Here is a 57,671-nt window from a genome sequence, read left to right on the forward strand (position 1 = left end):
CTGCTGCGCCGTCTGCGCCACGACCTCGCGGATGTGCGCCAGCCGCTTGCGCGTTTCCGCGTCGGGCAGGAGGTCGGCGGCGGGGTGGTATCCGCCGGCCTCGACCCCCTGTCCGACCAGGACCGACAGCCAGCTCGTCTCGGTGAAGAGCTCGTTATGCTCGCGGAATATCCGCCCCGAGGAACGGAACATCGCCAGCTTCTCCGCCAGCCCCTTCGGCGGGGCGAGGTTGCGGCAATAATCCCAGAACGGCGAATCGTCTCGCTTCGTCGCGTTGTAATGCAGCAGCAGGAAGTCGCGGATGTCGACGTAGTCGCGCAGCGTCTCGTCGTTGAAGCGCTCGATTTCCCGCGTTCCGAACGCCCGGCTCGGGAACAGCGCCAGCAGCCGCGCGATGGCCGCCTGGACCAGATGGATTGCCGTCGACTCAAGCGGCTCGAGAAAGCCCCCGGCAAGGCCGAGGGCGACCACGTTCTTCTCCCAGGCCCGGGCCCGGCGCCCCGCCGTAAAGCGCAGTTGGTTCGGCTCGGCCAGCGGCTCGCCGTCGAGGTTGGCGAGCAGCAGGCCGGTCGCTTCGTCCTCGCTCATGTACTGCGAGCAATAGACATGACCGTTGCCGATCCGGTGCTGCAGCGGGATGCGCCATTGCCACCCGGCCGGCCGCGCCGTCGAACGGGTCAGCGTTTCGCGATCACCGGCCAGCGTGCAGGGTATGGCGACGGCACGATCGCACGGCAGCCACTCGCTCCAGTCGGTGAACGGCACGCCAAGTTCCTGCCCGATCAGCAACGCGCGGAAACCCGAGCAGTCGATGAAAAGCTCGCCTTCCACTCTTGCGCCGCTTTCTAGCACCACGGCCGTAACGAAGCCGCTCTCACCATCGCGCTCGACCGAAGTGATCCTGCCTTCGGTCCGCTTCACGCCCTGGCGCTCTGCCCGCCCGCGCAGGTAGCGGGCATAGCGCCCGGCATCGAACTGGAAGGCATAGGCGAGCTTGCTCAGCGGCGAACGGGGATTGTCGCGGGCCGGCCACGCCATCTTTCCCGCCTTCCCGGCAGCGACTGCGATCGAATATTCGTCCAGCTCGCTGGAATCGCCGAGCGAGCGGCCCTTGAGCCAGTGGTGGTGAAACTCGATCCCCATCATGTCCGGGCCGTAGGATCCGAACGGGTGGACATAGCGATGGCCCAGCCGCGTCCAGTCGACGAACTCGATGCCCAGCTTGTAGGTCGCATGCGTCTCGCGGACGAACTCACTCTCGTCGACCCCGAGCATCGCGTTGAACAGGTTGATCTGCGGGATCGTCGCTTCGCCGACACCGACCGTGCCGATGGCTTCGGATTCAACCAGCTCGATCGCGAGGCCGGGAAACTGGCCCATGACCTTGGACAGTGCGGCGGCGGCCATCCAGCCGGCAGTCCCGCCGCCGACAATCACGATCTTGCGAATGGGATCGCCGATCACGAGGTCACCCCCGCCACCTCGGCCGTCCCCTGTTCGGCTTCCGCCCAGGCGCCGGCGCGGCGCAGAAACTGCTCCTGATTCGGCAGCGTATCGACCGCGCGGCGGAAATCTTGCCGCATCTGCCGCAAGGCCAGCGCGACCTTGGCCTCGTCCAGCGAGTCGACGACTGGATCCCATGCTTCGGGCCAGAGATTCTGACCGAGCATGACCGCGACCCAGCTCGTAACGCCGAACAGTTCGGCACCTTCGCGGAAAATCCGTCCGTGAAGCCGCCAGAGCTCCATCTTGCGCTTGAGGCTGTCCGGCACGTCCATGTCGCGCACCGTGCGCCAGAACGCCGTGTCGTCCCGCTGCGTCGCCTTGTAGTGGAGGATGATGAAATCGCGTACGTCGTCGTACATCTCGCTCATGCCGCGATTGTACTCGTCGCGTTCGGCCGGGCTGATCGGCTTGCCGGGAAACAGCGCAAGCAGGCGCTGGATGCCGTTCTGTATCAGGTGAATGCTGGTCGATTCGAGCGGCTCGAGAAAGCCCGAGGACAGTCCGAGCGCCACGACGTTGCGGTTCCAGCTGCGCGTGCGTCGCCCCGTGGCGAATCGGATGGTTCTCGGCTCGGCGAGGATCTCACCCTCGACATTCGCGAGCAGTATCTCGCGCGCCTCATCTTCGGCCAGGAAGCTGCTGGCGAAGACGTGGCCGTTGCCCATGCGGTGCTGCAGCGGGATGCGCCATTGCCATCCGGCGCCGTGTGCGGTCGAGCGCGTGAAGGGGTCCGGCGACCCGGTGAGCGCCGTCGGCACGGCGATCGCGCGATCACAGGGTAGCCAACGGCTCCAATCGTCCCATCCGGTCTCGAGCTCCTGCTCGATCAGCAGCCCACGAAATCCCGAGCAATCGATGAACAGGTCGCCGGCAATCCGCTCGCCGCTCTCCAAGACGATTGCCGCCACGTTGCCCGTTTCGCCTTCCCTTTCAACCCCTACGATCTTCCCTTCTTTCCTGACCACGCCCTGGCGTTCCGCAACGCCGCGCAGGAAGCGAGCATAGAGCGATGCGTCGAAATGAAAGGCGTAGAAGATGTGCTGCAGCGGCGACTTCGCGTCGGGCGAGGGACGTCCGAACCGGCGCTGTGCGGCGGCGATCGCGTTGACGCAGTAGTCGTCGATCGGCCCGGGATCGCCGATCTGCCGTTCGCGCAGCCACAATTGATGGAACGGAATGCCGTGAATATCGCTGCCGTAATTGCCGAACGGGTGCAGGTAGCGGTCTCCCTGCTTGCCCCAGTTCACGAACTCGATGCCCAGTTTGAAAGTGCCGCGGGTGGCTTTGAGGAACGCGTTTTCGTTGATATCGAGCATTCGGTTGAAATGGATGATCGGGGGAATTGTCGCTTCGCCGACACCTACCGTGCCAATGGCGTCCGACTCGACCAGCGTGATCCGGCGCCGGCCGTTGTTGAGGAAGCGCGTGAACGCCGCAGCCGCCATCCAGCCGGCCGTACCGCCGCCCACGATGACAAGATCGCCAACTTCGGTATCGCTACCTTTTCCCCCGTAGCCGGCCGCTGCCTGCATCGTTCCCCTCCCGCTTTTGCACCTTGCCCCGCATGGACCCACTTGCCAAGGGTCCCCGGAATGAATATCGAATAGGGGAGAGTGACTAAGGGCCTGCCAGAAAATGGTAGCGCTAACACGGGGGAGATTGGCGTGGCACAGCCTACGTTCGCACGCGTTTCGTTGGATTCAGATGGTAGCCGCTGGCTGCGCAACACCCTGCGGGGAGGGGCTTCGCTGCTCGCCGTCAGCTGTCTGCTGGCTTCGGGTGCAGCTTACGCCCAGGACGACCCGACAACGACCGAGACGGAAGTCGGCGGCGACGAAGCGCCGCCCGCAACGGACAATGTGATCGTTGTCACCGGCATCCGCCAATCGCTGGCGAATTCGCAGGACATCAAACGCGACGCCGATACGGTCCTCGATGCAATCACCGCGCAGGACATCGGCGCCCTTCCCGATCGGTCGGTAACCGAAGCCTTGCAGCGCGTTCCCGGGGTGGCCATCAATCGTTTCGCCGGCTCGAACGATCCGGACCACTTCTCGGTCGAAGGCTCGGGCGTGGTCGTGCGCGGCCTCAATTTCGTGCGCTCCGAATTCAACGGGCGCACCGCATTCGTCGCGGGCGTCGGCGGCCAGGCGCTCAATTTTGCCGACGTGCCCTCCGAACTGCTCGGCTCGGTCATCATCAACAAGAATTCCACCGCGGAGATGATCGAGGGTGGCCTCGCCGGCACGGTCAACCTGAACACCCGCAAGCCGTTCGACCGCGATGGGTTCCACATCTCGTTCAGCGCGGAAGCGAACTACGGCGACCTGAGCGAGAAATGGACGCCGACCATCTCGGGGCTGATCAGCAATACCTGGGACACGGATTCGGGCCGTTTCGGCCTCCTGGTCAGCGGCGCCTTCTCGCAGATCAAGAGCCGCGCCGACGGCATTCAGATCGCCAACTATCAGACCCGCGACGGAGCATTTGTCGACGCCGCCAACACCGGAGGCGGCACTCAGATCTGCCGCAATCCGCTGCCGAGTTCGTCGGACACCATGACCCTGCCGCCACCGGGTGCAGCGTGCGGCTTCTTCGGCACCGCCGGGGCCGATGGTTTTGCCGACTACGCCACCTCGCAGGTGGCACCGGTGGGCGGCCAGTTCCGCACCCAGGAGTACAACCGCAAGCGCGATGGTTTCACCGTTGCGGCGCAATGGGAAAGCCTCGATGGGGGGACCCGTGTGACGGCGGAATATATCCGTTCGCACACGACCAACGCCTGGGGCGAATACACTTACGAAACCGCTCCCGACCTGGCCGAGTATTCGACCTACCCGCTCGGCTGCCAGCAGAACGAGGCAGGCCCGCCGACGTCGGCCGGGGATGCGACCGCGCGGGCTCAGTGCCCAGTCGGCGGTTTCGAGGACTACGTCTACGACGGGAACGGCCTGTTCCAGTCGGGCTACATCGTTAACGCCAGCAACGGCTGGCGCGGCGATCCTGCGGTTTCGCCGTACACCCCGATTGGGGGCGTGCAGCAATCGCTCGCCCGCCGCGGGGTCAGGGACGAAGTCCTCAATCAGGACTTCGGGCTAAATGTGGTATCGAAGCTGACTGATCGGCTGACGCTCGAAATCGACGGCCAATATGCCAAGTCGCACAAGCAAAACCTCGACGTCAGCGTGTTCGGATCGACCTTCGCCGACCAGGAACTCGACATTTCGGGCCAGTACCCGGTCATCATCCCGCACAAACCGCAGTTCCTTGGCTACACGTGGTCCACACCCGGGGCGGATCTCGCGAACGCCAGCGAAGCGGAATACTTCAATGATCCGCGCTTCCAGTTTTGGCGGGCAGCGATGGATCACAAGGAAGACAGCACAGGCGACCAATATGCCATCAAGGGTGATCTCGCCTACGAATTCGACGACGATTCGTTCATTCGCCGGATCAAGGTCGGAGCGCGCTACCAAGATCGCGACCAGGTTGTTCGCTACACTACCTACAACTGGGGTATGCTGAGCGAGACGTGGTCGGGCAGCCGTCCAGTCAATTTCGAAGACACGGGGTCATCGAGCTCGGAGCGCTACAACTTCCCGAACTTCTTCCGCGGTCAAGTTCCCGGGCCTCCCGGAGCCCTTTACTACTCGGGCAACCTGATCGGCGATTACGATCAGTCGGTCGCGGACTTTCAGCAGATCCAGGACATGGCGACTGCGCTCGGCGGATCGCCGACCTGGGTGCCGTTGGCCGCCCGCAACGCGGGAACGCCCAATGCTGCAAACGCCGCCGGCTTCATTCCTCAGGATATCCAGCCTGTCGGACAAAAGGACAAAGCGGCCTACATCATGGCAAGCTTCGGCTCCGATGACGCGTTTGGCAGCGTCAGGCTCTCGGGCAACGTCGGCGTGCGCTATGTGGATACGAGCGTGACTTCTCGGGGTGAACTCGGCGTTCCGAGCCAGCAGGCGCTGAATATCGTCAGTTCGTATGACCAGAATTGCGCTGCTGTCGTGCCTCCGGGTGCGCCGCCGGGGACGCCTCCTTCGCGCCCTGGTGGAGCCTGTGCGCTCGGGCCCGCGGGGTACGCCGACCTTCAAGCTTTCGCCACCGGCGCGACAGCGACAAATGTGGCCAAGGCCAACTACCACTACTGGCTGCCGAGCCTTAATCTGAAGTTCGGTCTGAGCGACGAGCTGGTCCTGCGCCTTGCAGCATCGAAGGTGCTGACGCGGCCGGACAACTCGTACATTCGCAACTTCCTGACCGTCGGCTTCGATGTCGCAAGCGGGAACCTGACCGCTGAGACGGGCAACCCATACATCCGTCCGGCAACGGCCTGGCAGTTTGATGCCAGCATCGAATGGTACTTCGCCCGAGTTGGCTCGCTGACTTTCAACGGCTTCTACAAGTCGGTCGACAATTTTTTCTACCAGAACGTCTTCTCGCGCGACGTGACCAGCAACGGCGTCACCGAGAAGGTGTTCGTCCGGGGCCCCGACAATTACGATGGCACTGGCAAGATCAAGGGTTTCGAGCTGGCCTACCAGCAGACCTACGAATTCCTGCCGCAACCCTTCGACGGGCTCGGCTTGCAGGCCAACTATACCTATATCGAAAGCAAGGGGCTGCCGAACACCTTCCTCAACGGCGGCAACATCCCGAACACCTCGACCGTGCCGCCCGGCAATCTGCCGCTCGAGCAGCTCTCGAAGCACAACTTCAACGTCACCGCGTTCTACGAAAAGGGGCCGATTTCGCTGCGCGCAGCGTACAACTGGCGCTCACGCTTCCTGCTTACCGCATCGGACGTGATCTTCCCGTACTACTCGATCTTTAACGAGCCGACCGGGCAGCTGGACGCCTCGATTTTCCTGAACCTTAAGGATGTTCTCAAGATCGACAATGATTTGAGGATCGGCGTTCAGGGGGTCAACCTGCTCAACGAGGTGACGAAAACGACCCAGGCCTATACCGGCGATCCGAAGGACCTGGCGCCGCGGTCTTACTTCATGAACGACCGCAGGTTCTCGTTCATTATTCGCGGCAATTTCTGAACTCCCAGCGGACATTGCCAGACTCCGACGCCGCCGCTCTCCGGAGCGGCGGCTTTTTCTTTGTCACGATTCCTGCAAAGCGCCGCCGTTGACCCGGCCCGCCAAGCCGGGGTCAGGTAGCGGCCATGAACGAGCGGGCGAGCGCGGTGCGCAGCGGCTTGGGCCGGTAGTCCGAGGCGTAGGGGCTCCCGCGCACCTCCAGGCCGTCGTCGCGCGGGGCGAAACCCTGCAGCCAGTTGAAGCCGTCGACCATCCCCCAGACGAGGATGTCGCCCAGTTCGTCGTACTCCAGCATCAGGTCGAAGTAGCGCCGGGCGTAGTCGGCGACGCGCTCGTCGCGCAGCGCGATCTCGCCGGGCAACGCCTTGTCCTTTACGTCGAACTCGGTGATCAGCAGCTTGTAGCCCATGCCGACCACCTCATCGAGGAAGCGCCGCCAACCGGCCTCGTCATAAGAGCCGACGCCGGTCGCCGGATCGAGCGAGAACATCTCGATATGCGACTGAACGCCGAGCGCGTCGACGGGGACGCCGCGTTTGCGGAAGCCCTCGAGCAGGCGGAGCACGTCGTTGCAGTGATGGCGGTGCTGGGGCTCCCAGCTCATGTAGTCGTTGTAGACCAGTTGCCCGTCGGGCAGCTGCTCGCGCGCGCTGTGAAAGGCGAGGTCGAGCACCGCCTCCGGACTGCCCATGGCCCGGCTCAGGCTCGTTGCCAGGGTCCCATGGCTATCGTGATCGATGGCTTCGTTGACGACGTCGTAGCTATGGATCGTGCCGCGATAGCGATCGGTGACAGTGCGGATATGCTCGACGACCAGCCGCTCGGCTTCCCGCACCGGGTTGGCGCCGAAATCGTAGTCGTTGAGCCATTGGGGAAACCACTTGGGCCGATGCCACAGAAGGGTGTGGCCGCGCACCGCCAGGCTGTTGGCCTGCGCCCAGGCTACGATCGCGTCCATGCGCGCGAAATCGAAAGCTTCGGGGCCGGGGCGGGTGGCCTGCCACTTCAGCTCGTTTTCAGGGACCACAAGGCTGCATTCGCCTTTGACGATCGCCGCATAGGCGGGGTTGCCGATCGTACCGCCTTGCCGGCGTCCACCGGGGTTGGCGCCGATCGAGCTGCCGAAGCGCCGGCCCGACCGGCGAGAGAGGGTGTCGAGCGAGGGGCTTGGCACGCGGGCCATGCTGGCGGGCTCACCGCCGCGCCCGGCGAGGGTTGTGCAGCCGGCCAGCGGGACCGCGGCGGCAAGGCCGGCGAGGGCTTGGCGGCGGGTCAAGCGCCAGGTCATTGTACTGTTCCCAAGGGGGCGGGTTCCATGCGCGGAACCAGCAGGTGAATGACGGCCAGGGCAATCAGGTAGCCGAGGCCCGCATAGATCACGATCGGCAGGTAGGATCCGGTCAGCTCGAGGGTCCAACCGGTCGCCTGGGCAATCAGGATGCCGCCGATCGCTCCGGCCATTCCGCCCATGCCCGCCACCGTCGCCACGGCGCGGCGCGGGTAAAGATCGGAAATCATCGCGAAGATGTTCGAAGAGAACGCCTGGTGGCCCGCCGTCCCCAGGCCGATCAGAAGGACCACGACGGCGGTGTTGTCGATACTTGTGACGCTGACCAGCGGCAGTGCGCACAGCGCCGCCGCCAGCAGGGTCGTCTTGCGCGCCGCGTTCACACTCCACCCGCGATGAATCAGAAACGAGGAAAGCCAGCCGCCGGCGATCGAGCCGAGGTCGGCCAGCAGATAGACTCCGATCAGGGCCGGGCCGATCGTCGCCAGCACGCCGCTATCCCCCGTCGGGAAAAGATTGAGCCCCTGGGTGCGCGAGAAGAAGTCGGGCAGCCAGAACAGAAACAGGTACCACACCGGGTCGGTAAAGAACTTGCCGGCGATGAAGTACCAGGTCTGTCTCTGGTGCAGCGCCTGATTCCATGAGAGCGGCGCGCCTTCGGCATCGGCGCCGTCCTGCTCGATGTAGGCAAGTTCCTCCTTGCTCAGGTTCGGATGCTTGCGGGGAAGCCGGAACAACCACAGCCAGGCGCCGAGCACGATGAAGCCGAGCAGACCGGTGACGATAAAGGCCGCGCGCCAGCCATAGAGCCCGGCGACCATGATGCCGACCACGGGCGTGGAGAGGACGCCGACGTTGGCGCCGGCGTTGAGAATGCCCACGCCGAGGGCGCGCTCGCGCCGGGGAAACCACTCCGCGACCGACTTGACCGTGCCGGGATAGGCCGCGCTCTCGGCGAGCCCGAGCGCCATTCGCGCGAGTATAAAACCGAGCACCGTGCGTGCCGCCGCGTGAAAACAGGCGGCCAGGCTCCAAAGCCCGATGGCGATGGCCATGCCGCGGCGTGTGCCGACCCTGTCGAGCCAGCGGCCGACCACCAGCAGCCCGACCCCGTAGCTGGCCTGGAAGGCGGTCACGATGTTGCCGTAGTCGACCTCGCTCCAACCCATGTCCTGCTCGATCACGGGCTTGAGCACACCGATCACCTGCCGGTCGATGTAATTGATGGTGATGACGAAGAAGAGCAGCGCGCAGATTGCCCAGCGATAGCGCCCGATTTTGGCAGGAACGGCTGGCGCGATGCTCACGTGACGACGAATCCGGCGCTCTTGAGGCTGGCCGAGCTGTTGCCGACATGCACCGCGACCGGTCCGGGTCCGTTGACCTCGTTCATCGCGCGGTCCCAGTAGGCGAGTTGTTTGGGTGTCAGCGTGAAGCGCACCGTCCGGCTCTCGCCGGGCTGCAGCGTCACCCGCTCGAAGCCCTTGAGCAGCAGGACCGGCTGAGTCACCGGCACCTCGGTGCGCGTGATGTAGAGCTGGACAACCTCATCGCCGGCGCGCGCACCGGTGTTGGTCACCGTCGCCTCGACATCTACGGATTGGCTGGCCGCGACTTGGGTGGCGGACAGGCGCGGCTCCGATATTTCGAACGTCGTGTAGCTCAACCCGTGGCCGAACGGGAACAGCGGCGCGGCGTCGTCGAACAGGTACCCGCGCCGCGCAGTCGGCTTGTGGTTGTAGAACAGCGGCACCTGCCCGACGTCGCGCACCACGCTGACCGGCAGCTTGGCGCCGGGGTTGATCTTGCCGAGCAAGGCCTCGGCAATCGCCGTTCCCCCTTCCTGTCCGGAATACCAGCATTCGAGCACCGCGTCGGCCTTGGCCATGACGTTGGGCCAGCTCGGCGGCCGGCCGTTGATCGCGCAGACCACCAGCGGCTTGCCGAGCGCGGCGATGGCATCGACGAGTTCGTTTTGCTCACCCACGATGTCCAGATCGTCGCGGTCGCCGAGATGGGTCACGGCAAAGCCCTCGCGGCTGGTCTGCTCGGTGTCGCCAATGGCCAGCACGATGGTGTCGGCGGTCTTTGCCACGCTCACCGCCTGGTCGATCAGCTGCAGGTTGCGCTGACGCGGGAACAGCTCGATCAGGTCGACCGAGCGGTCGTCGCTCTCGGTGATGAACACCCCCTGCGCGGATACGAATTGAACCTGGGGCGCGGCTTGGCGTAGCCCTTCGAGCAGCGTCACCGCCTGTTTCGGCACGCTCGAGTAACCGCCGAAGCGCACGATGTCGTGATTCGGCCCGATTACCGCGACCTTGCCCATCTTCGCGGCGTCGAGCGGCAGGACGCCGTTGTTGGTCAGCAGGCACAGGCTCTTGCGCGCCGCCTCGAGCGCCAGTGCGCGCCCGGCAGCGTCGCCGGTGACGGCCTCGGTGCGATCCGCGTCGCCGTAGGGATTTTCGAACAGCCCGGCGCGCATCTTGAAGGTCAGCATGCGGGCGCAGGCGCGGTCGATCAGCGCCGTGTCGACGGTCCCCGCCGCGACCTGGTTGGCGAGCGTGAGGAAGGCCTGGCCGTCGGGCAGCTCGCTGTCGACCCCGGCGGCGAGCGCCAGGCGGGCCGCCTCGGCATCGTCGGCGGCGACGTGATGCAGCGAGTTGAGCTGGTCGATTCCGTTATAGTCGCTCGAGATGATCCCGTCGAAACCCCATTCGCCGCGCAGGATCTTGCCGAGAAGCCAGATATTGGAGTGGCTCGGGATGCCGTCGATCTCGTTGTAGCTCGGCATGACTGCGCCGATCGAGGTGCGCTCGACAACGGCGCGGAACGGCGGAAAGAAGTTCTCGCGCAGGTCCCGTTCGGAGGTTTCCGCCGGTCCGGCGTTGGTTCCGCTGTCCGGCTGCCCGTGGCCGGTCATGTGCTTGAGCGTGGCAAAGATCTTGTTCGGGGCGAGTCTTTCGAACTTGCCCGGTCCCTGCAGGCCCTCGACCGTCGCCACGGCCATCTCGGAGACGAGGTAGGGATCCTCCCCGAATGTCTCCTCGATCCGCCCCCAGCGTGGGTCGCGCACGATGTCGACCACCGGGCTGAGCGTATAGAACACGCCGCGCGCGCGCATTTCGTCGGCGATTTTCGAGTGGACGCGGCGCAGCAATGCAGGGTCGAAAGTACCCGCCATCGCGATGGCCTGCGGAAACGAGGTCGCGTCGGTGGCCATGTAGCCGTGCAGCGATTCCTCGTGGCAGAGCACCGGGATGCCGAGCCGGGTGTCTTCGAGCGCCCACTTCTGCAACGCGTTGATGAACTCGACCGTCTGGCGCGGCGTGCGCCAGCGATCGCGCGATCCGCCCGAGGCCTCGCCGACGCCCGGCGTGCCGCGTTTGTCGGACGGGCGGCCCAGCGCGCCGATCCCGTCGGGGAAGTTCGTGCTGGCCCTGGCCGGGTCGAACTCGAGGCCGCTGAGCATGCCGCCCTTGCCGGCCCAGACGCCGCGGATCTGGGCGATTTTCTCGGCCAGCGTCATCCGCGCCAGAAGGTCGGCGACGCGCGCCGGAATCGGCGCGTTAGCGTTCTTGTAGAGCGGTGCGGCCTCCTTTGCGAAGGCGAGGGGGGCCTGCGCCACGGCGAGTGCCGAGGCGCTGCCGCCGGCGAGCAGCTTGAGCGCGCCGCGGCGGGCGAGCGGCCGGCTCACGGCGCCACCGTCAGCGTGACGCTCTTGAGGTCCTGCGAATTGGGGCCGGCCATGATGCTGAATTGACCCGGCTCGACCACGCGTTTCATCTCGCGGTTCCATAGCGCGAGGCTGTCGGGGCGGATGGCGATTTCGACCGTTTTGGTCTCGCCGGGTTGCAGCGTCACGCGCTGGAAGCCAGCGAGTTCCTTGACCGGGCGGGTAACGCTGCTGACCTCGTCGCGCAGGTAGACCTGGACCACTTCGTCGCCCGCCACTTTGCCGGTGTTCGCCACCGGTACGCGCACGCTGACGCCTTGGCCCGGCTTGATCGCCGCAGCGGACAGCACCGGGGCGCCGATCTCGAATGTGGTGTAGCTGAGGCCGTAGCCAAACGGATAAAGCGGCGTGATGTCGCTGAACAGGTAACCGCGCCTTGCGCTCGGCTTGTGGTCGTAGAACGCCGGCACCTGGCCGACGTCGCGCACCACCGTCACGGGGAGTTTTCCGCCCGGATTGACTCGGCCGAATAGCGCATCGGCAATCGCATTGCCCTGCTGCTCGCCGCCGTACCAGGTTTCGAGGATCGCGTTCGCTTTCGCGGCGATGGTCGGATAGCTCGGCGGTCGGCCGTTGACGAGTACTGCGACGACCGGTTTGCCGAGCGCTTTGAGCGCATTGAAGAGGTCGTTCTGCTGCCCCACGAGGTCGAGATCGGTGCGGTCGCCGAGATGGCTCTCGGCCCAGCCTTCGCGGCTGGTCTGCTCGGTGTCGCCGATGAACAGCACGATCGTGTCGGCCTTCTTCGCGACGTCGACGGCCTCGGCGATGCGCTTCGCGTTCTCGGCCGGATCGCCGAGCTTGACCTCGTCGGCCCACCAGTCGTCGTTCTCGGTAATGACCACGCCCTGCGCGGTGACGAGGTTGGCCTTGTCGCCGACGAGCGCTTTAAGGCCTTCGAGCGGCGAGACGGTGCTGCGCGGGATGCCGTAGTAGCCGCCGAGACGCGCGACCGCGGCATTGGGACCGATCACCGCGATTGTCCGCTTGGCTGCGTCCGCTTTCGGTAGCGAGAGCGGCAACGTTCCGTCGTTCTTGAGCAGGATGAGCGATTCGGCGGCGGCCTTGCGCGCCAGCGCGCGGGCTTGCGGACCGTCGGACTTTTTCGCCGCGGCAAGGTCGGCCCAGGGGTTCTCGAATAGCCCGGCGTTGAACTTCATCGTCAGCATTCGAGCCACGGCCCGGTCGATGGCAGCCATCAGCACCTGGCCCGATTTCACGGCATCGCCCAACGTGATGTAGGCGTTGCCGGTCGGCAGGTCGGTATCGACGCCGGCGGCGAGCGCCATTTCCGCGGCCTCCTGGAGGTCGGCGGCGATCTTGTGCCGCGTCGCCAGCTCACCGATGGCGTAATAGTCGGAGACCACAGCGCCCTGGTATCCCCATTCGCCGCGCAACACGTCGCGCAGCAGCCAGACGTTCGAGTGGCTCGGGATGCCGTCGATCTCGTTGTAGCTGGCCATGACCGCGTCGATCCCGGTGCGCTTCACGACCTGTTCGAACGGCGGGAAGAAGAACTCGCGCAGCGTCCGCTCGCCGATCGGCGCCGGGCCGACATTGGTGCCGCTTTCGGGCTGGCCGTGACCCGTCATGTGCTTGAGCGTGGCGAGGACGTGGTTCGGCCCGATCTTGCGGCTTGTGCCCTTGCCCTGCAGCCCTTCGACCGCGGCGACGCCCATTTCGCCGACAAGGAACGGATCCTCGCCGAATGACTCCTCGATCCGGCCCCAGCGCGGGTCGCGCGCAACGTCGACGACTGGCGACAGCACCAGGTGGACCCCCCGCGGACGAACCTCGCTCGCGATCAGCGCGTTGACTTCGCGGATGAGATCGGGATCCCAGGTCGAGGCGAGGGCGATGGCCTGCGGGAAGCTGGTAGCATCCCTCGCAGCCAGACCGTGGAGCGATTCCTCGTGAAACAGGACCGGGATGCCGAGCCGCGTGTTCTCGCGCGCCCATTTCTGCACCGCATTGACGTAGGCGACGCTCTGTTCGATCGACCGCGGCGGCTGGACGCGCGGACTGCCGGGACCGTGGAGGTCCGAGGGACGAGCGATCATGCCGATGCCGGCCGGATGGGCCTTGCTCGCCTTGGCCGGGTCGAAAGAGAAATCGTCGTCCTGGATTTCGACCTTGTTGTCCCACAAGGTGATGATCTGGGCGATCTTCTCGTCGAGAGTCATCCGTGCGAGGAGGTCGGCGACCCGCTGTTCGGTCGGCAGCGAGGCGTTCCAGTAGGGCGCATCGGCCATTGGCCGGGCGACCGAACTTGCAGGGTCCTGCGCCGCGAGGTGGCTCGGTGTGACGCCAGTCAGGGCGACGAATGCGATACCCGCGGCGAGCGCGGCGGCCCTGGTGCGGCCCTTCATAGTTACTCTCCCGTCCCACCGCATCTTGACTGCGCGGCCTCGTATGATAGCGCTACCATGATTATGGGGAGAGGGCTTGTCAATCGTCTGTTGCGGTTGTGTGCGGTCATCGCGGCATTGACCCTGCCGGGGGTGACGAATGCGGAAGACGGCTATGACCTGTGGCTGCGCTACGCCCCCCTGGCAGAGGACAGGGCGGCCGATACCGCCGCCGCGCTGGGGCCGGTCCTGGTCGTCTCGGCACCGACGCCGACCATCGCCGCTGCCCGGCGCGAACTGGAGCGCGGGCTCGCCGGAATGCTCGGCGGGCACCGGGCGACCGGTCCGGGAATCGTGCTCGGGCGGGCGCGCGATCTCGAAGGCGATGCCGCGCGCGAGGCGGCGCCGCTCGATGGCCTGCCGCCGGGCGCCTACCGCATTGCACGCCTCGCCGATGGCCGGGTGCTCATCGCCGGGAACGACGATAACGGCGTGCTCTACGGCGCTTTCGCATTCCTGCGGCATCTCGGCTCGGGCGAAGGGGTATCCGCGATCGGCGGGACCTCGGCTCCAGTCTATCCGCTGAGGATGATCGACCACTGGGACAATCCCGGCGGGCCGGTCGAGCGCGGCTATGCCGGGCGTTCGATCTTCGACTGGTGGCACCTGCCCGACCATCTCGATCCGCGAATGATCGATTACGCCCGCGCCGAGGCCTCGATCGGCATCAACGGCGTGGTGGTCAACAACGTCAACGCCAAAGCCTACCTGCTCGAGCCGCGCTATATCGCCAAACTGGCGCGTCTGGCCGATGCCTGGCGGCCCTACGGCATCCGCGTCTACCTGAGCGCGCGTTTCTCGGCGCCGATGGAAATCGGCGGGACCGGCACCGCCGACCCGCTCGACCCGCGCGTGCGCGCGTGGTGGAAAGCCAAGGCGGACCAAATCTACGCGGCAATTCCCGATTTCGGCGGTTTCCTGGTCAAGGCCAACTCCGAAGGCCAGCCCGGACCCCAGGACTACGGGCGCACCCACGCCGACGGGGCCAACATGATGGCCGCTGCGCTTGGCAATCGCGGCGTGGTGCTGTGGCGCGCCTTCGTCTACTCGGCCGAGGATTCGACCGACCGTGCGATGCAGGCCTATAACGAGTTCGTGCCGCTCGGCGGCAAGTTCGCCGACAACGTGATCCTCCAGGTCAAGAACGGTCCGATCGACTTTCAGCCCCGCGAACCGTTCCACCCGATGTTCGGGGCGATGCCCCACACGAAGCTCATGCTCGAAGGGCAGATCACCAAGGAGTACCTCGGCTTCGCCACCCACCTGGCGTTTCTTGCGCCGCTCTGGAAGGAAGTCTTGAGCGTCGATACCGGACGCGGCGGGCCAGTGGCACAGACCATCGCCGGAATGGCCGGCGTCGCTAATACCGGGTCCGATCGCAACTGGTCCGGATCGCATTTCGACCAGGCCAACTGGTACGCCTTGGGCCGTCTGGCGTGGGATCCGAGCATGAGCAGCGAGCAGATCGCGCGCGAGTGGGCGGCGCAGACGTTCAGCCGCGATCCCGCTTTCCTCGCCGAAGTCGTGCCGATGATGCTCGGCAGCCGCCAGGCGGTGGTTGACTACATGACCCCGATGGGGCTCGCTCACCAGATGGGCACAGGTCACCATTACGGCCCGGCGCCCTGGGTCTGCGACCTTGCGAGGCCCGAATGGAACCCTTGCTACTACAGCCGCGCCGACGTGCAGGGCATTGGCTTCGATCGGACTGCAACCGGCAGCAACGCGTTGGCGCAATATGCTCCCTCGGTCGCCTCCAGATGGCGCGATCCGAAGGCGATTGACGAGGACTACCTGCTCTGGTTCCACCACTTGCCGTGGGATTTCCGCACCCGGTCGGGCCGCGCGCTCTGGCCCGAGCTGGTCCACCGCTACGACCGCGGGGTTGCGGCAGTCGATGCCATGGCTGCTAAGTGGTCCACTCTCGCGCCCTATGTCGATGGGCAGAGGTTCGAGGACACCGCCGAGTTCCTCGCCATCCAGCAGCGCGAGGCGCGCTGGTGGCGCGACGCATCGGTCGCTTACTGGCAATCGCTCAATCACTTGCCGCTCCCGCTTGGAGCCGCTCCGCCGGCGCATTCGCTCGAATGGTACCAAGCGCTCCGCTTTCCCGATGCACCGGGCGGCTGAGATGGCCCGAAAAAACGCTTTTGCCGCCCTCGTGTGCGCCCTAAGGACCTCGCAATGAGCAAGGGCAAGAGCGAGGGGGCGGCGCGCAAGACCGGGCGGCGGCACAAGGGTGCGCCGACGATCGCCGACGTGGCCCGGCTGGCCCACTGCTCGCCCATGACCGTGAGTCGGGTCATCAATGGCGAGGCCAGCGTGCGCGAGGGCACCCGCAATGCGGTGCTCGAGGCCGTACGTCAGCTCAACTATGCGCCCAATCGCGCGGCCCGTAGTCTCGCCGGCGGCGAACAGCTGCGCATCGCGCTGCTTTTCGACAATCCATCGGCGTCCTACCTCAGCGAATTTCTCATGGGCGCGCTCGAGGAATCGAGCCGCGGCGACATCCACCTCGAAGTGCAGAGCTGCGAAACCGTGGCCGACGCCACGGTGCTGATGCGCAAGTTGGCGGAAAGCGGTATCCAGGGCTTCATCCTGCCGCCACCGCTATGCGACGACCAGAGCGTCCTGGATCTCGTTGGAGAACTCGGCGCGGTGGCCGTCGCGGTCGGTCCGGGCAAGGCCAGCGGATCCGACGCCGCCGTCATGATCGACGACTTTCGCGCCGCCTACGACATGACCAAGCACATTATCGACCTTGGGCATTCCCGCATCGGCTTCATCATCGGCAATCCCGAACAGGTCGCCAGCGGGCGGCGCCTCAACGGCTACCGTGCCGCACTCAGCGATGCCGGGATCGAGATCGACGATCAGCTCATCGTACAGGGACGTTTCACCTATCGCTCGGGGCTCGATGCCGCCGAACGTCTGCTCGCCGCCGAACCGCGACCGACGGCGATCTTCGCCTCGAACGACGACATGGCCGCCGCGGTGGTGGCGATGGCGCATCGCCGCCACCTCGACGTGCCGAACGACATTACGGTGTGCGGGTTCGACGATACCGACATGGCGCGCACGATCTGGCCGGAGCTGACCACCATCCGCCAGCCGATCCGCGAAATGACCGCCTGGGCGGTCAATGCGATCGTGCGCATAGTTCGCGCCCGGCGAACGGGCGAAAAGCTCCAGCCCGAGCACACGACGCTCCCCTACAAACTCGTGCGACGGGAATCCGACGCCGCCCCCAGCCTCGCGGCGCGAAACGCCAGCCGCCCTGGCGCCTCGTGAGCGACGACGGCGAACGCTCGCCGCGGCTGCGCTCGCGCGATTGGTTCGACAACGCCGAGCGCTGGGACCAGACCGCGCTCTACCTCGAGCGGTTCATGAACTACGGCGTCACGCCGGAGGAACTGCGTAGCGGCAAGCCGATCATCGGTATCGCCCAGTCGGGCAGCGACCTCAGCCCCTGCAACCGCATCCATCTGCATCTGGCCAAGCGGACGCGTGACGGAATCCGCGATGCGGGCGGGATTCCGCTCGAGTTCCCGGTCCATCCTATATTTGAGAACTGTCGCCGCCCGACGGCCGCGCTCGATCGCAACCTGCTCTATCTCGGGCTGGTCGAACTGCTTAACGGCTACCCGATCGACGGCGTCGTGCTGACCACCGGCTGCGACAAGACCACGCCGAGCCAGGTCATGGCCGCCAGCACGGTCGACATCCCGGCTATCGTCCTTAGCGGTGGGCCGATGCTCGACGGCTGGCACGAGGGCGAACTGGTCGGCTCGGGCACGGTCATCTGGCGCAGCCGCCGCAAGCTGGCCGCTGGCGAAATCGACGAGGCGGAGTTCCTCGACCGGGCAACGAGCAGCGCGCCGAGCGCCGGGCACTGCAATTCGATGGGCACTGCCAGCACGATGAACGCGGTCGCCGAGGCCCTCGGCCTGTCGCTGACCGGGTGCGCTGCGATACCGGCGCCCTATCGCGAGCGCGGCCAGATTGCCTATCGGACGGGGCGGCGCATCGTCGAGATGGTGCTCGAAGACCTGCGTCCTAGCCGGGTCCTTACTCGCGAAGCCTTTCTCAACGCGATTGCCACGACAAGTGTGATTGGAGGTTCGTCGAACGCACAGCCGCACATCGTGGCGATGGCGCGCCATGCCGGAGTCGAGCTCGAACCCGAGGTTTGGCAGCACCACGGCTACGATCTGCCGCTGCTGGTCAACATGCAGCCGGCGGGCAAGTATCTCGGCGAGCGCTTCCACCGCGCCGGCGGTGTTCCCGCGGCGATGTGGGAGCTGCTGCAGGCCGGCAAGCTGCATGGCGATTGCGTGACCTGCACCGGAAAGACGATGGCCGAGAACCTCGCGGGCCATGAAAGTCCCGATCGCGAGATGATCCGCCCGTTCGATAATCCGCTGATGGAGCGGGCAGGATTTGTCGTCCTTTCGGGCAACCTGTTCGACTTCGGTATCCTCAAGACCTCGGTCATCTCCGACGACTTTCGCGGGCGGTACCTGTCGCGGCCGGGTGCCGAGGGTATCTTCGAAGGCCGCGCGGTCGTGTTCGACGGGTCCGACGATTACCACCACCGGATCAACGATCCTGCGCTGGGCATCGACGAGGATTCGATCCTCGTCATGCGCGGCTCGGGCGTGATCGGCTGGCCGGGCAGCGCAGAGGTGGTCAACATGCAGCCGCCCGACGCGCTGATCCGACGCGGGGTGATGTGGCTGCCCACGCTCGGCGACGGCCGCCAATCGGGCACCAGCGACAGCCCGTCGATCCTCAATTGCTCGCCCGAAAGCGCGGCGGGCGGTGGACTCGCCTGGCTGCGCGACGGCGACACGATCCGCATCGACCTTAACGCCGGCACCTGCAACGCGCTGGTGGACGAGGCCGAGATCGCCCGCCGGCTGGCCGAGGAGCCGCCTGCCGCGATCCCGGAATCACAGACGCCATGGGAAGAACTGTACCGCGAGAAAACCGGTCAGCTGTCGGAAGGCGGAGTGATGGACATGGCGCTCAAATACCGCGGCACATCGAAAAAGCTGCCGCGCCACAACCACTGATTCGCGCGCCCAAGATCGCACCCGGTTGACCCGTCGACAGTGCCCTAGGAGAGAGTTCGCCTGCGCACCGGGATAGCTTCCCGGTCGAATTATCCGGCGAGGGTCGCCGAGATGCGCAGGGTCAGACTGGCGGTGCACCCGGGGGCGAGCACAGTCATCTCTGCGGGCGCGCGGTTGAGCGCGTCGGGTCCGTGGCTGACGGGCTCGAGGCACAGTGCGCTGCCGTCCGCTGGCGCATAGAGATGCAGGAACGGCGCGCCGCGGGCGGTCATCGCGATGCTGCCGAGGTCGTCTTCGATCAACGCGCGACCGCTCCACCCGGCGAAGCAGTGATCGACGGTTTCAGAGGGCAGGGCGGCGCCCATGTTCGAGTCGGCGAAGCGGGGCGACGCTGCGATCTCCCCGTTTGGGATCAAGCCTGCGTCCGCGAGCAACATGCCCGTCGAGCTGAACCGCACGTGCGTTTCCGGGCGACGTCGCACATAGGGATGCAGGCCGAGACCGCAGGGCATCGGCGTCTCGCTGCGGTTGGTCACGTCGAGCGTGATCGCGCAGCCTTGCGAGCCGAGGCGTATTCGCTGCTCGGCTTCGTAGGACCAGGGCCAGGCATCTGTGCCGCTGTGGGAGTGTCCGAGCGTGCACTTGAATCCCGCTTCGGCGGTGACCTGCCAGACACTGTGCCAGCCGAGTCCGTGTAGGCTATGCGGCTCGGGCGGGAAATTCTCCGGCAATTGCACCATGCGGCCGGACCAGGAAAAACGGCCGCCGCGAATCCGGTTGCACCAGGGCACAAGCGGAAAGCAGGCGGATTCGAGAGGATCGATCGCGCTGCCCGGCATGGTGCGCAGGACGTCCGTCCCGCCCAGACGCAGCGCCGCGAGCGCGCCGCCTGTGTCGGGACGCAGTTCTGCCACCCAGTCCCCGGCGCGAAGCGTCAGCGTCACTTGACCAGCGGCAGCTCGAACGTCGGCACCGGCAACGGGCGCGCGTCGTACGTATTGACCACCGGACTGTCGATCCAGGCATAGCGAACGCGCGTTACCGGCTTGCCGTCGCCCGCAAGGACGACGGCATCGCCGGCGACCTCGGCCGCGGCGTACCGGCAGCTGTCCTGCGTCTCGCCGCACAGCTCGAAACCGAGCGGCGGCCCGCTCCAGGCGTGAAGGCCGCCTTCGATTCCCGCAAAGGTCACGACAATCTCGCCGCCCGCTTGGCGGGCCGAGACGGGCATCGGCATCGGCTCGCCCTGCGCCGCCATCGCCAGCCGCAGGCCGACGTTCAGCTTGTCCAAGGGATGCAGGTTGTCGTTCTCGCCGAGGTCGAGCGTGGCGATCAGCGCAGCGTTCGCGTCGGCCGCAACGGCCCTCAATTCTTCGTTGCGGATCTCTGCCCAGCCAGACGCGGCGGGGCGTTCGGTGGTCGGGCCCCAGTTGGGCAGCTGCACGACGAGCATCTTCGCGCCTGTCCCGATTTGCTCTCGCCAGCCGGAAAAGAGCGCCTTGAGACGCTCGGCGTAGCCAGGGATGCCGACGTCGCTCTCGCCTTGGTACCAAGCTGTCCCAGCCATAGCGAAGTGCCCGAGCGGGGCGATCATCCGGTTGTACATGATGCCGATTCCGGCAATTCCGTCCCACGGCGTGCGCGGCGGGTAGTCGGTGATCTCCGAAATCGCGTAGCGCCAGCCTTCGCCGAGCGAGATGCTCGCGCCGCCGGCGAGATCGAGCGACAGGCGCTCGGGCGGGCTTTCGAAGCCGCCCGCGCCATAGCTGTTGGTCACCAGTACCATGATCTCGTTTGCCCCGGCCCTGAGGTACGAGGCGGGCACGCGGTAATGTCGCTCGTCGCTCCAGCTCGAGGTGTTGCCGACCGGGTGGCCGTTGACGAACGTCATGTCGATATCGTCGACCAGGCCGATGTTGAGCGTTCCCCCGGCCTTCGCCTGTGCCGGCGTCAGCATGACGGTTCGGCGCATCCACACGTTGCCGTTGCCGTTGCTCGCCAGCGGAGTGCCCGTCCATTCGCCCCATGCCGCAATCTTGGGCACGGGTTGCCAGTCGAGTTCGTCGGGGTTGGCCCACGGGCTCCCTCCGGTGCGGTCGGTCCACCACTTCTCCCATCCGGGCGCAAAAGCCGTGACCGCGCCGAGCGGATCTTTCGCGTACTGCTCGAGCTGGGTCATCGCGGCCGGACCATAGAGCGCCTTGCCCCCTTCGGGCGTGAGCCAGGCGCGGATTTGCGAGCCGCCCCAGTTCGAGTGAATGGCCCCGATCGGCACGCCGAGATCGCGCCGGAGCTGGCGCGCCATGAAATAGCAGGCGCCGGAGAAGTCCTTGACGCTATCCAGCGAGGCAGCGGCCCAGGCGACCTTGCCGCCGAACTCCTTCTGCGGGGTCAGCGCGCTGACCTTGGGGATCATCAGCAGGCGCAAGCCGTCGTCGCCCGAATGCTGCGCTGCGAGCGGTCCACCGGCCGAGGACCAGACCGAGAACTCCATGTTCGACTGTCCGCCGCACAGCCACACGTCGCCGACCAGCAAGTCGGAGACGGCGATTTTCGACCCGTCGGCGCCGGTAACGGTCAAGGTGACCGGGTCGGCGCTGGCGGTACGGGCGGGAAAGTGCAGCGCGAAGCTGCCTCCCGTCGTGGCAGTGGTGCTCGCTGTCGCTGAACCCAGCGTGGCGCTGAGCTTCTCGCCGGGCGCGGCGGTCCCTTCCACCACCACGGGGCGGTCGCGCTGAATCACCGCGTGGTCGGTCCACACCGGCGTCAGTACTGGCGCTGCGCTGGCAGCCCCGGCGGTTACGAGGGCAGCGAGCGCCAGGCCGGTGCGTATCATCCGAGTTTCACCTTGGGAGTGGCGAAGCCGGCCACGGGGCTGTCGAAGGCCAGCAGGCTGCCGGCGGCCGGATAGTCGGCTGCGTCGGCCGGTTCGAGGTTCTTGGTCGCGGTGGTGACGTAGGCGGTCCTGAAATCCGGTCCGCCGAGTGTCATCTTGGTAATGTCGCGCGCCGGGAGCTTCACGGTGGCCACCAGCTTGCCGTCGGGCGAATATCGGGCGACGTGCGAGCCGAAATAGAGCCCGGTCCAGACATGGTCCTCGGCATCGACCATCGGCCCGTCGGGATAAGCATCGGGGAAATCCTTCGCGACGTCCGCGAACAGCCGCGCCTCGCCCACGCCCGCGGCGGACAGGTCAGCGACCAGGATCTTCTTGCCCACGGTGTCGGTGAAATAGATTCGGTCACCCGAACCGCTGACCGCGGGCCCGTTGGTGATCGATATGCCGCTCGGCCCGGCCTGGCGGGCCTCGCCCTTTTCGAAGACGTAGAACCGGCCGCTGGTGTCCTCTTCGGCGTCGTCCATCGAGCCGAACCAGGCGCGGCCCCACGGATCGCTGCAGGCGTCGTTGAGACGATTGCCGGCGGGCTCGCCGGGCACGGCCATCAGCTTCTCGAAGGTCTGATGCTCCGGATCGAACGTATAGAGCCCGTCCTGCACTCCGCACAGCAGCAAGCCGCCTTCGGCCGGTAGCGCCCAGCCGATCTGGCCCGGCGCCTCGGCGCTGGCATTGCTGCCCGTCGCGGGGTCGAAATGCCACAGCAGGTGGCGCTTGATGTCGACGCACCACACGACTTGCCGCCCGGCGTCCCACAGCGCGCCTTCGCCCAGCTTGAAGCCGGGCCTGAGAACCTCGTGAACGTCGGTCTCTATCTCCATCCCGCATCGACCCAGTAATTGTGGCCGGTGCAGAAGCGAGCATCGTCGCTGGCCAGGAACAGAGCCATCGCGGCGATGTCCCGTGGCTGGATCCGCCCGTCGAGGCACTGCTGCGCGACGATCTCGGCTTCGCCTTCGGGCGAGTACCATTTCATCTGCCGCGGCGTCTGGACGTTGCCGGGGATGATCGCGTTGACGCGGATGTTCTGCCGACCGAATTCGCGGGCCAGGCTGCGGGTGAGGCCTTCGATGGCCGCTTTGGCGGTCTGGTAGAGGGTCAGGTCGGGCAGGGCGAGATGCCAGGAGATCGAGCCGAGGTTTATGATCGAGCCGCCTCCGGCGCTGGCCATGTGCGGATGCACCGCCTTGGCGGCGAAGAACTGGTGCTTCAGGTTCACCGCCATCCGCTCGTCCCAGTATGCGGGTGTAACTTCGTCCACGCTGTGCCGATCGTCGTTGGCCGCGTTGTTGACCAGCACATCGCAGCCGCCGAGCCGGTCGACAAGCTTGCCGATTTTAGCGGTGTAATCGGCGCAGTCGGTAATGTCGCATTCGAGAAAGAGCGGCTGGATCTGCGCGTCGGCCAGACGCCCGACCAGCGTCTCGCTGGCGTCGGTGAGGACATCGACGAATGCCACCGCCGCACCCTGACGAGCGAAGCTCTCGACGATACCTTCGCCGATACCGCTCGCGCCGCCACTGATGATGACGCGCTTGCCGGCGAGGCTGGGATAGACCGCCCTGTTCGACACCGGTTTGAAAACCCCTTCGGCCAAGTCCTCAATCCCCCGTGTAGACAGTTTTGATCTGTGTGTAGAATTCGACTGCCGCAAAGCCCTGTTCACGCGGCCCGTAGCTCGATCCGCGCGTCCCGCCGAACGGAACGTGGTAATCGACCCCCGCGGTGGGCAGGTTGACCATCACCATTCCGGCGCGCACGTTCTTGCGGAAGTCGCGGATTTTCGCCGCGTCGTTGGAAACGATGCCGCTCGACAGGCCGAAATCGCCCATATTGGCGACGGCGAGCGCTTCCTCGTAATTCTTGACCCGTACGGTAGAGACCACCGGGCCGAACACTTCCTCGCAGTTGATGCGCATCTCGGGGTTGGTGTCGGCGATCACCGTCGGCTGCATGAAGAAGCCGGGGGTATCCAGTTCGATCTTGCCCCCTCCGGCGGCGAGCCGCCCGCCTTCGCCGGTGGCGATGTCGACGTAGCTCAGGTTCTGCTCGAACTGGCTTTCGCTCGAGGCCGGGCCGACCTGCGTGCCCTCGGCCAGCGCGGAGCCGACCTTGAGGCCTTTGGCCCGTTCGACCAGCGCGGCGACAAAGCGGTCGTGGATCGCGTCTTCGACAATGACCCGGCTCGAAGCGGTGCAGCGCTGGCCGGTCTGGAAGAACCCGCCGTCCGCGGCGATCGCCACCGCCTTGTCGAGGTCGGCGTCGGCAAGCACGACCAGCGGATTCTTGCCGCCCATTTCGAGCTGGACTCTCGCCTGGCGGGCGACTGTCGCCTGAGCGACCTGCGATCCCACGCCCTGCGAACCGGTAAAACTGATGGCGGCAACGTCCGGGTGGTCGACGATGGCCCGGCCGACGTCGCCGCGGCCCAGGACGAGGTTGAACACGCCGGCCGGGACGCCCGCCTCGTCGAGCACCTCGGTCAGCGCCGCAGCCACCGCCGAGGTGATGTTGGCGGGCTTCAGAACGACCGTATTGCCGAAGGCGAGGGCCGGGGCGGCCTTCCATGCGGGAATCGCGATCGGGAAGTTCCACGGGGTGATCAGGCCGACCACGCCCAGCGCTTCGCGGTAGGTCGCGACATCGAGACCGGGGCGTGTCGATTCGAGCGTCTGGCCGTGGCGCCGCAGCGCCTCGCCGGCGAAATAGCGGAAGATGCGCGCCGCGCGCAGCGTTTCGCCGAGGCCTTCGGCGCGGGTCTTGCCTTCCTCGCGGGCAAGCAGCTCGCCGATCTCGGCCGAACGGGCGAACAGCGCCTCGCCGGCCTTGTGCAGCACGTCGCTGCGCAGTTCGGGCGATGCGTTCGCCCAACCGGGCTGCGCTTGCTTGGCGGCCGCTACGGCCCGCGCGACGTCATCGTCGCTGCCGTCGGGAAAGCGCGCGACGATGTCGTCGGTGTTCGAGGGATTGCGGCTTTCGAGCGCTTCGTCTGCGCCGGTCCATTGCCCGTCGATATAGTGGCCGAGAGTCTTGATATCCATGGTCAATCCTAAATCCTGTCTATGAGCCCGCGCGAGGCGAGATTGCGCACGAATGCGCCAATGCCGAGTTCCCACGGCGGCGCATCGCGCGAGGTGGTTACGGTGTTGGTCAGCCTGCCGATCCGCTGCGACGATATCGTCACGCGGTCGCCAAGCTTGTGGGTGAAACCGCCGCCCGGCGTGTCGCGGTCCTGCGTGGGCGCGAACAGCGTGCCGCAGAAGAGCACGAAGCCGTCGGGGTAATGGTGCTCCGAAAGCGTCTGCGCGACCAGGTCGAGCGGGTCGCGGCTGATTTCGCCCATCACGTTGGTGCCTTCGAGCCGGTAGCCTTCCGGCCCCTCGATGAGCAGGTCGACGTTGGCCTGCCGGACATCGTCGATACCGAAGCCGTCGTCGAAGAGGCGGATGAACGGGCCGATCGCGCAGCTCGCGGTATTGTCCTTGGCCTTGGACAGCAACAATGCCGAGCGGCCCTCGAAGTCGCGCAGGTTGACGTCGTTACCGAGCGTGGCCCCGACGACGTCTCCTTGCCGGTCCACGACAAGTACGACTTCGGGCTCCGGATTGTTCCAGGCGGAATCCGAGCGAACCCCGATCTCGGCGCCAGCTCCCACGGTCGAGAGGACCGGCGACTTGGAAAAGACTTCGGCGTCGGGCCCGACGGCCACTTCGAGGTACTGCGACCACATGCCTTCGTCGATGAGAGCCTGCTTGAGTTCGGCCGCATCGGCGCTGCCCGGGACGACCGAGCGGATGCCCGCGCCGACCTTGTCTTCGAGCATCCGGCGGATCTCGGCCGCTTTCGCCGCATCCCCGCGGGCGCGCTCCTCGATCACCCGCTCGATCGCCGAAAGGGCGAAGGTCACGCCGCAGGCCTTCACGCACTGCAGGTCGATCGGCGAGAGCAGGCTCCACCCCTCTGGCAATCCGCCGTCGACCGGGCCGAGCTCGCGCCCGCCGTCGAACTGGCGCCGCTCGACGGCCCCGGCGACACTGGCTACTGTTTCGGTAAGGTCGAAAATTCGCCCCTCGCGAACGGCGATCACGCAGGGTCCTTCGGGCGAAAGGGCGCGCCCGATGAAACGACCGGACGCATAGTCCGGCGGCAGGATTTCCTGCAGCGCTTGACCCATTTGTGCTTCTTGCCCTCTCCTGTGATAGCGCTACCATAAGGACGAGAATGGACGAGGGCAAGGGCGTTCGTTCGCCCTGGGGAGGATTTCAGATGCGTGAAAACTGGGTCGTTGCAACGGGCGCCTTGGCCCTTCTTGCCGCGCCGGCGGCGGCAAACCCCGTGGCCAGCTTCTCGAGCATCAATTACCGCGCCGAGGGGCCCCGAACAGCTCCTGCCGAGCGTTATCGCAACCCCGTCCTCCCGGGCTTTCATCCCGATCCGTCGACGGTGCGGGTTGGCGACGACTTCTACCTCGTGACGAGCACCTTCGGCTGGTTTCCGGGCATCCCGGTATTCCACAGCCGCGATCTGGTGAACTGGGAACTGATCGGCCACGCGATCGACCGGCCGGGCATGCTCGATCTGACGGGAATGCACGCCGTCTCCGACGGGGTCTACGCGCCGGCGATTAGCTGGCACGACGGCACGTTCTATATCTTCAACACCTGCGTGCGCTGCGGGGGCAACTACTACGTCACGGCCCGGGACCCGGCCGGGCCGTGGTCGGATCCCGTGTGGGTACCGTTCGCCGGAATCGATCCCTCGCTGTTCTTCGACGACGACGGCAAGGTCTGGGTGATCAACAACGACCTGCCAGAAGGCGGCGAGACCTATCCCGGCCACCGCGCGCTGTGGGTGCAGCAGATCGACCTCGACCGGGGCCGGATGTTCGGCCCGCGCACGATGGTGGTAGATGGCGGGGTCGATCCGGCGGCCAAGCCGGTCTGGGCCGAGGGGCCGCACATCTTCAAGAAGGACGGCTGGTACTACATCAACGCCGCCGAGGGCGGCACGGCGGAAAATCACTCGCAGACCATCTGGCGCTCGCGAAGCGTGACTGGGCCTTACGTGCCCGGCCCGAACAACCCCACGCTGACCCAGCGCGACCTCCCGGCGGATCGGCCCAACCGCGTCGAGGCCACCGGTCATGCCGACCTGTTCGAACTCGCCGACGGATCGTGGTGGGCGACCTTCCTCGCCACCCGCCCGTTCGCCGGGCAATCGACGCTGCTCGGGCGCGAGACCTACCTGCTACCGGTGACGTGGCGCGACGGGTGGCCGACGATCCTTCCTCCCGGCGAGCCGGTGCCGGCCGTCGCTGACCGGCCCGATTTGCCGGCGGGCAAGGAAGCCAACTGGCGCAGCTGGCACGCGGATTTCCGTGGCCCGCGCCTGTCCCCGGAGTGGATACAGCTTCGCAATCCAGCGGACGTGCAATGGTACGCGCTCGATCGGGAACGCGGCGCGCTGCAGATCGTCGCCGGGAGCGACGCCGCGAGTACGCTGGCCAAGCCGCATTTTCTCGGGCGCCGGATGCGCGACCCGGTCGCGCAGTGGACCGCCCGCTTCGCGTTCGCGCCCGAGGCGCAGGGCGACTTTGCCGGATTGATGGCCTTCGCCAGCGAGGAGCATTTCTTCATGGCCGGAATCGAAGGCGGCAAGCGCGGCGCATACCTTGCCGTGCGATATCGCAACGGCTCCGGCGATCCGGCGAACGGCGCGCTGGTCGCTCGCGCACCGCTGCCCGATGCCTCCGAAGCAGTCGAACTCAGGCTGGCCATCGATCGCGGCACGGCAGATGTCTCATGGCGCCGCGCAGGAGGCACGACCTGGCAGCGTCTGGCGAGCGACGTCGACGTCGAGGGCCTAGCCTCGATCCACACGGGCCTTTTCACCGGCGTGACGGTCGGTCCCTACGTCTATTCGGCGCGCTAAGGCTGCTCGGGCAATCCGAAGGCGGCCAGCATGCCGGGAATCCACTTGCCCGCTTCGTGGTCGTAAAACGGGAAGGTGTTGGTGTAAGCCCAGGCGCAGATGCCGATTCCGGTCGGGGCAAAGGCCTCGCGCACTGCGCGATGGTACGCCGCTCGCTCCGGGGGCGCGATGTATCCTTCGTAGGCGCCGGTCTCGCCCATGAAGGGCACCTTGCCCGTGCGCTCGACATAGGCGCGAATCTTGGCGACATCGCGCACCAGCCGCGCAGCATCATCCTCCGTGCCGTAAGAGCGGCCGATGGCGGGCGGCGGGTCGCCTGCCCAGGTCGCACCCTGATGGGTGAAATCGAACGGCTCGTAATAATGAAAGGTGGGATAGACGTTGGGATCGTCGGGGAGCTTCAGCGTCGCCAGCGAATCGATTCCCGACCAGAACTCGCCGCCAATGATCACCGGGCGGTCGGGATTGGTCGCGCGGATTTCCGCCAACGCCGGATTGAGCGTCGCCAGCAGGTTGGCGTTGGTCAGCTTGTTGTGTGGTTCGTTCTCGATCTCGAACCACAGGCGATCGGTCGGGCGGTCGGCGAAATGCCCGGCCACTTGCCGCCAGATCGCTGCGAGCTTGGCGGAGTTTGCCGCCGGGTCGTCGTCGAGCGCGTCGAAGTGGTGGTCGTTGAGGATCACGTTGAGGCCCGCGCCGAGCGCCTGGTCGACCGCCTTGTCGACCTGCGCCATCCACTTCTTTTCGATGGTGTAGCCCGGCTCTGCGCCGGTCTTGTCCGACCAGCGCACGGGCAACCGGATCGTCTCGAACCCGGCGCGGGCAATTCGCGCGAAATCCTCCGCGCCGGCGTTGCTGACGCCGCTCTTGCCCACCTCGGAAACTTCGAAGCTGTTGCCCATATTGATGCATCTGCCCACCGGCAGGCTGTCGCCGGCAGAAGCGGGGGCGGCGAAGGCCAGCGAAGTGGCGAGCGCTATTAGATACTTCATGTCTCTCTCCGGTTGTTCCCATGGCGTCCGGCCCTCTGCGCCATGGCCGGGGCGGACGGCAGGCTGGCGAGCATGCAGAGCAGCAAGGCCAGCCGCCGCATCAGAACGCCTCGCTGAAGGTGCAGGTCTCGGCGCGCGGCTTGCCCGGCGCCATGGCCGTGGCGGATTGGCCGAATTCGATCTGGCGCGGCTTGGCGGGCGTCCAGCGTTCCCACTTGGGCCGCACGGCGGAAATTGCGGTCTTGCCGTTGGGGTCGCCGCTGACCGCCAGCGCCGCCCAGTAATCCTGCATGGGCACGCCGCCGCCGACCGGCTTGCGCTCGAACACCCAGCCGATTTCGAAGGCATGGCTGGTCAGGCCGCCGTCCGGGCCGACATCGAACTGGTAGCGCCACGTCGGCCAGCCGTTGCTTGCCAGCAGGTCCGCAAGGTGGTCGGTCGGGCAATGAAACAGCGCATCGGAGATGATACGCGTGGCGATTTTACCGCGCCGCGGGTCGGCCTGTTCTGCCTTGAATACCGCCAGCGCCGCAGCGCCTTGCCCGCCAAACATCGCCTGCGCGTAAGGCTTCAGGTTGGCTTCGTCGAACTGCTCGTTGGCAAACTCCACCTTGTTGGTGCCGAGGATTACCGGCTTCGGCTTGTTGGCGGCGATCAGCTTGTCGGGCGTGGCGGGCAGCACCTTGCCATCGACGGTGGTGTGCAGGAAGATCATCCCGTTGCCGTGGGGCGGCTCCTCCAGCTGGTCCTCGATGGCGTAAAGCGCGATCGGCGATAGAGCGCGCATTTTCGCGAGGTCGTTACCGGTGCCGGCCTTTGCGGCGAACTGCTCGCCCAGCGCTTCGCCTTCGGCCAGGGTGCGAAAGGGGAGGCCGAAGCCGGGCGTGCCGCTTTCCATGATCGCCTCGTCGAACAAGCCCTGCGCGGCCGGCGCGGCGAGCAGCAACGAGACGTCCTGCGACCCGGCGCTCTCGCCGAAGATCGTCACGTTGTCCGGGTCGCCGCCGAATTTCGCGATGTTGTCGTGGACCCATTGCAGCGCGGCGATCTGGTCCATCAACCCGTAGTTGCCGCTCGACCCGCCCTGCTCTGCGGAGAGCGCGGGGTGCGACAGCCAGCCGAGCACGCCGAGCCGATATTGCACGCCGACCGCGACCACGCCCTGCGCGGTCAGGTCGGAATCCGCCGGACCCCCGCTCGCACCGGCGCGGTTCGAGCCGCCGTGGATCCAGACCATCACCGGGCGCTTGCCACTAAGGCCCGGCGTCTTGACGTCGAGCGTCAGGCAATCCTCGCTCGCGTGGAGCCACTGCGCGCGGTTCCACTCGGAGCTTTCGAGGTGCTGCAGGCAAGCCGGCCCGACGTCCATCGCCGCGCGAATCCCGTCCCACGGCACGACTGGCTGCGGCGGCTTCCAGCGCAGATCGCCGGTGGGCGCGGCAGCAAAGGGAATCCCGCGAAACACCAGCGCATCGCCTGTGACTTCTCCGCGCACCCGGCCACCCCCGACCGTCACGACAGGGTCGGCCGGGGCCTGCGCCGCGAGCGGGCATGCGAGCGCGAGTAACGCTGCGGCAGTGAGGCGCCTCAATTGCACGGCAGGACCTTCTCCGCGTCGGTCCCGAGCCGCACCTCGGCGAGCGCATAGTCTGCCGGACCGGTGGTCTCGAGAATGAACGGCGCGGTGACCTTGCTCATATCGGCGCCCTTCGATGCCAGGCACTTGAGCGGGATCCCGTAACGAACGAACGTACCGCTGGCGGGCAGCGTGACCGGTTCGCGCGAGCCGCATCCCGATCCCTCGCAGCGCAGCGCGACCGCCGCCCTCGCGGGCGCCTTGTTCACTTTTACCGTGAACAGCACCATCACGTCGGCATTGGTCTCGCGGCCGAGGTCGAGCGGATCGTGGCTGGACACCGCCAGTGCGGCGCCGCCGTCCTTGACCTCGATCCGGCGCGCGCCTTCCTGCACCGCGGCATCGGTCGCGGTGATGTGCGCCCGTCCACCGATGGCATCCGCCGGGACCGTGGTGATGCGCTTTTCCTCGGCGCGGTCGATGTTGCCGAGCACCAACGACCAGCTTGCGGTTGGAACGCCCCTGGCGAAATAGATCCGCGCGTCGCCAGCTTTGCTGTCGGCGATTTCGGGCAGCGGCTTCCACGCCGCGCGCGGCGCAGCATAAGTCAGGCCGTAGCCGAAGGGAAAGAGTGCGCCATCGGCCATCGCCGGGGTCTTCGGCCAGGCTGCGGGGAGCTTGCCGGTGAAGTCGAACCGGGTCTTGCCCGCGGCATCGCCGATCAGCACGTCGGCCAGGCCTTTGCCGCCTTCGCTTCCGGGAAGCCACGCCACCACGAAGGCATCGGCGGCGTTGAGCGCCGGGTTCACGTAGAGCGGACGGCCGGTGATCATCACCGCGACGACCGGAATGCCCTGCGCCCTGAGCTTCTTCATGGTGGCGTAGGGACCGGTGAGGTCGGCATCGAGTGCCAGCGTCGCGCGGTCGCCCTGGAACTCGGCATAGGGCTTCTCGCCGAAGACCACCACGGCCGCATCGGGCTTCTCGGAGAAGCTGCCATCGGGCGAGAGCGTCGCGCTGCCGCCGCCGGCCTCAGCGGCCTGCTTGAGGCCGGCCCATAGCGAGGTCGAGCCCGGGAACATCGCGTTGGTCAGACCTGTACCCTGCCACGAGATGGTCCACCCGCCCGAAGCGCGGGCGACGTCGTCCGCTCCTTCGCCGGCGACGAGCAGGCGCGCACCTGCCTTGAGCGGCAGCACGCCCTGGTTCTTGAGCAGGACGAGCGACTTGCGCACCGCCTCGCGGGCGAGTTCGCGGTGTTGGGGAGAGCCGAGCACTTTCCAATCGCCGGCGAGCGGGCGGCTGGAGGGCTTGCCCGCCTCGAACACCCCGAGCCGGAACTTGACGCGCAGAATGCGCGAGACGGCATCGTCGATCCGCTGCATCGGGATTTCGCCCGCCTTGGCGCGTCTGAGCAGGTCTTCGTAGATCGCCTTCCAGCTGTCGGGCGCCATGTACATGTCGAGCCCGGCGAGCAGCGCCTGCGGGCACGCGCTGTTGGTGCAGCCCTCGACCTGGCCGTGCGCGTTCCAGTCGGAGACGACGAAACCGCCGAAACCCATCCGGTCCTTGAGCACGTCGGTGATCAGCGACTTGTTGCCGGTCAGCTTCTTGCCTTGCCAGCTCGAGAAGCTGACCATGACCGTGGCGACGCCGTTTTCGATCGCCGGGCCGTAGGGCAGGCCGTGAATGTCGCGCAGATCCTCTTCGGAAATCTGCGCATCGCCCTGGTCGACGCCGTCCTTGGTGCCGCCGTCGGCCAGGAAGTGCTTGGTCGAGGCGATGACCTTGTCGCGCGCCAGCAGGTTGGCCTGGTCGGGCGGCCCCTGCAGCCCGCGGACCATCGCCCCGACATAGGATGCGACGAGCTTGGGATCCGAGGAGTAGCCCTCATAGGCGCGGCCCCAGCGGTAGTCCTGCGGCACGGTGACCGTTGGCGCGAAGGTCCATTCCTGCCCGGTCACGCGCACTTCCTGTGCCGTTGCAGCGCCGATCCGTTCGATCAGGGCGGGATCGTGGGCGGCGCCGAGGCCAATGTTGTGCGGGAAAACCGTAGCGCCGATGATGTTGGCGTGGCCGTGAACCGCGTCGATCCCCCAGATGACGGGGATGCCTGCGCCCCCGTCGCGCTTGTCGACCGAGGCGAGGTAGAACGCGTCCGCCGCCTTGAGCCAGTCGGGCGCCGGCGCGAAATCGTTGCCGTTCGGGCCGCTGTTGCCGCCGACGAGGATCGAGCCGAGGTTGTACTCGCGCACCTCCTCGGGGGTGACGCAGCACAGGTCGGCCTGGATCAGCTGGCCGATCTTGTCCTCCAGCGTCATCGTCTTGAGCAGGTCGGCGATCTTCGCCTCGACCGCCGGATCGACGGGCACGGGATACTCGTACTTGGGCCAGATTTCGGGGTGGGCGACGGCATCGCCTTGCGCCGAAGCGGTATCGCCGGGCAAGGCATCCTGCGAACAGGCGTTGAGCAACAGCGCGGCACCGACCAGCGCGAATCGCAGCGGACGTTTCAAGACAGCTTCTCCCCTCATGCCGCGCCATCCGTCCACCGGAATTGTCGCAACCAGAAACCTATGGTAGCGCTATCATTGCTTGTTGGGAAGAGGGTGCGAAATGGTAGAGCTAACATTCCCGATTTGCGGCCGCCGCACGGCCCTGGCCGGCCTCGCGGCGGCGGGTCTGGCTGGGTGCAGCGGCGCGCGCGGCGTCCTGGCGCCCCCCAAGCGCTTCGTTGCGACAAGGGGCATGCGCTTCGTGCGGGGCGGCGGGTGGTATCGCTACACCGGCGCCAACGCCTGGTACCTTGCCTGGCTTGGCAGCGACACGAAATACGGCGATCGGGCGCGGCTGAGGCGCGAACTCGACCGCCTGCAGTCGATCGGCGTCGGCAACGTGCGCCTGCTCGCGGGAGCCGAGGAGAGCCCGGTAAAGAACAGCATCAAGCCCGGCTTCGAAACGCAGGACGGCACGCTCAACCGGTCTCTTCTGACCGGTCTCGACGTGGCCATGGCCGAACTCGGCAAGCGCGGAATGACCGCGGTGCTCTATCTCACCAACAACTGGGAATGGTCGGGCGGCATGATGAGCCGGCTCTATTGGGAAACCGGCCGGTACAAGGACATGAACGATCCGGCCGATCCCTGGCCCGCGTTCCCCGACGCCGCCAGTGCGTTCTATGCCAATCGGGACGCGGTTGAGCGCTTCTTTCGCTCGGTGCGCATGCTTGTCGGGCGGACCAACACCGTAACCGGAACGGCCTACAAGGACGATCCCGCGTTGATGGCCTGGCAGCTCGCCAACGAACCGCGTCCGGGCGTATCGCCGGAGGTCATGCAGGCGATCCTCCCTGACTACTACAGGTGGATCGACGACAGCGCTGCGCTGATTCGCTCGCTCGACCCGAACCATCTCGTCTCGCTCGGTATGGAAGGCACGATTGCTACCGATGGGGACGTCGAGATCGTCGCCCGCGCCCACCGCAACATCGATTACCTGACCGCGCATATCTGGCCGCTCAACTGGGGCTGGGTCGATGGCAAGGATCTCGCCGGCACCTGGGCTGCCGGTGCGGCCAAGGTGAGGGATTACATCGATAGGCACGTCAAGCTCGCCGCAACGCTGGGCAAGCCGCTGGTGTTCGAGGAATTTGGCTTTCCGCGCGACGGCGAACTCTACGATCCTGCGGCGACGACCCAGTTTCGCCAACGCTTCTACCGGATGATCTACGCCGCCGCAGAAGCCAGTCGCGCCGCCGGGGGGCCGGTGCAGGGCACAAATTTCTGGGCCTGGAACGGCGAAGCGCGAGCGCAACACCCGGATCACCGCTTTCGGGACGGCGAGACCCAGTACATGGGCGACCCGCCGCACGAGCCGCAGGGGTGGTACGGAAATTTCGACAGCGACGACGCGGTGATTGCGATTGTGCGACAGCACGCACAGACCTTTGCCACCGCCTGACGGGGATGGCTGCGCGCATTCGAGGGGAGGGACTGCATCTTGGTGACGGCTCTCAGCGATCGCCGGGCGGCGGGCGTGTTCGTCCTCGGAGTCATCGCCGTAACCGCCGGCGTGCTGATGCATCTGCCGATGTTCCTCGTGGCTCGCGACATGGGCTACCGGCTCAACGGTATGGGGATGGGCCCGGAGATGGTCTGGGGCATGGTCTTGATCGTCGCGGGGGTCGCCGTCGCCGCTTACGGCTTGCTGCCCAGGAATGTCGCAGCCCAGGTTGCCGCCTCGCGCACAATCGTCGTCTCCCCGCCCGAAGACGCGCCGCTGTCGGCAGCGCACTGGCGGCTGATGCTGGTGCTGGTGCTCGCACTGGTCATCGATGTGATGAAACCGTCGAGTCTGGGTTTCACGATCCCCGGCATGATCGACGAGTACCGGCTCGGCAGACAGGTCGTCTCGCTCGTCCCGCTGTTCGCGCTCCTCGGCACCGCGACGGGATCGGTCCTGTGGGGGATGATTGCAGACGTTTACGGGCGCAAGGCTTCGATCCTGCTTTCGGCGGTCGTGTTCGTGGGCACCTCGATCTGCGGGGCGATGCCCTCGCTGGCCTGGAACGTCGGGATGTGTTTCCTGATGGGGTTGGGGGCGGGCGGTATGCTTCCCGTCACCTATGCCTTGCTCGCCGAGATGATGCCGTCGAAACACCGCGGCTGGAGCCTGGTCCTCGTCGGCGGACTTGGCTCGGTGGGTGGATACTTCGCTGCAAGCGGACTCGCGGCCACGCTGGTTCCGGCGTACAGTTGGCGCGTCTTGTGGCTGGTCAATCTGCCGACAGGCCTTGCCCTGGTCGCACTCGGCGGGCTGATTCCCGAATCCGCCAAATTCCTTCTCGCCCGGGGCCGCAACCGCGAAGCGCAGCGGATTATGGCGACGTTCGGCTCGGAGGCGCGTACGCCCGGCGAGGCCGTGAAAGCGCAGACTGTCCGGGGCGGATCCGACCCGCTGACCGGGTTCGCCCTGTTCGCCAAGCTCTTCGCTCTCAGCATGGCGGCCGCGTGCTACGGTCTCATCAATTTCGGGCTGCTGCTCTGGCTTCCCGCCGATCTGCTTGCCAAGGGCTATAGCATCGAGTTGTCGAGCCGCCTGCTGGCCGAATCCGCGTTGATCGCCTTGCCGACCATTCTGTTCGCCGCCTGGGGCTATAGCCGGTGGAGTTCCAAGCGGTCGGTCCTTGTCGCGCTGGCGGTGACCATTGTCGGCCTTCTGCTCGTGCTGCGGCTGGAGATCGCGGGGCGAGGGAGCCCGGTCATCCCGGTCGCCTTGCTGATCATCGGCACCAACGCGCTGATCGCCATGCTGCTACCCTATGCTGCCGAGAGCTTTCCGTTTCGAATTCGCGGCCGGGCGACCGGAGTTGTGGCCGCTTGCAGCAAGGGGGGCGGGGTGCTCGCGCAAGTCTTTGCGGTCCTCGCGTTGGTACCGGCGATGGGGGCCGTTTCGCTGGCCCTGCTGATACCCGCGGTGACGGCGCTCGTTCTCGTCACCCTGTTTGGCCGGGAAATCCGCGGCCGCGACCTGCGCGACCTCGACGTTGACGGTCACACGTTCCACGCGGCCGGCATCTAGGCGAGCTTTCGGGTCAGCTCGGCGAGCGTCGCCTCGCCGGCGCGCCAGCTATCCGCAAACAGACCGCCCGGACCGAACAGCGCCGCGGCGATTCCCGAGCGTCCGGCTGTTCGCCACAGCTCCGCGAGGTGCGCGGCCATGGGGTCGTCGACCGCCCCGCGGTCGCCGCGGACATAGCGCATCCAGGACGCCAGCGCCTCCAGCAGCGCGGGACAGCGCTCGCCGCGCGCGTCATGCGCGCGAAGGGTCTCGAGCCAACGCTGCGGGATCTTCTCGCTGCCGTCGGCCGCGATCTGGGCGAGGCGGTGCTCGAGCGCGGGGTTGGCGAAGCGAGCGATCAGGTCGGCGGCGTAGCGGCGAAGGTCCTGTCCCTCGGCGGGGACGAAACTCGTGGCCGCTTCCTCGAGCATGAGCCGTTCGACCAGTGCGCGAAGCTCCTCGTCGGCAATCGCCTGGTCGACGAACCCGTGACCCCGCTCGAGCCCGAGATAGGCCATGGCGGAATGGGCGCCGTTGAGCATTCTGAGCTTGGCGGTTTCGTACGGCGCGACATCGCCGACCAGCCGCGCACCATGCCTGTCCCATCCGGGGCGCGGCCCGGCGAAGCGATTCTCGATGATCCACTGGCTGAACGGCTCGGTGAAGACCGCGCCTTCGTCTCGAACGCCGAGCCGACCTTCGAGCGCGGCCAGGTCGGCTTCGGTCGCCGCCGGGACGATCCGGTCGACCATCGAGTTCGGACAGGCGCATTCGCCATCGAACCAGCGGACCGTGTCGGGGGCATGCGCGGCGAGCCATTCGGCCAGCAGCCGGGCAAGGACCTCGCCGTTGCGCGGAAGGTTATCGCACGAAAGCAAAGTCAGGCCGGGAAGGTTCCTACGCATCCGTTGGCGCAGGCACTCGGCCAGGTGCGGATAGAAGCTTCTCCCTGCAAGCTCGAGATCGAGCGAGCCGTCGGGCCTGCGGGCGTAACCCTTTTCGGTGACGGTGAAGCTGACGATCCGCGTCGAGGGCGCGGTGAGGGCGATTGCCAGCCTTTCCGGGCTCCGGTCCGCCACGATCGCTTCGCGTAGCGCACCGACGACCCGCGTCGCCTCGCCGGCCGCGCCCCGCTCGGTCAGCGTGTAGAGCCCGCCTTGCGGATCCAGCCGGCGCGCCACCGCGTCCGATCGCAGGGAAGCGCCGGCAATCGCCCAATCGCGCTCGCCGCCGCTCATTGCGAGGTCCGTGTACCACGCCTGGTGCGCGCGGTGGAACGCGCCGAGGCCGAAGTGGACGATCCCGACCTTTTGCTCGTCGCGGTCGTAATCGAAACGGGCGACGTCGGGCGGAAGCAGGTTCAGGATCGCAGGCGAGAGCCTCACCGCCCCGCCTCGTCACCGTGAAATCGCTTCAGGGTCCATTTTTCGGTCCGCGCCGTCTGTGCAGGCGGCTTGATCGATCGCGGATCACGTTCGGGATGACGACCTTTGGAATGGTGCTTCACAACCGGTAGGCCGCTTTCGCCAGATCGTAAGACAGCGCGCGCGCGACCTCGTGCGCTTCGTCGAGTTCGAGCCGATGCTCGGCGACCAGCTCGGCGAGAAAGCCGCAGTCGATGCGCCGCGCGACGTCGTGCCGCGCCGGGATCGACAGGAAGGCGCGGGTGTCGTCGTTGAACCCGACTGTGTTGTAGAAGCCGGCGGTCTCCGTGGTCATGCGGCGGAAGCGGCGCATGCCCTCGGGGCTGTCGTGGAACCACCAGGCCGGGCCGAGCCTGAGGCAGGGATAGTGCCCGGCGAGCGGGGCCAGTTCGCGGGAATAGGCGCTCTCGTCGAGGGTGAAGAGGATCAGCGTGAAATCGCGCTCGTTGCCGAACCGGTCGAGCAGCGGCTTGAGCGCCGCAACATAGTCGGTGCGGGTGGGAATGTCGGCGCCCTTGTCGCGCCCGTGAACGGCAAACAGTTTGGCGTTGTGGTTGCGAAAGCTGCCGGGATGAATCTGCATCACCAGGCCGTCATCCTGGCTCATTGCCGCCATCTCGGTAAGCATCTGAGCCCGAAACAGTTCGGCGTCCCCTTCGGAGAAATCGCCGGCGACAATCTTCCCGAACAAGGCCTCCGCCTCGGCGGACGAAAGGTCGGCGGTGCGTGCGGTAGGATGGCCGTGGTCGGAAGAAGTGGCGCCCATTGCGGCGAAGAAGGCACGCCGCTTGCGGTGCGCCGAAAGGTAGCCGCGCCAGTCGTGGCAATTCTCGCCGGTCAGCACGGAGAGAGCCGACAAGTTGGCCGCGAAGCCTTCGAACTCGGGATCGACCACCGGGTCGGGGCGGTAAGCGGTTACGACCCTACCTCGCCAGCCGCTCTCGCGGATCGAGCGATGCTGGTCGAGGGTATCCAGGGGGCTCTCGGTCGTGGCGATAACTTCGATACCGAAGCGCTCGAACAGGGCGCGGGGACGAAATGCATCGCTCTCCAGCGCCTCGGTGATGCGATCGTAATAGAGGTCCGCCGTTTCGCCTTCGAGCCGCACGTCCAGTCCGAAAACCTCGGCGAAGACCCAATCGAGCCACAGCCGCGACGGGGTGCCGCGAAACAGCGCGTAGTTCTCCGCCAGGATGCGCCAGGCCTCGCGCGGGTCGGCGGGCGCGCCGATGCCAAGCTGTTCGAGCCGCACGCCCTGCGAATACAACATGCGCAGCAGGTAATGGTCGGGCTGCAGCAACAGCTGCGCCGCGTTGCCGAACGGCGCGTTCGTTGCAAACCACGCAGGGTCGGTGTGTCCGTGCGGGCTTATGATGGGCAAGCCGCACACCTCGTCATAGATCTCGCGCGCGATTCTCCTCACGCCGGGGTCGGCAGGAAACAGCCGGTCTGCGTGAAGTTTCAAGCGTTGGATGGGCCCAATCTCCCGTGTTGACCTTTCGCCTGCCCCTAGCGCAATGGTAGCGCTAACGGGAGGGAGGGTTTTCGGCCATGAAGATAACTTCGGCAAGGGTCGTCGTGACGTGCCCTGGCCGCAACTTCGTCACTCTGGTCGTCGAAACCGACGCCGGGGTGACCGGGATCGGCGATGCCACGCTCAACGGCCGCGAGCTGGCGGTCGCCTCGTACCTCACCGACCACGTCATCCCCTGCCTGCTCGGCCGCGATCCGGCGCGCATCGAGGATATCTGGCAGTATCTCTATCGCGGCGCGTACTGGCGGCGCGGCCCGGTGACGATGAGCGCGATCGCCGCGGTCGACACCGCGCTGTGGGACATCAAGGGCAAGGTCGCCGGCCTGCCGCTTTACCAATTGCTGGGCGGGCGGAGCCGAGACGGGGTGCTGGTCTACGGCCATGCCAATGGGGCCAATCTCGAGGCCACGGTCGACGCGGTCGGGCGCTACATCGACATGGGCTACAAGGCGATCCGCGCGCAAAGCGGCATTCCCGGCATCGACAAGGCCTACGGGGTGGGGCGGGGTGAGATGCACTACGAGCCCGCCGATGCACGGCTGCCGACGGAAACCGTGTGGGACACTCCCAAATACCTGAACTTCGTGCCCCAGCTGTTCGAGAAGCTGCGCGATACCTATGGCTTCGAGCATCACCTGCTGCACGACGTCCATCACCGCCTCACGCCCAACGAGGCCGCGCAGCTCGGCAAGGCGCTCGAACCGTACAAGCTGTTCTGGATGGAAGATGCCACCCCGGCCGAGAACCAGGAGGCGTTTCGCCACATCCGCCGCCACACCACCACGCCGCTTGCGGTGGGCGAGGTGTTCAACACGATCTGGGACTGCAAGCAGCTGATCGAGGAGCAGCTGATCGACTACATCCGCTGCACCGTGGTCCATTCCGGGGGCATCACCCACTTGCGGCGCATCGCCGATCTTGCCGCGCTTTATCAGGTGCGCACCGGTAGCCACGGCGCGACCGATCTCAGCCCGGTGTGCCTGGGCGCAGCGCTGCATTTCGATACCTGGGTGCCCAACTTCGGAATTCAGGAATACATGCGCCACACCGAGGAGACCGACGCGGTCTTCCCGCACGACTACCGCTTCGAGGACGGTTTCCTGTTGTGCGGCGAGAGCCCGGGCCATGGCGTGACCTTGGACAGTGACCTCGCTGCAAAGTACCCTTACGATCCCGCCTGTCTGCCGGTAGCCCGGCTCGAGGACGGTACCATGTGGAATTGGTGACATGCTGACGGGGCGCAAGAGGATCGTCTGCGTGGGCGAGGCGATGGTGGAACTCGCACCGCGCGGGAACGCCTGGGATGTCGGTAGTGGCGGCGACATACTCAACCAAGCGCTTCATCTGGCGCGTTTCGGGCACGATGTGGCCTTTCTCAGTGTGCTCGGCGAAGACCCTTTTGCCCCGCGTATGCTCGGCGACTGGGCCCGCGAAGGGCTCGACACCTCGCTCATCCTGCGCGATTCCGAGCGCGCGACGGGGCTCTATGCGATCTCGATCGACCAGCATGGCGAGCGACATTTCACGTACTGGCGGATGCATAGCGCGGCGCGGCGGCTCTTTGCGCACCCGGATGTGGGCGCGGCGATGGCGCGGGCAGAAGAAGCCGACGTGCTGGTCTATTCGCTCATCTCGCTGGCGATCCTGCCCGAATACGGCCGTGAGGCCCTGCTCGGGCTGGCTCGCGAAATGCGCCGGCGGGGCGGCCAGGTGGCCTTCGACGGCAACTATCGCGAAGGTCTCTGGGAGGATGTGAGCCTGGCGCAGAGCTGGCGCACGCGCGCGGCCGGCGAGGCCGACTTCGGTTTCCCCACCATCGACGACGAGCGCGAACTGGTCGGTTTGCAGGACGCCGAGGAGGTTGCCGCGCTCTGGACTGAGGCGGGATGCGGCGAGGTCGTAGTCAAGCTCGGCGGCGAGGGCTGCCGTCTGCCCGATGGCGCCTTTCTTCCGCCCGCAATGTTGCTCAAACCGATCGATTCGAGCGGCGCGGGAGATGCATTTTCCGCGGGCTATCTCGGCTGCCGGCTACGCGGTTCGAGCATCGAGGAATCCGCGCGCTGCGCGCACGAGCTCGCCGGCTGGACCGTCATGCGCGGCGGAGCGATCCCCCCGCGGGACCATGCGGTTCCCTACAGCTCGAGCTCCAGCTCGTCTCCCGAGTAGTCGAGCCATCGAGCTGGCTGCTGGTCGAGAACGGCGGTGCCCCTCGCGCCGTCGTGCACGACGATGCCGATCTTGCGGGTTCTGCGCATTCCGGGATAGCTGCCCTGCCGTGCGCCGATCGTCAGAGTCCGGTCCGTGTCGTTCCAGCGAAACTGGGTCCGGGCGAATTCACCGCGTTCGTATCCCATGTCGGTACCCTGATCCTCGTAGAGGGTGAAGGTGCCGTCGGCGCCCGGGAAAATGTGGAGCGTGATCGGTCCTTGCAGATTCTCGCCGCTCCACTGCACGGCCGGCCCCATCGGCACGAGCGACCCACTACGGACAAACAGCGGCATTCGTTCGCGCGGAGCCCCCGCCGTAACCACTTGGCCACCGCGAAGCCGCTTCCCGCTCGCGGTGTCGTACCAATCGCTGCCGGCGGGCAGATAGACGCGGCGCTCGCGCGCCTCGAATTCGGTAACCGGAGCGACGAGAAACGCCGGGCCGAACATGTATTCGTCGTCGATGCTCCAGACGGTGCGATCGGCTCTGAAGTCCATCACCAGCGGCCGCATCATCGTGCCGTCGTCGAAGTGCGTTCCGGCTGCCATAGTGTAGATGTAGGGCAGCAGCCGGTAGCGCAGCGCATCGTAATAGGTCAGGCTTTCCAGCATGGCGGGATCGCCCTTCGCTACGATCGGCGTCTCCCTGTACGGGTATTCGCCGTGGCTGCGAAACAGCGGACTGAAAGCGCCGAACTGGAACCAGCGTGTGTAGAGTTCGCGCCACTCGGGCATGGCTTGCGGGTCTTCCTGCGAATAGCGCGCCTCGACCGCAAAACCGCCGATGTCGTGTGTCCAGTTGGGCACGCCAGAGATCGACAGGTTGGCGCCGGCGCTGATCTGATCGCGCAGGTCGTTCCATCGCGCGGCCACGTCGCCCGACCACAGCGCGGCCGAAGCGCGCTGGATCCCGCCGAAGCCGCTGCGGGTCAGGATGAAGGGGCGCCGATCCGGTTGCGCCGCGCGTAGCCCCTCGGCGACGCCCGCTGCATGGACGAGCGGATAGGAATTGAAGATCGCGGGGCCCGGAACACCTGTTGCCGGTGAGGTCATCTGGTAGGCACGCTCCTCAACCGAAAGGTTCGAGTGCCAGTCCGGTTCGGTCGCATCCATCCACCAGGCGTCGAACCCGGTTTCGACGAGCCCTTGGCGCATCTGGCGAAAGTAGATGTCGCGCGCTTCCGCAGCGTAGGGATCGTAGAATGTGTTGGCATAGCCCGGGCCGACCCAGTCCTTCTGCCCGGCCGCCAGCGGGCGCGGGTAGAGATAGCCTTTGTCCGCCAGCTCCTTCCCGTTCCGCGTGGTCGGATAGAACTTGGGCCAGACCGAAATCATGATGCGCCCGTTCAGCGCGTGAACATCATCGACCATCGCTTGGGGGTCTGGGAAACGGACCGGGTCGAAGCAGTGGCAGCCCCACTTTTCCTCTGGCCAGTAGAACCAGTCCTGAACCACGCTATCGATCGGGATGCCGGCATTCCGATATTGCTTCAGGACGCCGACAAGCTGCTCCTGCGTTTCGTAGCGTTGGCGGGACTGCCAGAAGCCATAGGCCCAGCGCGGCATCATCGGCGCCTTGCCGGTCAGGCGCCGGTATCCGGCCACCAGCGCGTCCATGTCGTCGCCCGGCACGACATAGTAGTCGATCGCCTTGGCGGCCTCGCTGGCGAAGCTGACCGAACGACGATCCTGCTCGGGCAGGGGATCGGCGTGGAATAGCGCGATATAGCCCTGGTTGGGCTCCCACTCGATGCGCAGGTCGACTGGCTTTCCCGCCTCCAGTACGAGATCGAAGTTGTGGTACCAGGGATTCCAGTTCTGCCGCCAACGCGACAGCACTTCCTTGCCGCCGGCGAAGACCTTGACATAGCTCGACGAATAGAGCCGGAACTTGTGGTTGCCACCCGTCGCGGGAACGTAGCGACCGGTCCACACCACCCTTTGCGTCTGCACCGCGTTGCCCTGGGTATTCTGACCGGTGGTCGCCGCCTCGACAGCGCTGAGCGCTTTCGCCGGCCAGTTCTTTTGGTCGCGGATATACCGGTAGTCGATCGACTTTTCATGCCGCGAGACGACCAGTTCCTCGCCCAGATAATAATCCGCCTTCCAGTCGATGCCGAGCTTCCCGTAGGGCTCGGGATTGCCCAGTCGGGTAATCGAATTGTTGTCCCACAGGATGCCGTACCCGCGGGTCGAGAGCAGGTAGGGGATCGCGATGTCCATGTTATGCTGGGCGAGTTCGACGTCCTCGCCGTTGTAGTTCATCTGCCGGTTCTGGTGCTGCCCGAGACCGTAAAGCCCTTCGTCGGTCCCGCGGTTGAACTGCGACCGGATGGCGAGCCAGTCCTGCCCCTCGATCTCTACCGGCAACAACCGCCGCGCTTCGGGATTTTCTTCTAGCAATATGTGCCCTGCTGGATCGAACACTCGCAGCTTCCCGTCGGACAGTCCGACACTGGCACTGGAAGAGGCGGTCCCCAGAACCGCGACATGGTCTTCGGTGCGAAAATCGGGACTGCCGTCGGCGCTCTCCACGACCATCAAGCTGGCGGGCGCGTCGCCCGGATCGCGAGCCACGGTGACCCGAAACGTGCCGTTCGCAAAGGCCAGCACGCGGACCTTTAGACCGTTATCGGTGGTAACGATCATTCCATGCGGAACGCGCTCAACGCTGCCGGCCCAAACGGGCCCGGCGCAAGCCGCCGCAATGACCGCAATCAGCGCCGCCTGCCTGCCAATTTTCCCGATCGGATTGCGCGCCATCCCTCTGCCCCATGTTCGCTCCGCGTTCCACGGTACCGCATTCGCACGTCGCGTGCCATCAGGGCCTGCGCCAGACGGCCTGGTCAAACAGGTGCGACAGATGGCAAAAGACCGTTGACCGTCGATACGCCAATCGCCAAACGGGGCGCCGGTTTGCAGGCGGCGAGACGCTTGCAGACCGGACTTCGGTCGGCTGCTCAAGCGATCGAATGCGGGTATGATGTAATGGTAGCCTGTCAGCTTCCCAAGCTGAACGCGCGGGTTCGATTCCCGCTACCCGCTCCAACCCCCGTCGCAGAAAACAGTCGGTCAGGCCTGGGAAATTGACCGATTGCGGTAACGCCCTTCCCGGAGGGTGCTGTTCGACCCAGCTAGAACTCGATGGTCAGCTTGACTTTGTCGGGGGAGGTCCCGGCAATCTGCGCAATCCGCTCCTTGCTCGAGAGAATGGCGCGGCGCAGCGGATTTGCCGGGTCGGAACCAGCCATCTCGTCGGGTTGCGCATCGGCGGATTCGGGCGCGTTCTTCTCTCCTTCTCCGTCCACCAGATACTGTTCGGAGGTCGTCAGAGCGTGGGCCAACGCGTGGATATTCTGAGGCCGCGGCATGCTCTTGCCAGCCTCCCAAGCCCAAAGGCTGGGCTTGCTAACGCCAGTTCGCCTGCTCAGTTCGGCCTGTGTGAAACCGCGCTCCTTGCGCAGCCTCGCAAGGCGTTCGGCAAATGTTTCTGATCCCCCCTGTTCGGACACTTCAAGCAGGCCGCGAGAATCGCCGGGGCTCTGCAATCGCGCGGCGCTCAGCGCCGCACGGGTGAGCGGTTTGTCGAAGCGACAACCAAAGTAGGTGTCGTCGCTCCAGATCACGCTCGCCCGGCATTGTCCGGTTTCGGGAAGATCGATCCAAAACGTCTCTCCAATGGCCAGAGATGCATGCGTTTGGAGTAGGAGGCCAGTTTCCGACAGATTATGAACGATTGCCTTAATGCCTAAAGTATCGGATGCGCCATTGACAGGCAAGCTTAATTGAAGGCGATCGGAGGCTCGCGGACCAGTGCCGCGTTCCCAGTTAAGTTGTGCATTTATGCTCATTAGGAGCGATCATCGCCTGTTATCCTTGCGAAAGAGTTAACACTGCCGGCGGTGTTCTTGGTATCCGCATAAACACCCACTTTCAGGCGCGTTTAGATACCGCTTCTTGGACCTTTTTGTTAAGTTTCGGTAAGGCTGTTCGGCATGTGAAGAATGGCGTTAATTTTGAGCGGCCGCCCGATGCGCTCACCGTCGGCATCTGACTGGCTCCCGCAATGCTACCGACGCTTCCCCATCAAAAACAAACGTGAAATCTAATCAACCTTGGCGCCCTGTTTGACCGCAAACACGGAGACGTTACGCCGCGGAAACTCGCTTAAGCTATTGAAAATATATATTAATTCTAGTTTGTGCCAGCACGGGACGCTCTGGCGACATTAGCCAGCGTTAGGCGAATGTGGCTAGATTCTTACCACCATTGCGTTAGGAGACCGTTAGCCAGAAGGGGTGGCCGAGTCGAATTCGGGTCGGACAAAGGGATTGCAACTCATAATCGCGCCGCATCCTGGTCTGGTTTTCCGGAAGGATCGAACCTGTGTCCGATCCTTCCAGTCCAAGGAGTATTACACATGAAGAAGATCATTATCGCCACGGCGGCCTCGGTCGCGTTCTTTTCGACCGCCGCTTCTGCCGCGTCGAGCGACACGGCGACTCTCGCCATCAGCGCCACCGTTGCCCCGGAATGCAGCATCGAGCAGCCTTCCGCTTTCACCTTCTCGTCGGTGAACATCAATCAGGGCGCCGGCGCCAACGCTCTGCTCCTCAAGAACGGCTCGCAGGGCGCCGACTCGGGCACCCAGAACATCTACGTCAGCTGCAACTACGCCGCGACGATCAAGGCCCAGTCGACCGCCAACAACGGTCTTCTGAACACCGCCGGCCAGTCGCTCGTGGATAACGATCCCAACGACTTCACCAACTTGATCAACTACCGGATCGAGCTGAAGTCGAACGACAGCAGCTTCAGCAAGGTCGACTATCGCACCAACGGCCACGGCGCCTCGCCGAGCGTCACCCCGGGTGGCGCGTTCCACGACAACGCCAGCCTGCGCGTCTACATCGACCGCGACGACACCGCCAAGCGCCCGGTCGAAGGTCAGTACGTCGACACCGCCACGATCACGCTCGGCGCCATCTAAGGCGTTCGTATCGCACGACTCACGAAAGGAGGGGCTTCGGTCCCTCCTTTCAACTTTCTAGTCCACCTCCTGCGAGCGTTTCCGTGACGGGGTTCGGCGGGGGCCGGCGCTAAGACTTTTGGGTCGGGATAGCTTGATGTTCAGAACAGTATTGCTTGCCTTGGGCGCGTGGGCCCTGGCCCTGGTTTCCACTGCCGCCGAGGCGGCGCGAATTTCGCCGATGATCGTCGATGTGAAGCCGCTGGGACGCGAGTCGGTTGACCGGGTCGAGTTGAACAACCCCGGCGACAGCGAATTCCCCGTTGAAGTGCTCATGTTCAAAGGAGCGATCACCGACGACGGCCAGCTCGAACTTACTCCCGCCGACGAGGATTTCCTGGTGTTTCCGGCCCAGATCGTGGTGCCGCCGCACTCTCGTCAGGCGTTCCGGGTGCAATATGTCGGCGAACCGGCGCTCGCCAAATCCGAGATCTACTACATGCAGGTACGGCAGGTACCCGTCGAGGTCAGTCCTGGCGAGTCGCAGGTGCAGGTGGTCGTCAATTTCAACGTCCTGGTCAACGTGGTCCCGGACGGCGCGAGCGCGATGCCCGTGGTCGAATCGATCCAGCCCACGGTGCGCGACGACGTGCCCGGCATCGAGGTCCGGGTAGCCAACCACGGCACGCGCTATTTCACCGCCGGGACCATGCCCTGGCAGGTGCACGGCACCAGCGTCGATGGCGACCAGGTGAATCTCGAACTCGCACCGCAGGATATGGCCCGGATGATAGGGGCCGGCGTTGTTGCACCCGACAGGACGAGATTGTTCTTCATTCCCACCGGTAAATCGTTGGTCGAGGGAACCGTTCAGGCCAGCTTGGGCGGTTGAGGATGACAAGGGGGGCAAAAGGAACGCTGATCTCGGCGGTCAGCGGTCTCGCACTCGTTGCAGGCTTCACCGGTCTGCCGGCACGCGCTGCGGCGCAAGCGTCGCCGCCGCCTGCGTGGGATGGCGGGGCACCGAAATCCGCGAAACGCACGATCACCATGTCCGTGCCGCTCACCTGGAACGGGCAGGTCCTGGGCGACGTGATCGTCCAGGTCAAGCCCGGCGGCAGCGTCGCCATCGAGAGCCAGTCGCTGGAAACGCAGTTGTCGCTCCTCCTCAATGCTGCGGGCCGCCAGCGGCTCCAGGAGGTGACAGCGGGTAGTCCCTTCCTTACCGCGGCTCAGCTGGAGGCCGCCGGTTTCACGCTCGTCTTCGATTTGTCGGCGCTCGAGCTCAGGGTGGATGCCATCGCCGCCGAGTTCCGCCCGGTTGAGCCGCTGGGCGGCCGAAGGGAAGTCGACGAACCCGTCCTTCCGGCGATGGGGCCGGCCAATTTCAGCGCCTATCTCAACTCCACCGTGAATCTCCTTTACCGCGACGTCGACGGACTGGCCCGGCCCGATGTGTTCCTGTCCGGCGCGGCTCGCTATCGCGGGGTCGTGCTCGAATATGAGGGCGGCCTCAGCGAAAGCTCCGACGACTACCGCTTCTATCGGCGTGCCGTTCGCGGGGTTTACGACGAGCGCGACAAGTACCGCCGCTGGAGCGCCGGGGACCTCCGGCTCGAGAACACCGGGGCATTACGCACGCCGTTCATCGCCGGCGTTGCCGTCGAGAAAAGCCGCCGTGTGTTCGATCCCTTCACCCCCTCGGCCAACTTCGGCGGGCGGCAAATTCTCCTGACCTCGCCTTCGACGGTCGAAGTCATTGTCAACGGAGCCTCCTACAAGACGCTCGATCTGCAGCCGGGAACTTACAGCCTCGAAGATCTGCCCATCCAAACGGGGTCGAACGATGTGCAGCTCCTCGTGCGCGACGCAGGCGGGCGGGAACAGGTCACTCGGTTCGACTACTTCTACGATCCGATCGAACTCAAGGCCGGGGAGGTGGAATACACCGCCGCTTTTGGCGTCGCAGCTTCGGAATATAACCTCCAGCCCGACTATTCGGATCGTCCTGTCTTCATCGGCAACTATCGCAAGGCGCTGAGCGATACCTTCATTCTCGGCGGCGGTGTGCAGATCGATCAGGATATCCAGGTCGTCTCGGCCGAAACGCAGATGGTGCCGCAGGTCATTCCGGGAAGTTTCGACCTTAATGGGGCGGTGAGCACCGGCGATGGCTTCGGTTTCGCACTGCGCGGGGGTTACCGCTTGATCCTCGGCAGCGGCATCGAGGCGAAGCGCTTCACCGCGACCTTCAACTACGAAAGCAAGAATTTTCGCACCGTCGGCGACCTGGCCGGTTTCCGGCTGGAGAACCTCTCGGCGAACGCAACCTACAGCCAGAATCTGTCCGAGCGGACGACGCTGGTGGCTGGCGGGAACTATTTCAAGCGCGGGGGCGGGCAAAGCACTGTCTACGTCGACGTCAATCACCGGCTGACGCCCAATATTCGCGCGACGCTGGGTGTGGAATACGGGACAGGATCGCTCTTCGGCCCCAACTACGGTATCCGCGCCGGGATATCGGTTCTGTTGGGCGCGCGCCATCGCGCCGACGCCGCGTACCAGAGCCGCCGCGGATTGAGCCGCGCTTCGCTTGCGCGAAGCTCGACCAACGCAGTGGGCTCGCTCGGCTACTCGTTGAATTTGCAGAATTCGGATTCCGGCGCATCGATCGACGGGGTTGCCGACTATGTCGCCAACCGCTTCGAGACGCGGGCGTCTCTCGGGGCATCAGGGAACAGCATCGGCGACGTAACCGACAATCGTACGGCCAGATTGCAGATCGGCACGTCCTTCGCCTTCGCGGACGGGGTGTTCGGCATCGGCAGGCCGATCCAGGACGCATTCCTTCTCGCCCGTCCGCACGAAACGCTGCGCGGTACCGACGTGATTGCCGGGCGCAGCCTGAGGGACGGCGAATACGAAGCCGCCAGCGGGCCGCTGGGCGCAGCCGTCGTGAACCGTCTGTCGTCCTACAACTCGCAGGACGTGCGATACGACATCGATACGCTTGAAGCGGGATACGATATCGGTGCCGGCGTGGTCCGGGTCGATCCGCCGTTCCGGAGCGGCTACCAACTGACGGTGGGTACCGATCGCTTCGTCAGCGCCGTCGGGTTCCTCAAAATCGGGACTGAGCCTGCTGAACTCGCGGTGGGTCTCATTAGCTCGGCCGACGATAAGGGTTTCGAGCCGCAGCCGTTCTTTACGAATTCCGCAGGCAGGTTCGGTATCATCGGCCTGGCCCCGGGCCGGACCTACACCGTCCGTCTGAACGACAGCGGACAGACGTTCGAAATCCACGTTTCCGATGACAATACCGGCCTCTACCGGCTGGGAACCATCACCCTGCCCGGCACAGGCGACTAGGAGGCATCCATGCGCTACCTGACACTTCTCGCTCCACTTGCCTTGTCCGCGTTTTCCGCAGCGGCGGGCGCTGCCGATTGTCAGCCCGCGCTGCTCGGCGGTGACGTGTCGGTCATCGTCGACGGGGTCGAAATCGTGTCGGGAGGCCGCGCCACGGACAATTTCCAAATCCGGGTGCAGAACCAGGCTGACACGGGGACGCCCGGCGCGGGCGGGGCGGGGCAGTGCGGGGCAACGATCCGCCTCGCAAGGATCGATCCCGGTGTTGATCCGGACTTTCCGCCGTACTCGCTCAGCGCCCCGGGCAACCGTAATATCGAGGTCCTTCCGGACCTGACTTCGGGCGGCAGCGTCGACAGCGACATAATCATAGCCAACGCCCCCTCCGGTCCACAGGGACGCGTGGTGCCGTTCCAGCTTAACCTGGCGACCGAATGGGGCTTGCGCGCAGGTACCTACACACAGCACCTGCGGATTTCGCTGGTCGATGAGAGCGGCAACGTCACCGACACCGGGACCCTGACGATAACCATCATCATCCCGCCGACCGTGTCGATCCGCTTCGTCGGCGCCGTCGTCGGGGGAACCGCCGGGGCCGCCCGCATCGATCTGGGCAATCTCTCGAGCACGCGCGAGACGCGCTCCGATCCCTTCGGCGCGCTGATCCTCAGCACCTCGCCCTACCTCGTCAGCTTCAGCTCGCTCAATCTCGGCAATCTTGCGCACGACCGAAGCGGTGAGAAAATCCCCTATCGCCTCTATTTCGAGGGCGCCGAGGTCGATCTCGCCGGGGTGAGCGAATTTCCGTATTTCTCACGGACACCGCCGAGCGGCGACCGCCGGCCGATGAGCATCGTGGTTGCGCCGACGCAGGCGCCGGCCGGCCGTTACGAAGATCGCATCACAGCGACGGTAACCGCCATGTAGCTCAGATGGCGGCTATGCCGAGGCTGATCGCCAGGACTTGGTTCAAACCCGTGGTTTGCACGGAAATCGGAACATGGCGCACCATGGGGCCGCGGCGCAGTCCGACATCGCTCATCCCGGAACTGTCGAGCTGGTGAACCTCGCCGCCGTAGTTGATTTGGACTTGCTCGTCGTCGTCTAGCGCCCGGTAGGATGCGATCACGCGAAACTGCCGCCCGCTGTTGCACATCTCGAAGACGCTACCAGCGGTCGTTCCGGCCTGAGAATCGACCACCAGGGCCGTCGATTCGATCTCGCAAACCTCCGGCACATACGCGGAAATCTGCATGCCGGCAGACCCGTCTCTGGCTTGGGCTGCCGTGGAGCATGCTGCTACGATAAGGAACGTGAGTATGCGGCGCATGACAGTCTCCTCGAAAGCCCTGACTACCCGTGGCAGGGTTAAGATAGAGTGCATGTCGGACGCGATCATTCCGGGCCGCCACCTAGGTCGCGGGTGCGGCACCGGGTGAGCAAGGGAACGGCCCGCTGGTGCCGTTCCGAGTTTGGACGCGCCCGCGCCTGGCGGGCGCGCATGGGGCGAACGGAGACATGATGACTGAGAGATACGATGCCGTCATCGTCGGGGCGGGGCATAACGGCTTGGTTTGCGCCTTCTATCTCGCCAAGGCAGGCCTTAAGGTCCGCATCGTCGAGCGCCGCGACGTGGTCGGCGGCGCGGCGGTGACCGAGGAGTTCCACCCTGGCTTCCGCAATTCGGTGGCGAGTTACACCGTCAGCCTGCTGCAGCCCAAAGTCATCGCCGACATGCGGCTGCCGGCGCACGGTTACCGGGTGATCGAGCGGCCGATCTCGAATTTCCTGCCGCAGGAGGATGGCAGATACCTCAAGGTCGGCGGCGGGATCGAGCGAACGCAGGCGGAGTTCCGCAAGTTTTCGCTCGCCGATGCCGCGGCGCTTCCGGCCTATTACGGCGCGCTGGAGGGCGTGGCCGAGGTGCTGCGAAATCTGGCGCTCAAGACCCCGCCCAACGTCGGCGAGGGGCTGCGCACGTTGCTCGCCGGGGCCGCGCAGGGCTGGGGCGTTTCGCGCCTCCCGCTCGAAACCAAACGCGACGCGCTCGACCTGTTCACGAAGTCGGCAAGCAGCTTCCTCGGCCAGTGGTTCGAGAGCGAGGCGGTCAAGGCCGCGTTCGGGTTCGATTCCGTGGTCGGAAACTACGCCAGCCCCGACACCCCGGGCAGCGCATACGTCCTGCTGCACCACATCTTCGGCGAAGTGAACGGCAAGAAGGGCGCCTGGGGCCACTGCGTCGGCGGAATGGGCACGATCACGCAGATCATGGCCAAGGTGTGCCGCGAGGCGGGTGTCGAGATCACGCTCGAGACGCCGGTTGCCGAAGTGCTGGTGGACGGCGACAGGGTCGCGGGCGTTCGGCTCGAGAGCGGCGAGGAAATCGCCGCCGCGCGGGTCATCGCCAACGTCGGGCCCAAGCTGCTCTACGGCAAGATGCTCCCCGAAAGCGCGCAGCCCGAGGACTTCCGCCGCCGCATGAGGGGGTTCAAGGCCGGCGGCGGCACCTTCCGCATGAACGTGGCGCTGAGCGAGTTGCCCAAGTTCACCTGCCTGCCCGAGCCCGGCGAGCATCACCAGTCGGGCATCATTCTCGCGCCGACGCTGGCCTACATGGACAGGGCTTTCCTCGATGCGAAGCAGCTGGGCTGGTCGAAGGCGCCGATCGTCGAGATGCTGATTCCCAGCACAGTCGACGACAGCCTCGCCCCGGCCGGCCGGCACGTCGCCAGCCTGTTCTGCCAGCAGTTCGCCCCCGAGCTGCCCGATGGTCGCGACTGGGACGACGCGGAGGATGCCGCAGCCGACACCGTCATCGACACCGTCGAGCGCCACGCCCCCGGCTTCCGCGCCTCAATCCTTGGCCGTCAGGTGCTCAGCCCAAAGGGCCTTTTCCGCAAGTTCGGTCTCGTCCGCGGCGACATCATGCACGGTCACATGAGCCTCGACCAATTGTGGAGCGCGCGACCCCTTCTGGGGCACGGCGCCTACCGCGGCCCGGTCAAGGGGCTCTACATGTGCGGGGCGGGGACCCATCCGGGCGGCGGGGTGACCGGCGCACCGGGGCACAACTGCGCCCGCGAGGTCATTGCCGACGGCGGCCGCTTCGCGCGCTTTCGCGCCGACTGACGCGCCGCGGAGGAGCGCGCTTCCCTTTCGCACTGCAATCCCGCAACACTGGCGCCATGCCGTCGCTGTTCCTCCCCCTGATCGCCAGCGCGCTCGCCATACTCGGCACGCGTCAGGCGCGGCTCGTCGCGCAGCTCTCCGCGCGGCTCGGCGGCAACGCCGCACTGCTCGCAGTGTGCTGGCTGACTGCGGCCTTCGCGACGACGGCGGTGGCCTGGGGCGGCGCGGCTCTGGCTCCGTTGATGCCGCCGGAGGGCAAGACGATGTTCGTCGCCGCGGCGCTCGCCGCGGCCGGGCTCGAGCTGGTCTGGCCGATGCGCAAGGCGGCGCCGCGCGAGCCGACGCGATCGCTCGGCGCGATAGCACTGGTCTTGCTCGCCGGGCAGGTCACCGACGCCGCGCGATTCCTCGTCCTCGCGCTCGGCGTGGCGACGGCGCACTGGCAACTCGCCGCCGCAGGCGGGACGCTCGGCTCCGGTGCAGTGCTGACCGTGGCCTGGTCGCTTGGCCACCAGTGGGAAGAACGGCTGCCCTTGCGGGCGATCCGCACGGCCTTGGCCGCAACTTTCGTCATCGCCGCCGTCGTGGTCGCCATGACCGCGCGCGGCATCATCGGATGAGGCGATTACTGAAACCCGTTTTGATCGAGAAACCGATTACCTTGTCTGTGGTATTGTAAGAGAAAGCAGACAGGAGACAGATCATGGCCCCCAAGGGCGACAATTCGAACAAGGCACTGGTAGAAGCGCTCAACGGCGCACTGGCAGACCACCTCGCGCTCTACGTCAAGACCAAGAACTTCCATTGGCACGTCAGGGGTCCGCGCTTTCGCGACCTGCATTTGCTGTTCGACGAGCAGGCCCAGCAGATCCTGAGCGTGACGGACTCCATCGCCGAGCGCGTGCGCAAGAACGATGCCCCCACGCTCACCTCGATCGGGGCGATTGCCGGCGCGACGCAGGTCAAGGACGAGGATTCGACCGGGCTCGAAGCCGAGGCGATGGTCGCACAGCTTCTCGACGACAACGGCAAGCTGGTCGAACGCCTCAAGCAGGTCAAGGACGCGGCGGAAGAGGCGGGCGACAACGCCACCAGCGGCGTGGTCGACGAATGGACCGACTTTGCCGAGGAGCGCGTCTGGTTCTTGCGCCAGACCACGCGCTGACCCCTCGACAGGCCAAACCCAGTCTCTAAGGCTGGGGCGTGGCGAAAGTCGAAATGATCTCGGGACTCGGCGATCTTGCGATCGCCGAATGGATTCACGGCCGGCTGGAGCGAGCCATGGCCGCCACCGCCGCGCCGGTGGCCATCACGGTGCCCGGCGGCAGCACGCCGTTTCCGATTATGGCGCACCTGGTAGAAATGGAGCTCGACTGGGCACGCCTGACGGTGTGGCCCGGCGACGATCGGGCGGTCCCGGAAGATCACCCGGCCAGCAACGCCGGCAAGATCAGGTCGCTGTTCGAACCGGTCGGCGCGGAGGTGGTGAAGCTCACCGTGATGGAGGAAATCCCCCATTTCGCGCTGGCCTGGCTCGGCATGGGCGGCGACGGACACATTGCCTCGCTCTTTCCGAACACCGACCCGCGGCCCGACGATCCTCAGCCGATGCGAATGCTGACGCCAGATCCACTGCCCCCTGAGGCTCCGTTCGACCGCATCACCCTGACCATCCCGGCGCTGCTCAACTCCGACGAATTGCTGTTCGTCTTTCGCGGTGAGGAACGGCGCACTCTGTTCGAGCAGGCGGTGCGCGGCGAGCACGAGCTGCCGGTGGCGCGACTGCTGGCCGCCGCCCGCCAGCCGGTGACATGCTTCACCTGATCCCGCCGTTCCTCCATCGCTGGCTCTATCGAGCGGCCTACCGTCTGCGCGGGCGCTGGAGACGCTGGAGCAAGCGCCCAAGCCAGGGTGTCGCGGTCATCGGTCGCGACGCGGAGGAGCGCATCTTGCTTGTCCGTCATTCGTATGGCTCCGGGCGCTGGGCCCTGCCCGGCGGCGGTCTCGGCCGCCGCGAGGACCCGGCCGACTGCGCGAGGCGCGAACTGCGCGAGGAACTGGGCTGCGACCTCGCGGCGCTGGAACTTTTCGAAGTGGTCGAGCGCGAAATCCAGGGGGCGCCCAACCGAAGCTTTATCTTCGTTGCGCGTATCGAAGGTCGGCCGGTGCCCGACGGGCGCGAGCTGATCGCCGCCGATTGGTTTGCGCCGGGCGCGCTGCCGGCCGAACTCGTTTACCTGTCGCGTCGCCAGATCGAGCGCTTTCTCGGCCCTCAGAGCAACGACAGCTGAGCCGTATCGGGCGGCCGCTCGTCGCCCTTTTCGCCTTCGAGGTTCGATAGCGTCAGCCCCATCAGCCGCACCGGCATGGGCAGCGGCAGAACCTCCTCGAGGATAGCGCGCGCGAGCTGCTCGAACTCGGCGCGCCCGGACACCGCCTGCTGCAGCGACTTGGCGCGGGTCATGGTCTGGAAATCGGAAAAGCGCAGCTTGAGCGTGACCGTGCGCCCGCGCGACTGGTGCTCGTCGATCCGTTCCCAGACGATGGCGATGATCTCCTCGAGCGTGTCGCGCAGCGCCGCTCCGCTCGAAATGTCCTCACTGAAAGTCCGCTCGCCGCCCAGCGACTTGCGAATCCGGTTCGCGCGCACCGGCCGCAGGTCGATGCCTCGCGCGGCGCGATAGAGGTAGTCGGCGAAGCTGCCGAAATTGGCGCGCAGGAACGCGAGGTCCTTGGCGGCGAGGTCGGCGCCGGTTTCGATCCCGAGCCGGGCCATCTTCTCGGCGCCGCGCGGTCCGACCCCGTGGAAGCGCCGGACCGGAAGCGAAGCGACGAACTGCGCCCCCTGTCCAGGGCGGATTACGCAGATTCCGTCGGGCTTGTTCTGGTCGCTCGCCAGCTTGGCGAGGAACTTGTTGTAGCTGACCCCGGCGCTGGCGGTGAGCTGGGTTTCCTCGCGAATCTGCTGGCGGATCAGTTCGGCGATGCGCGTCGCCGAGCCGATTCCGCGGATGTCGTCGGTGACGTCGAGGTAGGCCTCGTCGAGGCTCAGCGGTTCGACGTGCGGGGTGTAGTGGCGGAATATCTCGCGGATCTGCTGGCTGACCTTGCGGTATTCATCGAAACGGTGGCGCACGAAGATCAGGTCCGGGCAGAGCCGGCGGGCGGTCATCCCCGGCATAGCGCTGCGGACCCCGAACTTACGTGCCTCGTAACTCGCCGCGGCGACCACGCCGCGCCCGCCTGCGCCGCCGACCGCCACCGCTTTGCCGCGCAAATCGGGATTATCGCGCTGTTCGACGCTGGCAAAAAAGGCGTCCATGTCGATGTGGATGATCTTGCGCAGTCCTTGCGCTTCCTCGCCGTCATCCTCGGTCTCGCCAGTCATGAAGCGCTTGTAGGACGCCCGAGCGGGTGCGTCATCCGCTGGCGAGAAAGAGCTTTGCCGCATTGCAGCACGAGGCTAGGGCCTCAGGTCCGATGGCCACGACCGCACCTTCCTCCGAGCACACGATCGGCCGGCGCGAGCTGGTGGTGCTGATCGCGCTGCTGATGAGCCTGAACGCGCTGGCGATCGACGGCATGTTGCCCGCGCTCGACGAGATCGCCCACGAATTCGGCGTGGCGGCGGGCAACCAGCGGCAGTTGATCGTCTCGGTCTACCTGCTCGCCAATGGCATCGGCAGTCTCGTGCCCGGCGCCTTCGCCGACCGCTATGGCCGCAAGCCGGTGATCATGATCGCGCTCGCATCCTACGTCTTGTTCTCGCTGATCGTCGCGCTGTCGGCCGATTTCACCGTCATGCTGATCGCCCGCGGGGCGCAGGGTGTGCTGGCGGGCGGATTGATGGTCGCCCCGGTGGCGCTGATCCGCGACCGCTACGAAGGCGACCAGATGGCGCGCATGATGAGCATGGTCTCGGCGGTGTTCATCATCATGCCGGTGATCGCGCCTAGCCTGGGTCAGGCGGTCATGCTGCTGGCGGGCTGGCGCTGGATTTTCGTCAGCCTCGCCATGGCCGCCGCCATTGCCGCGCTCTGGACCTGGATCCGCCTGCCCGAGACGCTGTCCGAGGACAACCGCCAGACGATCGACGTCCCGGTGATCCTGCGCAACATGCGAACCGCGCTCTTCAACCGCGCATCGATCGGCTACGTGATCGGCACCGCGCTGCTGATCGGCGCGGTATTCGGCTACGTCAACAGCGCGCAGCAGCTGATCGGAGAGCACTTCGGGGCGGGCAAGTGGTTCCCGGTCGTATTCGGCGGAACGGCGGCGATGATGGCGGTGTCGAACATCGTCAATTCGCGCATCGTCACGCGTTTCGGTGCGCGCCGCGTGAGCCACAGCGGCGTGCTGATCTTCATAGTCGTCAGCTGCGTCCAGGTCTGGGCCTCGATCAACCGCGACGGCGACATCTTCTGGTTTATCCCGCTGATGGCGACCAACCTCGCGCTGCTCGGCTTCCTTGGCGCGAATTTCGGCTCGATCGCCATGCAGCCCTTCGCCAACATCGCGGGCGCGGCATCGAGCGTGCAGACCTTCTTCCGCATGTTCGGCGCGGCGATGGTCGGGATGGTGATCGGCCAGTCCTATGACGGCACCGCGCGGCCCTTCGCCTTCGCGCTGCTGACCTGCTCGGTGCTGGCTCTGCTGCTGGTCCTCTACAGCGAGAAGGGCAAGCTGTTCCGCCGTCTCAACAAGCCGCTGCAGGCCCACGTTCCTTGAGCGCGCCGTTCGACCTCATCGTCATCGGCGGCGGGGTCAACGGCGCGGGCATCGCGCGCGATGCAGCGGGGCGCGGTGCCAGCGTGTTACTCTTAGAGGCGGACGACCTCGCCAGCGGCACGTCGAGCGCCTCGACCAAGCTCGTCCACGGCGGGCTGCGCTACCTCGAATACTACGAATTCGGCCTCGTGCGCGAGGCGCTGCTCGAGCGCGAGCGGCTGTGGCGAATCGCCCCGCACATCGTTCGCCCGATGCGCTTCGTCTTGCCGGCAATGCCCGGCATG

The 57,671-nt window shown here is 65.9% G+C and carries 41 protein-coding genes and 1 tRNA gene (2 of these 42 running past the window's edge); 21 read left to right on the plus strand and 21 right to left on the minus strand.

Annotated elements, in window-relative coordinates:
* Both Q7I88_RS07280 and Q7I88_RS07285 read right to left on the minus strand, forming a co-directional pair.
* Positions 1-1,464: the 5' portion of a tryptophan halogenase family protein gene (locus Q7I88_RS07280; protein WP_305098377.1), read on the minus strand. Its footprint begins 72 nt before the window's first position; the window shows 1,464 of its 1,536 coding nt (coding positions 1-1,464); it begins with the start codon at positions 1,462-1,464; the stop codon falls past the left edge of the window.
* The gene (locus tag Q7I88_RS07285; protein ID WP_305098378.1) at positions 1,461-3,038 is read right to left on the minus strand and encodes a tryptophan halogenase family protein; all 1,578 of its coding nucleotides are present in this window, start codon (positions 3,036-3,038) and stop codon (positions 1,461-1,463) included. The genes Q7I88_RS07280 and Q7I88_RS07285 overlap by 4 nt, the downstream gene beginning before the upstream one ends.
* Positions 3,039-3,170: 132 nt before the next feature.
* Between Q7I88_RS07285 and Q7I88_RS07290 the strand changes: the two genes are divergently transcribed.
* Positions 3,171-6,566 carry a TonB-dependent receptor gene (locus tag Q7I88_RS07290; protein WP_305098379.1) on the plus strand — a complete coding sequence of 1,132 codons (3,396 nt, stop codon included), beginning with the start codon at positions 3,171-3,173 and terminating at the stop codon, positions 6,564-6,566.
* Between the two features lie 112 nt (positions 6,567-6,678).
* Here Q7I88_RS07290 and Q7I88_RS07295 read toward each other — a convergent pair whose 3' ends face one another.
* The 4 genes from Q7I88_RS07295 to Q7I88_RS07310 are packed head-to-tail and all read right to left on the minus strand — an operon-like array spanning position 6,679 to position 13,959.
* Positions 6,679-7,854 carry an endo-1,4-beta-xylanase gene (locus tag Q7I88_RS07295; RefSeq protein ID WP_305098380.1) on the minus strand — a complete coding sequence of 392 codons (1,176 nt, stop codon included), beginning with the start codon at positions 7,852-7,854 and terminating at the stop codon, positions 6,679-6,681.
* Entirely contained in the window at positions 7,851-9,161 is a 1,311-nt protein-coding gene (locus tag Q7I88_RS07300; protein ID WP_305098381.1) for an MFS transporter, read from the minus strand. Before Q7I88_RS07300 ends, Q7I88_RS07295 begins: the two co-directional genes overlap by 4 nt.
* Positions 9,158-11,551, minus strand: coding sequence for a glycoside hydrolase family 3 N-terminal domain-containing protein (locus Q7I88_RS07305; RefSeq protein ID WP_305098382.1), 2,394 nt, complete (start codon positions 11,549-11,551; stop codon positions 9,158-9,160). Before Q7I88_RS07305 ends, Q7I88_RS07300 begins: the two co-directional genes overlap by 4 nt.
* Positions 11,548-13,959: a glycoside hydrolase family 3 N-terminal domain-containing protein gene (locus Q7I88_RS07310; RefSeq protein ID WP_439648372.1), complete on the minus strand. Its 2,412-nt coding sequence runs from the start codon at positions 13,957-13,959 to the stop codon at positions 11,548-11,550. Before Q7I88_RS07310 ends, Q7I88_RS07305 begins: the two co-directional genes overlap by 4 nt.
* A gap of 63 nt (positions 13,960-14,022) precedes the next feature.
* On the opposite strand from Q7I88_RS07310, the gene Q7I88_RS07315 reads away from it, so the two are divergent.
* The 3 genes from Q7I88_RS07315 to Q7I88_RS07325 are packed head-to-tail and all read left to right on the plus strand — an operon-like array spanning position 14,023 to position 19,073.
* On the plus strand, positions 14,023-16,128 hold the full coding sequence (locus Q7I88_RS07315; protein ID WP_439648373.1) for an alpha-glucuronidase family glycosyl hydrolase: 2,106 nt from the start codon (positions 14,023-14,025) through the stop codon (positions 16,126-16,128).
* 54 nt (positions 16,129-16,182) lie between these two features.
* Complete coding sequence (locus tag Q7I88_RS07320; protein WP_305098384.1) at positions 16,183-17,289, plus strand: LacI family DNA-binding transcriptional regulator; 1,107 nt, start codon at positions 16,183-16,185, stop codon at positions 17,287-17,289.
* Positions 17,286-19,073 carry an IlvD/Edd family dehydratase gene (locus Q7I88_RS07325; RefSeq protein WP_305098385.1) on the plus strand — a complete coding sequence of 596 codons (1,788 nt, stop codon included), beginning with the start codon at positions 17,286-17,288 and terminating at the stop codon, positions 19,071-19,073. The genes Q7I88_RS07320 and Q7I88_RS07325 overlap by 4 nt, the downstream gene beginning before the upstream one ends.
* Before the next feature lie 89 nt (positions 19,074-19,162).
* Here Q7I88_RS07325 and Q7I88_RS07330 read toward each other — a convergent pair whose 3' ends face one another.
* Genes Q7I88_RS07330 through Q7I88_RS07355 form a run of 6 tightly spaced genes read right to left on the minus strand, consistent with a single transcriptional unit; the run spans position 19,163 to position 26,143 of the window.
* Entirely contained in the window at positions 19,163-20,017 is an 855-nt protein-coding gene (locus Q7I88_RS07330) for an aldose 1-epimerase (RefSeq protein WP_305098386.1), read from the minus strand.
* Complete coding sequence (locus Q7I88_RS07335; protein WP_305098387.1) at positions 20,014-21,909, minus strand: sialate O-acetylesterase; 1,896 nt, start codon at positions 21,907-21,909, stop codon at positions 20,014-20,016. Before Q7I88_RS07335 ends, Q7I88_RS07330 begins: the two co-directional genes overlap by 4 nt.
* On the minus strand, positions 21,906-22,790 hold the full coding sequence (locus Q7I88_RS07340) for an SMP-30/gluconolactonase/LRE family protein (protein ID WP_305098388.1): 885 nt from the start codon (positions 22,788-22,790) through the stop codon (positions 21,906-21,908). The genes Q7I88_RS07335 and Q7I88_RS07340 overlap by 4 nt, the downstream gene beginning before the upstream one ends.
* Positions 22,781-23,566, minus strand: a complete 786-nt coding sequence (gene xylB / locus Q7I88_RS07345) for a D-xylose 1-dehydrogenase (protein WP_305098389.1) — start codon at positions 23,564-23,566, stop codon at positions 22,781-22,783. The genes Q7I88_RS07340 and xylB overlap by 10 nt, the downstream gene beginning before the upstream one ends.
* Positions 23,567-23,570: 4 nt before the next feature.
* A complete protein-coding gene (locus Q7I88_RS07350) occupies positions 23,571-25,010 on the minus strand; it encodes an aldehyde dehydrogenase family protein (protein WP_305098390.1) in 1,440 nt (479 codons plus the stop codon).
* An 8-nt stretch (positions 25,011-25,018) separates the two neighbouring features.
* Positions 25,019-26,143: a fumarylacetoacetate hydrolase family protein gene (locus tag Q7I88_RS07355; RefSeq protein WP_305098391.1), complete on the minus strand. Its 1,125-nt coding sequence runs from the start codon at positions 26,141-26,143 to the stop codon at positions 25,019-25,021.
* Positions 26,144-26,235: 92 nt separating this feature from the next.
* Here Q7I88_RS07355 and Q7I88_RS07360 point away from each other — a divergent pair, with 92 nt between their 5' ends.
* Positions 26,236-27,900, plus strand: a complete 1,665-nt coding sequence (locus Q7I88_RS07360; RefSeq protein ID WP_305098392.1) for a glycoside hydrolase family 43 protein — start codon at positions 26,236-26,238, stop codon at positions 27,898-27,900.
* Here Q7I88_RS07360 and Q7I88_RS07365 read toward each other — a convergent pair.
* The 3 genes from Q7I88_RS07365 to Q7I88_RS07375 form a co-directional block, all read right to left on the minus strand.
* Positions 27,897-28,892, minus strand: a complete 996-nt coding sequence (locus Q7I88_RS07365; RefSeq protein WP_305098393.1) for a glycoside hydrolase family 5 protein — start codon at positions 28,890-28,892, stop codon at positions 27,897-27,899. The two genes, Q7I88_RS07360 and Q7I88_RS07365, sit on opposite strands and share 4 nt — an antisense overlap.
* 100 nt (positions 28,893-28,992) lie before the next feature.
* On the minus strand, positions 28,993-30,489 hold the full coding sequence (locus tag Q7I88_RS07370; RefSeq protein WP_305098394.1) for a carboxylesterase/lipase family protein: 1,497 nt from the start codon (positions 30,487-30,489) through the stop codon (positions 28,993-28,995).
* Complete coding sequence (locus Q7I88_RS07375; protein ID WP_305098395.1) at positions 30,480-32,984, minus strand: glycoside hydrolase family 3 protein; 2,505 nt, start codon at positions 32,982-32,984, stop codon at positions 30,480-30,482. Before Q7I88_RS07375 ends, Q7I88_RS07370 begins: the two co-directional genes overlap by 10 nt.
* A gap of 100 nt (positions 32,985-33,084) precedes the next feature.
* On the opposite strand from Q7I88_RS07375, the gene Q7I88_RS07380 reads away from it, so the two are divergent.
* A complete protein-coding gene (locus Q7I88_RS07380; RefSeq protein ID WP_305098396.1) occupies positions 33,085-34,428 on the plus strand; it encodes a glycoside hydrolase 5 family protein in 1,344 nt (447 codons plus the stop codon).
* Between the two features lie 42 nt (positions 34,429-34,470).
* Entirely contained in the window at positions 34,471-36,048 is a 1,578-nt protein-coding gene (locus tag Q7I88_RS07385; protein WP_305098397.1) for an MFS transporter, read from the plus strand.
* On the opposite strand, the gene Q7I88_RS07390 is transcribed toward Q7I88_RS07385, so the two are convergent.
* Both Q7I88_RS07390 and uxaC read right to left on the minus strand, forming a co-directional pair.
* Positions 36,045-37,412: a mannitol dehydrogenase family protein gene (locus tag Q7I88_RS07390; RefSeq protein WP_305098398.1), complete on the minus strand. Its 1,368-nt coding sequence runs from the start codon at positions 37,410-37,412 to the stop codon at positions 36,045-36,047. The two genes, Q7I88_RS07385 and Q7I88_RS07390, sit on opposite strands and share 4 nt — an antisense overlap.
* A gap of 118 nt (positions 37,413-37,530) precedes the next feature.
* Positions 37,531-38,925 carry a glucuronate isomerase gene (uxaC, locus tag Q7I88_RS07395; RefSeq protein WP_305098574.1) on the minus strand — a complete coding sequence of 465 codons (1,395 nt, stop codon included), beginning with the start codon at positions 38,923-38,925 and terminating at the stop codon, positions 37,531-37,533.
* 77 nt (positions 38,926-39,002) lie between these two features.
* Between uxaC and manD the strand changes: the two genes are divergently transcribed.
* The gene (gene manD, locus Q7I88_RS07400; RefSeq protein WP_305098399.1) at positions 39,003-40,211 is read left to right on the plus strand and encodes a D-mannonate dehydratase ManD; all 1,209 of its coding nucleotides are present in this window, start codon (positions 39,003-39,005) and stop codon (positions 40,209-40,211) included.
* Between the two features lies 1 nt (position 40,212).
* Positions 40,213-41,151 (plus strand): sugar kinase, encoded by a 939-nt coding sequence (locus Q7I88_RS07405; protein ID WP_305098400.1) that lies wholly within the window; start codon positions 40,213-40,215, stop codon positions 41,149-41,151.
* On the opposite strand, the gene Q7I88_RS07410 is transcribed toward Q7I88_RS07405, so the two are convergent.
* Positions 41,118-43,841 (minus strand): glycoside hydrolase family 31 protein, encoded by a 2,724-nt coding sequence (locus tag Q7I88_RS07410; protein WP_305098401.1) that lies wholly within the window; start codon positions 43,839-43,841, stop codon positions 41,118-41,120. The two genes, Q7I88_RS07405 and Q7I88_RS07410, sit on opposite strands and share 34 nt — an antisense overlap.
* A 325-nt stretch (positions 43,842-44,166) precedes the next feature.
* Between Q7I88_RS07410 and Q7I88_RS07415 the strand changes: the two genes are divergently transcribed.
* A tRNA-Gly gene (locus Q7I88_RS07415) sits at positions 44,167-44,240 on the plus strand.
* A gap of 86 nt (positions 44,241-44,326) precedes the next feature.
* Here Q7I88_RS07415 and Q7I88_RS07420 read toward each other — a convergent pair.
* The gene (locus tag Q7I88_RS07420) at positions 44,327-45,043 is read right to left on the minus strand and encodes a helix-turn-helix domain-containing protein (protein ID WP_305098402.1); all 717 of its coding nucleotides are present in this window, start codon (positions 45,041-45,043) and stop codon (positions 44,327-44,329) included.
* Between the two features lie 569 nt (positions 45,044-45,612).
* Between Q7I88_RS07420 and Q7I88_RS07425 the strand changes: the two genes are divergently transcribed.
* The 4 genes from Q7I88_RS07425 to Q7I88_RS07440 all read left to right on the plus strand — a co-directional run bounded on the left by Q7I88_RS07425 (position 45,613) and on the right by Q7I88_RS07440 (position 50,457).
* Complete coding sequence (locus tag Q7I88_RS07425; protein ID WP_305098403.1) at positions 45,613-46,182, plus strand: spore coat protein U domain-containing protein; 570 nt, start codon at positions 45,613-45,615, stop codon at positions 46,180-46,182.
* A gap of 136 nt (positions 46,183-46,318) precedes the next feature.
* Positions 46,319-47,053: a fimbria/pilus periplasmic chaperone gene (locus Q7I88_RS07430; protein ID WP_305098404.1), complete on the plus strand. Its 735-nt coding sequence runs from the start codon at positions 46,319-46,321 to the stop codon at positions 47,051-47,053.
* A 2-nt stretch (positions 47,054-47,055) separates the two neighbouring features.
* Positions 47,056-49,530 carry a fimbria/pilus outer membrane usher protein gene (locus Q7I88_RS07435; protein WP_305098405.1) on the plus strand — a complete coding sequence of 825 codons (2,475 nt, stop codon included), beginning with the start codon at positions 47,056-47,058 and terminating at the stop codon, positions 49,528-49,530.
* A 9-nt stretch (positions 49,531-49,539) separates the two neighbouring features.
* Positions 49,540-50,457 (plus strand): hypothetical protein, encoded by a 918-nt coding sequence (locus Q7I88_RS07440; RefSeq protein WP_305098406.1) that lies wholly within the window; start codon positions 49,540-49,542, stop codon positions 50,455-50,457.
* Between the two features lies 1 nt (position 50,458).
* Here the strand turns inward: Q7I88_RS07440 and Q7I88_RS07445 are convergent, their stop codons facing one another.
* Positions 50,459-50,860 carry a hypothetical protein gene (locus Q7I88_RS07445; RefSeq protein ID WP_305098407.1) on the minus strand — a complete coding sequence of 134 codons (402 nt, stop codon included), beginning with the start codon at positions 50,858-50,860 and terminating at the stop codon, positions 50,459-50,461.
* 191 nt (positions 50,861-51,051) lie between these two features.
* Here Q7I88_RS07445 and Q7I88_RS07450 point away from each other — a divergent pair, with 191 nt between their 5' ends.
* The 5 genes from Q7I88_RS07450 (at position 51,052) to Q7I88_RS07470 (ending at position 54,950) form a co-directional block, all read left to right on the plus strand.
* Positions 51,052-52,659 carry a phytoene desaturase family protein gene (locus Q7I88_RS07450; RefSeq protein WP_305098408.1) on the plus strand — a complete coding sequence of 536 codons (1,608 nt, stop codon included), beginning with the start codon at positions 51,052-51,054 and terminating at the stop codon, positions 52,657-52,659.
* A 56-nt stretch (positions 52,660-52,715) separates the two neighbouring features.
* Positions 52,716-53,279 carry a hypothetical protein gene (locus tag Q7I88_RS07455; RefSeq protein WP_305098409.1) on the plus strand — a complete coding sequence of 188 codons (564 nt, stop codon included), beginning with the start codon at positions 52,716-52,718 and terminating at the stop codon, positions 53,277-53,279.
* Between the two features lie 83 nt (positions 53,280-53,362).
* Positions 53,363-53,824 (plus strand): Dps family protein, encoded by a 462-nt coding sequence (locus Q7I88_RS07460; RefSeq protein WP_305098410.1) that lies wholly within the window; start codon positions 53,363-53,365, stop codon positions 53,822-53,824.
* Between the two features lie 38 nt (positions 53,825-53,862).
* The gene (locus tag Q7I88_RS07465; protein ID WP_305098411.1) at positions 53,863-54,483 is read left to right on the plus strand and encodes a 6-phosphogluconolactonase; all 621 of its coding nucleotides are present in this window, start codon (positions 53,863-53,865) and stop codon (positions 54,481-54,483) included.
* Positions 54,471-54,950 (plus strand): NUDIX hydrolase, encoded by a 480-nt coding sequence (locus Q7I88_RS07470; RefSeq protein WP_305098412.1) that lies wholly within the window; start codon positions 54,471-54,473, stop codon positions 54,948-54,950. Before Q7I88_RS07465 ends, Q7I88_RS07470 begins: the two co-directional genes overlap by 13 nt.
* Here Q7I88_RS07470 and dinB read toward each other — a convergent pair.
* On the minus strand, positions 54,932-56,047 hold the full coding sequence (gene dinB, locus Q7I88_RS07475; protein WP_305098413.1) for a DNA polymerase IV: 1,116 nt from the start codon (positions 56,045-56,047) through the stop codon (positions 54,932-54,934). The two genes, Q7I88_RS07470 and dinB, sit on opposite strands and share 19 nt — an antisense overlap.
* Positions 56,048-56,139: 92 nt before the next feature.
* On the opposite strand from dinB, the gene Q7I88_RS07480 reads away from it, so the two are divergent.
* Both Q7I88_RS07480 and Q7I88_RS07485 read left to right on the plus strand, forming a co-directional pair.
* Complete coding sequence (locus Q7I88_RS07480; protein WP_305098414.1) at positions 56,140-57,387, plus strand: multidrug effflux MFS transporter; 1,248 nt, start codon at positions 56,140-56,142, stop codon at positions 57,385-57,387.
* A protein-coding gene (locus tag Q7I88_RS07485) for a glycerol-3-phosphate dehydrogenase (protein ID WP_305098415.1) crosses the window boundary here: on the plus strand, positions 57,384-57,671 show its start. Its footprint extends 1,185 nt past the window's final position; the window shows 288 of its 1,473 coding nt (coding positions 1-288); the start codon lies at positions 57,384-57,386; the stop codon falls past the right edge of the window. The genes Q7I88_RS07480 and Q7I88_RS07485 overlap by 4 nt, the downstream gene beginning before the upstream one ends.

Origin of the sequence: Croceibacterium aestuarii (assembly GCF_030657335.1) — a bacterium.
In the GTDB taxonomy this organism is placed as follows: domain Bacteria; phylum Pseudomonadota; class Alphaproteobacteria; order Sphingomonadales; family Sphingomonadaceae; genus Croceibacterium_B; species Croceibacterium_B aestuarii.

Coding starts and splice junctions, on each gene's coding strand:
- Q7I88_RS07340 (WP_305098388.1), bottom strand. CDS start 22,790: ATGGAGATAGAGACCGACGTTCACGAGGTTCTCAGGCCCGGCTTCAAG.
- dinB (WP_305098413.1), bottom strand. CDS start 56,047: ATGACTGGCGAGACCGAGGATGACGGCGAGGAAGCGCAAGGACTGCGC.
- manD (WP_305098399.1), top strand. CDS start 39,003: ATGAAGATAACTTCGGCAAGGGTCGTCGTGACGTGCCCTGGCCGCAAC.
- Q7I88_RS07310 (WP_439648372.1), bottom strand. CDS start 13,959: ATGAAGGGCCGCACCAGGGCCGCCGCGCTCGCCGCGGGTATCGCATTC.
- Q7I88_RS07440 (WP_305098406.1), top strand. CDS start 49,540: ATGCGCTACCTGACACTTCTCGCTCCACTTGCCTTGTCCGCGTTTTCC.
- Q7I88_RS07285 (WP_305098378.1), bottom strand. CDS start 3,038: ATGCAGGCAGCGGCCGGCTACGGGGGAAAAGGTAGCGATACCGAAGTT.
- Q7I88_RS07460 (WP_305098410.1), top strand. CDS start 53,363: ATGGCCCCCAAGGGCGACAATTCGAACAAGGCACTGGTAGAAGCGCTC.
- Q7I88_RS07335 (WP_305098387.1), bottom strand. CDS start 21,909: ATGATACGCACCGGCCTGGCGCTCGCTGCCCTCGTAACCGCCGGGGCT.
- Q7I88_RS07360 (WP_305098392.1), top strand. CDS start 26,236: ATGCGTGAAAACTGGGTCGTTGCAACGGGCGCCTTGGCCCTTCTTGCC.
- Q7I88_RS07295 (WP_305098380.1), bottom strand. CDS start 7,854: ATGACCTGGCGCTTGACCCGCCGCCAAGCCCTCGCCGGCCTTGCCGCC.
- Q7I88_RS07420 (WP_305098402.1), bottom strand. CDS start 45,043: ATGAGCATAAATGCACAACTTAACTGGGAACGCGGCACTGGTCCGCGA.
- Q7I88_RS07320 (WP_305098384.1), top strand. CDS start 16,183: ATGAGCAAGGGCAAGAGCGAGGGGGCGGCGCGCAAGACCGGGCGGCGG.
- Q7I88_RS07365 (WP_305098393.1), bottom strand. CDS start 28,892: ATGAAGTATCTAATAGCGCTCGCCACTTCGCTGGCCTTCGCCGCCCCC.
- Q7I88_RS07455 (WP_305098409.1), top strand. CDS start 52,716: ATGCCGTCGCTGTTCCTCCCCCTGATCGCCAGCGCGCTCGCCATACTC.
- Q7I88_RS07470 (WP_305098412.1), top strand. CDS start 54,471: ATGCTTCACCTGATCCCGCCGTTCCTCCATCGCTGGCTCTATCGAGCG.
- Q7I88_RS07450 (WP_305098408.1), top strand. CDS start 51,052: ATGACTGAGAGATACGATGCCGTCATCGTCGGGGCGGGGCATAACGGC.
- Q7I88_RS07445 (WP_305098407.1), bottom strand. CDS start 50,860: ATGCGCCGCATACTCACGTTCCTTATCGTAGCAGCATGCTCCACGGCA.
- Q7I88_RS07315 (WP_439648373.1), top strand. CDS start 14,023: ATGGGGAGAGGGCTTGTCAATCGTCTGTTGCGGTTGTGTGCGGTCATC.
- Q7I88_RS07350 (WP_305098390.1), bottom strand. CDS start 25,010: ATGGATATCAAGACTCTCGGCCACTATATCGACGGGCAATGGACCGGC.
- Q7I88_RS07480 (WP_305098414.1), top strand. CDS start 56,140: ATGGCCACGACCGCACCTTCCTCCGAGCACACGATCGGCCGGCGCGAG.
- Q7I88_RS07355 (WP_305098391.1), bottom strand. CDS start 26,143: ATGGGTCAAGCGCTGCAGGAAATCCTGCCGCCGGACTATGCGTCCGGT.
- Q7I88_RS07410 (WP_305098401.1), bottom strand. CDS start 43,841: ATGATCGTTACCACCGATAACGGTCTAAAGGTCCGCGTGCTGGCCTTT.
- Q7I88_RS07430 (WP_305098404.1), top strand. CDS start 46,319: ATGTTCAGAACAGTATTGCTTGCCTTGGGCGCGTGGGCCCTGGCCCTG.
- Q7I88_RS07405 (WP_305098400.1), top strand. CDS start 40,213: ATGCTGACGGGGCGCAAGAGGATCGTCTGCGTGGGCGAGGCGATGGTG.
- Q7I88_RS07435 (WP_305098405.1), top strand. CDS start 47,056: ATGACAAGGGGGGCAAAAGGAACGCTGATCTCGGCGGTCAGCGGTCTC.
- Q7I88_RS07425 (WP_305098403.1), top strand. CDS start 45,613: ATGAAGAAGATCATTATCGCCACGGCGGCCTCGGTCGCGTTCTTTTCG.
- Q7I88_RS07380 (WP_305098396.1), top strand. CDS start 33,085: ATGGTAGAGCTAACATTCCCGATTTGCGGCCGCCGCACGGCCCTGGCC.